This window comes from Enterobacter sp. BIDMC 26 (assembly GCF_000534435.1).
Lineage (GTDB): Bacteria > Pseudomonadota > Gammaproteobacteria > Enterobacterales > Enterobacteriaceae > Enterobacter > Enterobacter ludwigii.
Genome location: NZ_KI973182.1, coordinates 458,893 through 503,638 on the forward strand (window position 1 = coordinate 458,893; position 44,746 = coordinate 503,638).

At 54.7% G+C, this 44,746-nt stretch carries 39 protein-coding genes and 1 tRNA gene (1 of these 40 cut by a window edge); 29 read left to right on the forward strand and 11 right to left on the reverse strand.

The features are described from left to right. The 9 genes from potE to kdpF form a co-directional block, all read right to left on the reverse strand. Positions 1-755, reverse strand: partial view of a putrescine-ornithine antiporter gene (potE, locus tag L462_RS21065; RefSeq protein WP_014169152.1) — the 5' portion only. 559 nt of this gene lie to the left of the window's left edge; only the first 755 of its 1,314 coding nucleotides appear in the window; its start codon is at positions 753-755; its stop codon lies off the left edge, out of view. Next, the gene (gene speF, locus L462_RS21060) at positions 752-2,950 is read right to left on the reverse strand and encodes an ornithine decarboxylase SpeF (RefSeq protein ID WP_020884975.1); all 2,199 of its coding nucleotides are present in this window, start codon (positions 2,948-2,950) and stop codon (positions 752-754) included. The genes potE and speF overlap by 4 nt, the downstream gene beginning before the upstream one ends. A 256-nt stretch (positions 2,951-3,206) precedes the next feature. Next, positions 3,207-3,311 (reverse strand): leader peptide SpeFL, encoded by a 105-nt coding sequence (gene speFL / locus L462_RS25000; protein ID WP_106503839.1) that lies wholly within the window; start codon positions 3,309-3,311, stop codon positions 3,207-3,209. Between the two features lie 278 nt (positions 3,312-3,589). Then, on the reverse strand, positions 3,590-4,267 hold the full coding sequence (gene kdpE, locus L462_RS21055; RefSeq protein WP_014169154.1) for a two-component system response regulator KdpE: 678 nt from the start codon (positions 4,265-4,267) through the stop codon (positions 3,590-3,592). Next, complete coding sequence (gene kdpD / locus L462_RS21050; RefSeq protein ID WP_014169155.1) at positions 4,264-6,951, reverse strand: two-component system sensor histidine kinase KdpD; 2,688 nt, start codon at positions 6,949-6,951, stop codon at positions 4,264-4,266. The genes kdpE and kdpD overlap by 4 nt, the downstream gene beginning before the upstream one ends. Beyond that, positions 6,952-7,527, reverse strand: coding sequence for a potassium-transporting ATPase subunit KdpC (gene kdpC / locus L462_RS21045; RefSeq protein ID WP_020884974.1), 576 nt, complete (start codon positions 7,525-7,527; stop codon positions 6,952-6,954). It lies immediately after the preceding gene. A 12-nt stretch (positions 7,528-7,539) separates the two neighbouring features. Then, positions 7,540-9,588, reverse strand: a complete 2,049-nt coding sequence (kdpB, locus tag L462_RS21040) for a potassium-transporting ATPase subunit KdpB (RefSeq protein WP_014169157.1) — start codon at positions 9,586-9,588, stop codon at positions 7,540-7,542. Positions 9,589-9,606: 18 nt separating this feature from the next. Continuing rightward, positions 9,607-11,286, reverse strand: a complete 1,680-nt coding sequence (gene kdpA / locus L462_RS21035) for a potassium-transporting ATPase subunit KdpA (protein ID WP_020884973.1) — start codon at positions 11,284-11,286, stop codon at positions 9,607-9,609. Further along, positions 11,286-11,375 carry a K(+)-transporting ATPase subunit F gene (kdpF, locus tag L462_RS24105; RefSeq protein WP_015386886.1) on the reverse strand — a complete coding sequence of 30 codons (90 nt, stop codon included), beginning with the start codon at positions 11,373-11,375 and terminating at the stop codon, positions 11,286-11,288. The genes kdpA and kdpF overlap by 1 nt, the downstream gene beginning before the upstream one ends. A gap of 307 nt (positions 11,376-11,682) precedes the next feature. Here kdpF and L462_RS21030 point away from each other — a divergent pair, with 307 nt between their 5' ends. From L462_RS21030 to nei, 7 genes are all read left to right on the forward strand, one after another. After that, the gene (locus L462_RS21030) at positions 11,683-11,889 is read left to right on the forward strand and encodes a YbfA family protein (protein WP_014883027.1); all 207 of its coding nucleotides are present in this window, start codon (positions 11,683-11,685) and stop codon (positions 11,887-11,889) included. A 413-nt stretch (positions 11,890-12,302) separates the two neighbouring features. After that, positions 12,303-13,715, forward strand: coding sequence for a deoxyribodipyrimidine photo-lyase (gene phrB / locus L462_RS21025; RefSeq protein WP_032677694.1), 1,413 nt, complete (start codon positions 12,303-12,305; stop codon positions 13,713-13,715). Positions 13,716-13,725: 10 nt separating this feature from the next. Next, positions 13,726-14,469, forward strand: a complete 744-nt coding sequence (locus tag L462_RS21020) for a type 2 GTP cyclohydrolase I (protein WP_020884971.1) — start codon at positions 13,726-13,728, stop codon at positions 14,467-14,469. Between the two features lie 14 nt (positions 14,470-14,483). Then, on the forward strand, positions 14,484-15,140 hold the full coding sequence (pxpB, locus tag L462_RS21015; protein WP_014169163.1) for a 5-oxoprolinase subunit PxpB: 657 nt from the start codon (positions 14,484-14,486) through the stop codon (positions 15,138-15,140). Beyond that, positions 15,134-16,066: a 5-oxoprolinase subunit PxpC gene (pxpC, locus tag L462_RS21010; protein ID WP_032677695.1), complete on the forward strand. Its 933-nt coding sequence runs from the start codon at positions 15,134-15,136 to the stop codon at positions 16,064-16,066. Before pxpB ends, pxpC begins: the two co-directional genes overlap by 7 nt. Continuing rightward, on the forward strand, positions 16,053-16,790 hold the full coding sequence (gene pxpA, locus L462_RS21005; RefSeq protein ID WP_032677696.1) for a 5-oxoprolinase subunit PxpA: 738 nt from the start codon (positions 16,053-16,055) through the stop codon (positions 16,788-16,790). Before pxpC ends, pxpA begins: the two co-directional genes overlap by 14 nt. A 21-nt stretch (positions 16,791-16,811) precedes the next feature. Continuing rightward, positions 16,812-17,603, forward strand: coding sequence for an endonuclease VIII (gene nei, locus L462_RS21000; protein ID WP_032677697.1), 792 nt, complete (start codon positions 16,812-16,814; stop codon positions 17,601-17,603). A 100-nt stretch (positions 17,604-17,703) separates the two neighbouring features. Here the strand turns inward: nei and L462_RS20995 are convergent, their stop codons facing one another. After that, positions 17,704-18,987 (reverse strand): citrate synthase, encoded by a 1,284-nt coding sequence (locus L462_RS20995; protein WP_014169167.1) that lies wholly within the window; start codon positions 18,985-18,987, stop codon positions 17,704-17,706. A gap of 641 nt (positions 18,988-19,628) precedes the next feature. On the opposite strand from L462_RS20995, the gene sdhC reads away from it, so the two are divergent. The 8 genes from sdhC to sucD all read left to right on the forward strand — a co-directional run bounded on the left by sdhC (position 19,629) and on the right by sucD (position 29,274). Continuing rightward, complete coding sequence (gene sdhC / locus L462_RS20990) at positions 19,629-20,033, forward strand: succinate dehydrogenase cytochrome b556 subunit (protein ID WP_025204654.1); 405 nt, start codon at positions 19,629-19,631, stop codon at positions 20,031-20,033. Beyond that, a complete protein-coding gene (gene sdhD / locus L462_RS20985) occupies positions 20,027-20,374 on the forward strand; it encodes a succinate dehydrogenase membrane anchor subunit (RefSeq protein WP_010428702.1) in 348 nt (115 codons plus the stop codon). The genes sdhC and sdhD overlap by 7 nt, the downstream gene beginning before the upstream one ends. Next, positions 20,374-22,140 (forward strand): succinate dehydrogenase flavoprotein subunit, encoded by a 1,767-nt coding sequence (gene sdhA, locus L462_RS20980; protein WP_014883036.1) that lies wholly within the window; start codon positions 20,374-20,376, stop codon positions 22,138-22,140. Before sdhD ends, sdhA begins: the two co-directional genes overlap by 1 nt. 15 nt (positions 22,141-22,155) lie before the next feature. After that, positions 22,156-22,872 (forward strand): succinate dehydrogenase iron-sulfur subunit SdhB, encoded by a 717-nt coding sequence (sdhB, locus tag L462_RS20975; protein ID WP_014169170.1) that lies wholly within the window; start codon positions 22,156-22,158, stop codon positions 22,870-22,872. Between the two features lie 226 nt (positions 22,873-23,098). Further along, positions 23,099-25,906 carry a 2-oxoglutarate dehydrogenase E1 component gene (gene sucA / locus L462_RS20970; RefSeq protein ID WP_014169171.1) on the forward strand — a complete coding sequence of 936 codons (2,808 nt, stop codon included), beginning with the start codon at positions 23,099-23,101 and terminating at the stop codon, positions 25,904-25,906. 14 nt (positions 25,907-25,920) lie between these two features. After that, complete coding sequence (gene odhB / locus L462_RS20965; RefSeq protein ID WP_032677698.1) at positions 25,921-27,153, forward strand: 2-oxoglutarate dehydrogenase complex dihydrolipoyllysine-residue succinyltransferase; 1,233 nt, start codon at positions 25,921-25,923, stop codon at positions 27,151-27,153. Between the two features lie 85 nt (positions 27,154-27,238). Continuing rightward, positions 27,239-28,405, forward strand: a complete 1,167-nt coding sequence (gene sucC, locus L462_RS20960) for an ADP-forming succinate--CoA ligase subunit beta (protein WP_006809579.1) — start codon at positions 27,239-27,241, stop codon at positions 28,403-28,405. Further along, the gene (gene sucD / locus L462_RS20955; protein WP_014169173.1) at positions 28,405-29,274 is read left to right on the forward strand and encodes a succinate--CoA ligase subunit alpha; all 870 of its coding nucleotides are present in this window, start codon (positions 28,405-28,407) and stop codon (positions 29,272-29,274) included. Before sucC ends, sucD begins: the two co-directional genes overlap by 1 nt. Before the next feature lie 83 nt (positions 29,275-29,357). On the opposite strand, the gene L462_RS20950 is transcribed toward sucD, so the two are convergent. After that, the gene (locus L462_RS20950; RefSeq protein ID WP_032677699.1) at positions 29,358-30,074 is read right to left on the reverse strand and encodes a GntR family transcriptional regulator; all 717 of its coding nucleotides are present in this window, start codon (positions 30,072-30,074) and stop codon (positions 29,358-29,360) included. 169 nt (positions 30,075-30,243) lie between these two features. On the opposite strand from L462_RS20950, the gene mngA reads away from it, so the two are divergent. The 14 genes from mngA to L462_RS20880 all read left to right on the forward strand — a co-directional run bounded on the left by mngA (position 30,244) and on the right by L462_RS20880 (position 44,651). Continuing rightward, positions 30,244-32,160 carry a PTS 2-O-a-mannosyl-D-glycerate transporter subunit IIABC gene (gene mngA, locus L462_RS20945; RefSeq protein WP_032677700.1) on the forward strand — a complete coding sequence of 639 codons (1,917 nt, stop codon included), beginning with the start codon at positions 30,244-30,246 and terminating at the stop codon, positions 32,158-32,160. A 21-nt stretch (positions 32,161-32,181) separates the two neighbouring features. Then, positions 32,182-34,818: a mannosylglycerate hydrolase gene (gene mngB / locus L462_RS20940; protein ID WP_032677701.1), complete on the forward strand. Its 2,637-nt coding sequence runs from the start codon at positions 32,182-32,184 to the stop codon at positions 34,816-34,818. Between the two features lie 678 nt (positions 34,819-35,496). Then, on the forward strand, positions 35,497-37,065 hold the full coding sequence (gene cydA, locus L462_RS20935) for a cytochrome ubiquinol oxidase subunit I (RefSeq protein ID WP_020884962.1): 1,569 nt from the start codon (positions 35,497-35,499) through the stop codon (positions 37,063-37,065). Positions 37,066-37,080: 15 nt separating this feature from the next. Further along, positions 37,081-38,220, forward strand: coding sequence for a cytochrome d ubiquinol oxidase subunit II (gene cydB / locus L462_RS20930; protein WP_014169180.1), 1,140 nt, complete (start codon positions 37,081-37,083; stop codon positions 38,218-38,220). Positions 38,221-38,234: 14 nt separating this feature from the next. Continuing rightward, entirely contained in the window at positions 38,235-38,348 is a 114-nt protein-coding gene (cydX, locus tag L462_RS20925) for a cytochrome bd-I oxidase subunit CydX (protein ID WP_014169181.1), read from the forward strand. Then, positions 38,348-38,638, forward strand: coding sequence for a cyd operon protein YbgE (gene ybgE, locus L462_RS20920; RefSeq protein ID WP_010428735.1), 291 nt, complete (start codon positions 38,348-38,350; stop codon positions 38,636-38,638). Before cydX ends, ybgE begins: the two co-directional genes overlap by 1 nt. Positions 38,639-38,786: 148 nt before the next feature. Further along, the gene (gene ybgC / locus L462_RS20915) at positions 38,787-39,191 is read left to right on the forward strand and encodes a tol-pal system-associated acyl-CoA thioesterase (protein WP_014169183.1); all 405 of its coding nucleotides are present in this window, start codon (positions 38,787-38,789) and stop codon (positions 39,189-39,191) included. After that, entirely contained in the window at positions 39,188-39,880 is a 693-nt protein-coding gene (gene tolQ / locus L462_RS20910) for a Tol-Pal system protein TolQ (RefSeq protein ID WP_014169184.1), read from the forward strand. The genes ybgC and tolQ overlap by 4 nt, the downstream gene beginning before the upstream one ends. A 3-nt stretch (positions 39,881-39,883) precedes the next feature. Further along, positions 39,884-40,312 carry a colicin uptake protein TolR gene (tolR, locus tag L462_RS20905; protein WP_014169185.1) on the forward strand — a complete coding sequence of 143 codons (429 nt, stop codon included), beginning with the start codon at positions 39,884-39,886 and terminating at the stop codon, positions 40,310-40,312. Positions 40,313-40,340: 28 nt separating this feature from the next. Beyond that, complete coding sequence (tolA, locus tag L462_RS20900) at positions 40,341-41,627, forward strand: cell envelope integrity protein TolA (protein WP_025204649.1); 1,287 nt, start codon at positions 40,341-40,343, stop codon at positions 41,625-41,627. 133 nt (positions 41,628-41,760) lie between these two features. Beyond that, positions 41,761-43,053, forward strand: coding sequence for a Tol-Pal system beta propeller repeat protein TolB (gene tolB, locus L462_RS20895; RefSeq protein ID WP_025204648.1), 1,293 nt, complete (start codon positions 41,761-41,763; stop codon positions 43,051-43,053). A gap of 35 nt (positions 43,054-43,088) precedes the next feature. Further along, positions 43,089-43,610 (forward strand): peptidoglycan-associated lipoprotein Pal, encoded by a 522-nt coding sequence (pal, locus tag L462_RS20890; protein ID WP_003858578.1) that lies wholly within the window; start codon positions 43,089-43,091, stop codon positions 43,608-43,610. Between the two features lie 9 nt (positions 43,611-43,619). Then, positions 43,620-44,414 carry a cell division protein CpoB gene (gene cpoB / locus L462_RS20885; protein ID WP_032677703.1) on the forward strand — a complete coding sequence of 265 codons (795 nt, stop codon included), beginning with the start codon at positions 43,620-43,622 and terminating at the stop codon, positions 44,412-44,414. Positions 44,415-44,575: 161 nt separating this feature from the next. Further along, a tRNA-Lys gene (locus L462_RS20880) sits at positions 44,576-44,651 on the forward strand. The last annotated feature ends 95 nt before the right edge of the window (positions 44,652-44,746 follow it).

Sequence of the window (44,746 nt, forward strand, 5' to 3'; positions counted from 1 at the left end):
AGATCCATGTTCGGTACAATCCCTGCAATCACGTTGGTTGAGACAATGTAAATGGCCGCAGCGCCCAGCGTACCGCCAAGCACGGCAATCGGTACGTTCTTCTCCGGGTTTTCCACCACTTCGGCGTTAGCACACGCAGATTCCAGCCCCAGGAAGGCCCACAGCGTCATGGCGATGGAAGAGCCCACTGCGGTGAAGAACGGAACATGGTGTGGGTTCCAGGAGTTGACGTACAGCGTGGGGCTAAACCAGAACCAGCCGATGATGCACAGCCCAACCACCGGGATAATAACCCCCCAGACGGTAATACTGCTGATCTGTCCGGTAATGCGCGCGCCGCCAAAGTTAGCCACGGTGCAGATCCACAGCACGCCGATGGTGGCCAGCCCGATTTGCACCGGGGTCAGCGCCACACCGAATAGCTCCGTACCGTAACCCACGGCGGAAATGGCAATCGCCACGTTAGCGATCAGCAAAGAGACGCCGTAGGTGTAGTTGGCCATGAAGTTACCGGATTTGCCAAAGGCATATTCGGCGTAGCCGCCCATCCCGCCGGGCTTGCGGCTGAACATACCGCACTTGGCGAATGCCCAGGCCAGTGCCATTGACCCCACGGCGGTCACCATCCAGGAGATAATCGAAATGGTTCCTACTTCCGCAAGCTTGGTGGGCAGCATGATGATCCCGGACCCCATCATGTTTACCATGGTGAGAATGGTCAGCTGCACCACGCCCATTTTATTGGACTTGCTCATAATTTTTCTCCTTTCAGCAGCGATGGCTGAGCGGCAGCGTGTTTGATGACGTTACAACGAACCTGCTTACGACCGTCACACTCCTCAACGTAAACGCCCTGCAGTTCCGGCGCGAAGCCCGGTAAAAGGTTGATACCCTCTTCCAGCGCAGCAAAGTAGCGCAGCACGGAACCGCCCCAGACTTCACCCGGCACAACGCACAACACCCCCGGTGGATAAGGAAGGGCGCCTTCGGCGGCAATGCGACCTTCCGCATCGCGCAGTGAGACCAGCTCGACCTCACCCCGCAGGTAGGCATAGTTCGCCTCTTGCGGGTTCATCATGACGCGCGGGAAGTGAGACTTGCGGAACATCTCTTTTTGCAGCTGTTTCACGTTGTGGCGGGCGTACAGCTCATGCATTTCCTGGCAAATCTGGCGCAGGGTGTAATCTGCATAGCGCTCCGGATACTGTTTACAGACAGAAGGCAGTACCTCTTTGAGGGGGGCATCCGTCTCGAGCAGTTTTTCGAAGCGCACCAGTTGCGCGACCAGTTGCTGCAGTTTGCCCATATCCTCGGCAGGCGTGAGCAGGAACAGGATGGAGTTGAGATCGCATTTTTCCGGCACGATGCCGTTTTCACGCAGGAAGTTGGCGAGAATAGTGGCGGGGACGCCGAAATCCTCGTACTCACCGGTCCGGGCGTTAATTCCCGGCGTGGTCAGCAGCAGTTTGCATGGGTCGATAAAATACTGATGTTCGGCATAGCCTTCGAAGGCGTGCCAGTGTTCACCGGGCACGAAGTGGAAGAAGCGCAGGTCCGTGGCAATCTCAGCGGTGTCCCAGCTTTCCCACGGACGGCCATCAACCAGTTCCGGCACGAATGGGCGAAGATACTGGCAGTTCTGCAGGATCAGCTTACGGGCTTCGATACCGGTCACCACGCAGTCCATCCACATGTTGCGGCCGCTCTGTCCCTCATGCATGCGGGCGTTGATATCCAGTGCAGCAAACAGCGGATAGAACGGGCTGGTGGACGCGTGCATCATGAAGGCGTTATTCAGCCGCTTATGCGGAACATAGCGCTGCTGGCCTTTGATGTGGCTGTCCTTCTTGTGGATTTGCGAGGTCTGTGAGAAACCGGCCTGCTGTTTATGGACTGACTGGGTGACCAGGATCCCTGGATCGTTTTCATTCAGCTCCAGCAGCAGCGGAGAGCAATCGGCCATCATCGGTATAAACTGCTCGTAACCCACCCAGGCAGAGTCAAACAGGATGTAGTCGCACAGATGGCCGATGTTATCCACGACCTGGCGAGCGTTATAGATGGTGCCATCGTAGGTACCCAGCTGGATCACCGCCAGGCGGAACGGACGCGCGTCGCGGGCACGGCCCGGCGCCACTTCGGACACCAGCTCACGCAGATAATTCTCCTCGAAGCAGTGGGCGTCGATGCCGCCAATAAAGCCGTACGGGTTACGTGCGGTTTCCAGATAGACCGGCGTTGCGCCCGCCTGAAGAAGTGCTCCGTGGTGGTTGGATTTATGGTTGTTGCGATCGAACAGGACCAGGTCACCCGGAGTGAGAAGGGCGTTGAGCACCACTTTGTTGGACGATGAGGTTCCGTTCAGCACGAAGTAGGTTTTATCGGCATTAAAGACTTTCGCCGCATGCTGCTGCGCAATGCAGGGTGCCCCTTCGTGGATCAGCAGATCGCCCATCGCCACGTCGGCGTTGCACAGGTCTGAGCGGAAAAGGGTTTCGCCAAAGAAATCGACAAACTGATTGCCGGCAGGGTGACGGCGGAAGAATTGCCCGCCCTGGTGACCCGGACAGTCGAAGGCGCTGTTACCCTGTTTGACATAGTCGACCAGAGCCCGGAAAAACGGCGGACGCAGTTGGGTTTCATACTTCTGCGCGGCCGCTTCCAGTTGGCGTCCGTGAAAGTCGTTGCTGGTGTCTGATGCTTCGAATACGCCGTGGATCCGCGATAAATACTCTGCCGGGATAATTTCTTCTTTATGCGTCGCGACAAAAACAGGAATGCCAAATCCGGTTGCTTCTATTTCTTCTATACGACCAGTGAAAATATCGCTGACGGCCAGAACAATGGCGGCAACATCAATATAATCCGTGGCGTTGATATCCACCAGTTCACGGTGAGTGGTAAAGCAATCAGGGCAGGCGCGGCTGGCTGCAATTTTTAAACTTTTCATCTTTCTCTCTTTATTTTAGGTAATAACAGTCCCTCGATTTCTTGCAGAAAAGAAATCGATAATATGCCGGAAAACAGCAAAAGGAGGCCGCTGATTAAAAAAATCAGTAATGCGTTTTTTGCTGAATAGAATTCAGTCCGCCCGGTCGCGGATGAGCCTGAATTAAGATGAATGAGCGCACGGGTTCACAGGCAAGGGCCTGTAAAATAGGGTTTTTCAGGATGACCTGTAAGCGGGTGCGCCAGAAGTCGAAGGACTACCGGGCATTAAAGATATGAAAGTCAAAACAGTTTCGGTGGGCAAACATCATGATATGAGTTGTCCGCCTTATATGGGGCATTAAACGATTATTGTTTTCCATGTTTCATTTCCTTTCAGTAATTGAAAGCATGGACATTTTATCCTGGAAAAAGCGATTAACTGTGAAACAGATCACCGTTAACCGATCAAATCAGAAATAAATATTCGCTTTTGATGAATATCGCAGATCAAAATGCTGATATGTTGATGTTGCGTTAACGGATTGTATTATGAATGTGCTGAATGGACATAAATACACCAAAAAATAACCCGGAGATTATTTTCGCGCGTATTTTAGAGGAGGGTAGGTGTTTATTTAAAAATAAACTGAATAGTTATTCAAAGCATGAATCGATAACCGATACCGGTTTCAGTTAATAAATGACGAGGACGCGCGGGGTCAACTTCCAGTTTTTGTCGAAGGTGTCCCATATATATGCGTAAATAGTGACTATGTTCCACGGCGTTTGGCCCCCACACCTGACTCAACAGCTGGCGCTGGGTGAGTACCTTACCGTGATTATTGAGCAAAACGGCGAGTAGCCGAAACTCGATGGGGGTGAGATGGATTTCCTCTTCACCGCGAACAATGCGCCGTGCTGCCAGATCAACCCGAATATCACCAAACGTGTATGTTGGGTCGGCAGGGGTGGTGGCGCTGTGACGACGCAGCGCGACACGAAGGCGAGCCTGCAGTTCGCCAATACCAAAAGGCTTAATCAGATAGTCATCCGCTCCGGCATCCAGCGCCGCGATTTTATCCGACTCTTCGGTACGGGCTGACAGCACCAGAATGGGCATCTGACTCCACTGTCGAACCTCACGAATAAAATCGATGCCGTCGCCATCCGGCAGGCCGAGATCGAGGATCACCAGATCAGGTTTGCGCGTGGCCGCTTCAATCAAACCCCGCTGGAGCGTGCCGGCGTCATGAACGCGCAGGCCATCGCCTTCCAGCGCAGCACGCAGAAACCGGCTAATGGCGATCTCATCTTCAACAATCAGAACGTTGATCACAAATCCTCTGGTAATTCATTAAGTTCTGGCGGGGCTTCCAGAGGAAGTTTAACACAAAAACGTGCGCCGCCTTCCGGGCGATTCTCCGCCGAAATGGTACCGCCATGAACGTCAATAATCGCCTGGCAAATCGCCAGACCCAGACCCACGCCGGGAATGGCCGACTCTTTATTACCGCGGGCAAATTTCTCGAAAATAGCGAACTCCTGTCCGGCAGGGATACCCGGCCCGGTATCCCAGACGTCAAGCCGTAGCGTGTGATCTTCCACTGTGGCATCCACCCCAATCCGGGCGTTTGCTCCTGCGTATTTGCCGGCATTTTCCAGCAGATTGATCAGCACGCGTTCAAACAGCGGGCCATCAACGTGAATTAACGTCAGCGGTTCGGGCATGTTCAGCGCAATATGGCGCCCACCGAGGCCCGGCTCCAGCATTTTCAAGGCGCTACCCACTACCTCTTCGAGCGTGAGCCACTCTTTTTTGAGGTTAAATCCGCCCGACTGAATACGCGCCATATCAAGCAGATTATTTACCAGGCGTGTGGTGTTCAGCACATGCTGGCGGATCTCGCTGGCCTGCAACGCATGTTTCGAGCCTTCCGCTGCCAAATCCAGCGTCAAAATTTCTGACTGGCCAAACAGCACGGTGAGTGGGGTGCGAAGGTCGTGGGAGAGGGCGGCCAGCAATGAGTTACGAATGCTCTCGCGCTCGCTTGCCAGACGGGCCTGTTCTTCGCTGGCGGTAAGCGCCAGCCGTTCCAGCGCGCTTGCCACCAGCAGGGTAAATGTTTCCAGCAATCGCTGCTGTTCGGGGATCATCAGCTGGCGCAGATTCGAAGGTTCAACGATCACCAGCCCCTGATTTTTATCGGCACTGCGCAGCGGCAGAATTTGATACGGTACGCCGGGCAGGGTGTCCGTCCCTGCACCCGCAGGGAGTCCTTTATCAAAGCTCCAGCGTGCAATGGCTTCATCCCAGGGCGTCATGCCTGAGGCCGAGGTCAGCGGGCGCAGTTTCCCGTGTTCGTCCGGGAGTAAAATCAGGTTGCTGGCGTGAAAGGTCGAGCGGATAAACTGCTCGCTGGTCTGCACAATATCCAGCGGCGTACGGCCAACCGCCAGCGATTTAGACATCTCATAGAGATGCCGTGTGCGCTGTTCGCGGTAGCGGGCGATACGGGCCTGATAACGCACACCCGCCGTCAGATTACCGATCACCAGTCCGACGGTGAGCATCACGGCAAAGGTGAGAATGTACTGCACATCCGAAACGGCGAGCGTTCCGCGGGGCGCGATAAAGAACAGATCGAAGCTGATGACGTTGATGAACGTTGCCAGTACCGAGGGCCAGCGCCCGTAAAAGAGCGCCACCACGACCACGCCGAGCAGGTAGATCATCACCAGATTGGCCGCGTCGAAGGCAATCAGCCAGTGGCTGGCAATCACGGTGATCAGCGCGCAGAGCACGACGGCGACAAGACAGCCGCGGATCTGAATTCGCCATTTATCATTAAAAGTGCGGCTGTCCGGTGCGCGGTTGGGTAAAGGGGTGGGTTTGTCATCCAGTGCGACAATCACCAGATCGAGGTCGGGAGCACGCCGGGCCAGTTTGTCAGCAAAGGATTCGCGGCTAAACCAGCGACGATGCTGACGACGGCCAATGACAATTTTCCCGAGATTGTGCTCACGCGCGTAGCGCAGAATGGCTTTATCTTCCTGGGGATCGGAGAGGGTGGCGGTTTCTGCGCCCAGCTCCTGTGCCAGACGCAGCGAACTTAAGATCGCGCGGCGCTGGTTTTCAGGCAGCGCGTGAAGCTGCGGCGTCTCGACATAGACCGCATGCCAGACGCTGCCAAACTTAGCCGCCAGGCGCGCGGCGGTGCGGACGAGCTTTTCATTGCCGCTGCCGTGACCCACACACAGCAGAATGGCATCCCGCGTATGCCAGACGCGCTCCTGCCCTTGCAGGTCACGCCAGGCGCGCATCTGATCGTCCACGCGATCCGCCGTGCGACGCAGGGCCAGCTCGCGCAGGGCTATCAGGTTGCCTTTGCGAAAGAAATGTTCGATGGCGCGTTCGGCCTGACCTGCAATATAGACTTTTCCTTCATGCAGTCGCTGGCGCAGATCGTCTGGAGGCAGATCGACCAGCACCACTTCGTCCGCAGAGTCGAAAAAGGGATCGGGTACGGTTTCGCGAACCTGAATCCCGGTCACGCCGCTGACCACGTCGTTCAGGCTTTCGAGATGCTGAACATTTACCGTGGTGAAAACATCAATGCCTGCTTCAAGCAGCTCTTCAACGTCCTGCCAGCGTTTGGGGTGGCGCGAGCCGGAAGCATTACTGTGTGCCAGTTCGTCCATCAGGATAAGCGCGGGCCTGCGGGCGAGGGCGGCGTCGAGATCGAACTCCGTGACCAGACGCCCACGATGGCTGATACGGCGAGGCGGCTGTGTCGCCAGCCCCTTCAACAGTGCTGCCGTCTCTTTCCGGCCGTGGGTTTCCACCACGCCGATAAGAATATCGAGCCCCTGCGCCCGAAGCCGCTGGGCTTCTGTCAGCATGGCGAAGGTTTTCCCGACGCCAGCACAGGCGCCGAAGAAGATTTTCAGTTTGCCGCGATGGGCTTCAGCCGTCTGTTCGAGCAGCCTGTCCGGATCCGGGCGCATGGGCTCGTCGGTCATTTAGTTTTTCCTTAGCGCGTCCAGCGCCAGATTCAGCTCAACAATATTCACCACGGGCATGCCGATGAAGCTGACCAGCGGTTTTTGCGTATGCTCTGCGACCAGCTTGCTCACCTGTTCCACCGTCAGCTGACGGGCCGCTGCGACGCGGGGGATCTGCCATGCCACCGCTTTCGGCGTCAGGCTGTAGTCCAGCCCGCTCGCAGAGGCCGTCACCAGTTCCACAGGCACCTCCCGGCTGGCCTGTGGATTTGCGGCGCGCAGGGCAGCTACACGTTCGGCAATGGCTTTATCCAGCTCCGGGTTGCTGCCGGCCAGGTTACTGCCACCGGATGCCATCGGATTATACGGGCTTTCGGCAGTGGCGGAAGGGCGTCCCTGGAAGTAACGGGCGTCGGTAAAATTCTGTCCAATCAGACGCGAACCGCGGTTTTCACCGTTTTGCATGATCAGCGAGCCGTTGGCCTGATCCTTAAACCACCACTGGCCCAGCGCGGTGGTCACCAGCGGGTAAAGCCCGCCGGTAATAAGCGACAACAGAATAAACAGAAGTATAGCGGGACGTAACATCGTCATTTGATTCACCTTTTAAACCAGCCCAAACAGCGTCAACAGCAGGTCGATAACCTTGATACCGATGAAGGGGACAATCAGCCCACCCAGCCCGTAAATCCACAGGTTGCGGCGCAGCATGGCGGCCGCGGTCAGCGGTTTATAGCTCACCCCTTTGAGCGCCAGCGGGATCAGGAAGACAATAATCAGGGCGTTAAAAATAACCGCACTGAGAATGGCTGATGCTGGCGAGTGCAGATGCATCACGTTCAGCGCATTAAGCTGCGGATAGGTGGCCGCAAACGCCGCGGGAATGATGGCAAAGTATTTTGCGACGTCGTTGGCGATACTGAACGTTGTCAGTGAACCGCGCGTCATCAGCATCTGCTTACCGATGTGCACAACTTCAATCAGCTTGGTCGGGTTCGAGTCGAGGTCGACCATGTTGCCCGCCTCTTTCGCCGCCTGGGTACCGGAGTTCATGGCCACCGCCACGTCGGCCTGCGCAAGGGCTGGGGCATCGTTGGTGCCATCACCCGTCATCGCCACCAGGCGGCCTTCCGCCTGATACTGACGAATTAACGCCAGCTTGGCTTCAGGCGTTGCCTCCGAGAGAAAATCATCCACGCCTGCTTCGGCAGCAATCGCGGCGGCGGTCAGACGGTTGTCCCCGGTGATCATCACCGTTTTGATCCCCATTTTCCGCAGCTGGGCAAAGCGCTCTTTGATCCCGCCTTTTACGATATCCTTCAGCGAAATCACCCCCAGCACATGTGCCCCTTCAGCCACCACCAGCGGCGTCGCGCCCTGACGTGCCACGCTCTCGACCAGGTTGTCCACTTCTGGTGGGAAATGACCATTGTTGGCTTCAATATGGCGACGAATTGCGTCGACGGAGCCTTTACGGATCATGCGGTCCTGAATGTTGATGCCGCTCATTCGGGTTTGTGCCGTGAAGGGAACGAAAGTCGCATGGAGACTCTGAACGTCGCGCTGGCGCAGGTTAAAGCGCTGCTTGGCGAGGATCACGATACTGCGGCCTTCCGGCGTTTCATCGGCGAGCGAAGAGAGTTGCGCCGCATCCGCCAGCGTTTTTTCATCCACGCCGGGGGCAGGTAAGAACTCTGACGCCTGGCGGTTACCGAGGGTAATTGTCCCGGTTTTATCCAGCAGCAGAACGTCTACATCCCCTGCGGCCTCTACCGCACGTCCGCTGGTCGCGATGACGTTCGCGCCCAGCATACGGCTCATACCGGCCACGCCGATGGCCGACAGCAGCCCCCCGATGGTGGTCGGGATCAGGCAGACCAGCAGCGCCACCAGGACGGTGGTGGTGACCGCGGTACCGCCGTAAGCGGAGAATGGCCACAACGTGGCGGTTGCCAGCAGAAAGACAATTGTCAGCGCCACCAGCAGGATGGTCAGGGCAATTTCGTTTGGTGTTTTACGACGCTGCGCGCCTTCCACCATGGCAATCATACGGTCAAGGAAGGTTTCACCCGGGTTGACGCTACACTGGATCACCAGCCAGTCGGAGAGAATGCGTGTCCCGCCCGTTACGGAGGCGAAATCACCCCCGGATTCACGTATGACGGGAGCGGATTCCCCGGTGATGGCACTTTCATCTACCGACGCGCCGCCTTCGATGACTTCACCATCGCAGGGGATAATGTCCCCGGCTTCGACCAGCACCACGTCACCTTTACGCAGTTCATCTGCCGGGACATGGTCCATCTGGGCACCGTATTTCGGTTCGCGTAATTTGCGCGCAAAAGCGGTCTTTTTCACCCCTTTGAGGCTATTGGCCTGCGCTTTGCTGCGGCCTTCCGCCAGCGCTTCCGCAAAGTTGGCAAACAGTACGGTGAACCACAGCCACAGGCTGATAGCGCCGGTGAACATCGCATTCCCCTGCAGATGACCCGTTCCCATGGCAATTGCCAGCGCGGTGGTGAGTAAACTCCCTATCCAGACGATAAACATCACCGGGTTGTGCCACTGCACGCGCGGGCTCAACTTTTTCACCGCATCCATGAGGGCCTGTCGAACTAACGACGGTTCGAACAGGGCCATTTGTTTACGACTCATGACAAATTCTCCGCAAAATCAGCGTAAAGAGAGGTATTCCGCGACCGGGCCTAACGCGAGGGCGGGGATAAAGGTCAGGGCACCGACCAGCAGCACGGTACCGGCCAGCAGTCCGATAAACAGCGCGCCGTGGGTCGGCAACGTCCCGCTGGTGGTCGGTTGAATTTTTTTGCTCACCAGCGACCCGGCAATCGCCAGCACCGGCACAATGACCCCGAAACGGCCCACGAACATGCAGAACGCCAGCAGACAGTTCCAGAACGGTGAGTTAGCGCTTAAGCCTGCGAAGGCACTACCGTTATTGTTAGAAGCAGAAGAGACGGCATAAAGCACTTCGCTAAAGCCGTGGATGCCAGGGTTGAAGATGCCGCTGCGTCCGGCCTCCGTCATCAGTGCCAGTGCGGTACCAGCCAGCACGAGGGCGGGGGTGACCAGAATCGCCAGCGCGGTTAACTTCATCTCACGGACATCGATTTTTTTGCCCAGATATTCCGGGGTGCGACCAATCATCAGACCCGCAATGAACACCGCCAGCAGAACAAACAGCAGCATGCCGTAAAGACCCGAGCCTACGCCGCCGAACACCACTTCACCAATCTGCATCAGCCACATCGGGATCATGCCGCCCAGTGCTGTGAAGGAGTCGTGCATAGCATTGACCGCCCCGCAGGATGCCGCCGTCGTGACCACGGCATAAAGGCTGCTGGCGAGAATGCCAAAGCGGCTCTCTTTCCCTTCCATATTCATGGTGCCGTCAGCGCCCAGCGTCAGGAAATGCGGGTTACCTTGCCATTCGGCCCACATCACCAGCGCAACACAGACGACAAAGATGAGCGACATGGTCCAGAGCAGGGTGCGGCCCTGACGACGATCGTTCACTACATCGCCAAAAGCAAAGCACAGCGCTGCGGGAATCAGGAAGATCGCCAGCATTTGCACAGCGTTGGTCAGTGCCGTTGGGTTTTCAAACGGATGCGATGAGTTGGCATTGAAGAAACCGCCACCATTCGTACCGAGCATCTTAATGGCTTCCTGTGAGGCCACAGGCCCCATCGGCAGAAGCTGTTTTGCCCCTTCAAGCGAGGTATAAGGGGCGTAAGGCAGCAGGTTTTGCAGCGTACCTTGCTGAATAAAGAACAGCGCGATGAGCAGAGCAATCGGAAGTAAGACCCACAGAGTAATGCGCGTGAGATCAACCCAGGCATTGCCCAGCGTACCCATATTCTGACGTGCAAACGCACGCGTCAGCGCGAAGACAACCGCGATACCGCTGGCTGCTGAGAGGAAATTTTGTACGGTTAATCCCACCATCTGGCTGAAGTAGCTCAGCGTGGTTTCGCCGGCGTAGGATTGCCAGTTGGTATTGGTGACAAAGCTGACGGCCGTATTCAGCGCAAGATGCCAGGACAGGCCCGGTAACTGTTGCGGATTCAGCGGCAGGCTACCCTGCAACATCAGCATGACAAAGAGCGCGACCAGTCCAACGATATTCAGCAGCAGAATAGCGACCAGATACTGACGCCAGTTCATCTCCTGATCGCGTATTCCCAGTACGCGCCAGATCCCTTTTTCGATACTTCCCGTACCCGGTAAGGACACGTTGTTGATCAGCCGCGCGAGCCCCGTTCCCAGCGGTCTGGCAAGCACCAATAAGACCAGTAAAAAGCTGGCTATAAGTAAAAACGCCTGAGCAGCCATCAGAAGGCCTCCGCATTAATCAGGGCGTATACCAGATAACCCAATAACAGGAACACCAGCACGATGCCGGTAATCAGACCTGCACTCACAATCCACCTCCGAGTGACATTTGTATTTGTGTTAACGGTAGGATTTATGGCGCAAAGATTTCGCAAAAATCGGCAGGGTGGGTGTAAAAAAAGTATAAAAATGGAAAAGGCACAATTTAACTATTGGTAAGTAAATCGTTAACTTTTTTGTAACTTACTTACGGCGGAAATGTAAATATTCACTAAATGGATGAAAATAACTGGTCTGATGAGTAGTAAAATTACAAACAAAGCGGTATTATTTTAGCCAGATCACAGATTTCAAATTTTCCGGAGCATGTTTCCGGCCAACTATAGGGGAGAAAATATGGATCTTTATAAAGCGTATCCGGCTCATATCGTTTTCATGCGTCGCACTTTCGCCGTAGTGGCTGGCGTGCTGGCCCTGCCGGTGATGCTCTTCTGGAAAGACCGCGCACGTTTTTATAGCTATTTGCACCGCGTCTGGGCCAAAACCAGCGAGAAGCCGGTGTGGATGGATCAGGCCGAGAAAGCGACCTGCGATTTTTACTGATACGAAGACGACACACAGCAATAAAAAAAACCGCCTACAGCAATGTGGCGGTTTTTTTTATTCCTCAGGGTCCGCGGTCCGTTGGGCCGTTTTTGGGCTCTCGTCAGAGCGTGTGTCCACCGACTTATCACCGGTGGTGAACGGTGGAGCGGTTAGCAGCAGGGACCGCATGATGAAACGCTCTTTTTGCATTGCGTTCATTATCGCCAGCGTACTCGTGGTAAGACGTGATGAACCGACACTGTTTATTGCTTTTACCATGCTGGCGCAGGACACGTAGCGTTAAGGCCGCCCCGGGCGGCCTTTTTTATTTCATCGCGTCTACACTTCATGGCAAAGTAGATAAAAGCCAGCCGCATTTTCTCTTTAGTGGCATGGCCTTACGGACATAATGGATAATTGCCAGGAGTTTTATGCCCACCCATCTGGTTTGGTTTCGCGCGGATCTGCGCGTACATGACAATCTCGCCCTTGCGGCTGCCTGCCGCTCCCCGGAAGCCCGCGTGCTGGCGGTGTTTATCGCCACCCCCGGGCAGTGGCAGCAGCATGCTATGGCACCACGCCAGGCGGCTTACCTCAGCTCACATCTGAATGGCTTGCAGTGTTCGCTTGCCGAAAAAGGGATCCCGCTCATTTATAAAGAGGTCAGTGACTTCTCCGCACAATGCCAGGCCGTGCAGGCGATCTGTGAGCAGTACGCTGTCACCCACCTTTTTTACAACTATCAGTACGAATTCAATGAACGTCAGCGGGATCGTCAGCTGGAGAAAATCCTGCAGGGTGTAGAGTGTCAGGGTTTTGATGACAGCGTCATGCTGCCGCCGGGCAGTGTCATGACCGGCAACCACGAGATGTATAAAGTCTTTACGCCGTTTAAAAATGCCTTCATTAAAAGACTGAAGGAGGCGCTGCCGGAATGTGTGGCTGCACCCACCGTGAGGGGAGAGGCCATAACGGAGATACCCGAGCGGGAGTTTGACTATCCGCAACAGGCGTTTGATGAGACTCTGTTCCCGGCTACCGAAAAAAACGCTATCGCGAAGCTGCGCCAGTTTTGTAAAGCGGGCGCAGGCGATTACGACGCGCGCAGGGATTTTCCCGCGACAGAGGGCACCAGCCGTTTATCGGCCTGTCTGGCGCTGGGCGTGCTCTCTCCGCGCCAGTGTCTGCATCGTCTTCTGGCGGAACAACCGCAGGCACTGGACGGGGGCCCCGGCTCCGTCTGGCTTAACGAACTTATCTGGCGCGAGTTTTATCGCCATTTGATGACGTATCACCCTGATTTATGTAAGCATCGTCCGTTTATACCCTGGACTGATAACGTAAACTGGCAACACAACGAGAGCCACTTACAGGCCTGGCAGAAAGGCGAAACGGGCTTCCCGATTGTTGATGCCGCGATGCGCCAGCTCAATGAAACCGGATGGATGCACAACCGGCTGCGAATGATTACCGCCAGCTTCCTGGTGAAAGATCTGCTTATCGACTGGCGTGTCGGGGAGCGGTATTTTATTTCTCAGCTGATCGATGGCGATCTGGCGGCGAATAACGGCGGCTGGCAGTGGGCGGCGTCCACCGGAACCGACGCCGCGCCCTATTTCCGTATTTTTAATCCTGCCACGCAGGGACAAAAATTTGATGCAGACGGCGAGTTTATCCGCCGCTGGTTGCCCGCGCTGAGCAATGTCCCTGCAAAAGCGATCCACGACCCGTGGGCATGGGCGGATAAACAGGGGGTGAAGCTCGATTATCCCCGTCCGATTGTTGACCATAAACAGGCGCGTGTCGCCACGCTGGCGGCGTACGAGGCCGCCCGCAAAGCTTAAGAGAGTGATGATGAAAAACAGCGAACTGGAAAGCCTGATTAACGAAAAACTGAACAGCGCCTCCTTCAGCGATTACGGCCCGAACGGCCTCCAGGTTGAAGGACGCGAAACGGTGCAGAAAATTATCACTGGCGTGACGGCAAGCCAGGCGCTGCTGGACGAAGCTGTCCGTCAGGAAGCGGATGCCGTTATTGTCCATCACGGTTATTTCTGGAAAAACGAAGCACCGATCATTCGCGGTATGAAGCGAAACCGCCTGAAAACGCTGCTGGCAAATGATATCAACCTGTACGGTTACCATCTGCCGCTGGATGCGCACCCGGAGCTGGGCAATAACGTACAGCTCGCGCAGCTGTTGGGGATTACCGTCATGGGTGAAATTGAGCCGCTGGTGCCCTGGGGAGAGCTGGCCATGCCGGTGCCCGGCCTGGAGCTGGCCTCATGGATTGAAGCGCGTCTGGGACGCCGTCCGCTCTGGTGCGGTGACACCGGTCCGGATACGGTGAAGCGGGTTGCCTGGTGTACTGGTGGTGGTCAGGGCTTTATTGACAGCGCGGCACGCTTTGGTGTCGACGCCTTCATCACTGGAGAAGTGTCCGAGCAGACCGTCCATTCGGCGCGTGAACAAGGTCTGCATTTTTACGCGGCAGGTCACCATGCCACCGAGCGTGGCGGAATTCGCGCCCTCAGTGAATGGCTGACCGAAAATACCGATCTGGATGTCACGTTTATTGATATCCCTAACCCGGCCTGATGAGAGGTATCTGAGTGCAGCGAGCGCGTTGTTATCTTCTGGGCGAAACGGCAGTGGTTCTGGAGCTGGAACCGCCAGTGACCCTTGCCACGCAAAAGCGTATCTGGCGGCTAACGCAGCGCCTGGCCGATGTGCCGGAAGTGGTTGAAGCGATTCCGGGTATGAATAACATCACCGTGGTGCTGCGTAATCCGCATACGCTGGCGCTGGATGCTATTGAACGTTTGCAGCGCTGGTGGGAAGAGAGCGAGGCGCTGGAGCCGGATTCCCGGACAATTGAGATCCCGGTGGTGTATGGCGGCGAGCATGGACCCGATCTTGGCGTGGTGGCGGAACACTGCGGATTAACGGAAAAGCAGGTGGTTGAATTGCACGCCTGCGTTGATTACGTGGTCTGGTTCTTAGGTTTCCAGCCGGGCTTCCCCTATCTGGGGGGGCTCTCACCGCAATTGCATACGCCGCGTCGCGCCGAACCCCGCCTGAGCGTGCCGGCGGGCACGGTGGCTATCGGTGGTGAGCAGACCGGCATTTATCCTCTGACGTCACCGGGGGGCTGGCAGCTTATCGGGCATACGTCCAGGCCGTTATTTGAACCAGGGCAGGAGGTTCCCATACTCCTTCGTCCCGGCGATACCCTGCGCTTTATCCCGCAGAAGGAGGGGGTATGTTAACGCTGATTCGCGCCGGGCTTTACACGTCCGTACAGGATGCCGGCCGCTTTGGCATGCGCCAGTCGGGCGTGAGCTACTGTGGTGCGCTGGACAGGCCTGCGCTGGAGATTGCTAACGTGCTGGTGGGCAACCCTGGCAGCACGGCGGCACTCGAAATTACGCTTGGCCAGTGTGTGATTGAATTCGGCGAGGAGACCTGGTTTGCCTTAACCGGGGCCGCTTGTGACGCCGAGCTGGATGGCAAAGCGGTCTGGACAGGCTGGCGGCTGCGGGCGAAAGCCGGGCAGCGTCTGACCCTTAAACGTCCTGTGCACGGCGTGCGAAGCTATCTTGCGGTCGCAGGAGGGATTGATGTGCCAGAGGTGCTGGGTTCATCCAGCACCGATCAGAAAGCCGGCATTGGCGGTCATGAAGGGCGCCTGCTGCGTGACGGCGATCGTCTGGCGGTTAAACCCTCAACGCGCCACTTCTCGACGGCCCAGGGGGTAAAACAGCTATTATGGACCAACCAGATCCGTGCCTTACCGGGGCCGGAATATCAGGAGTTCGATGAAGTCGCTCAGGAGACGTTCTGGCGTTCGCCGTGGAAGATCAGCCCGCAAAGTAACCGTATGGGATACCGCCTGCAGGGGCAGCCATTGACCCGTACGACAGATCGGGAATTGCTCTCACACGGTTTATTGCCTGGCGTTATTCAGGTACCGGGTAACGGTCAGCCGATCGTGCTGATGAACGATGCGCAAACAACCGGGGGATACCCGCGTATTGCCTGCATCATTGAAGCGGATCGCTACCATCTGGCGCAAATTCCTCTCGGACAGCCGATCCATTTTGTGCAATGTTCGCTGGAGGAGGCGCTGAAGGCACGCCAGGATCAGCAGCGTTATCTGGAACAACTGGCATGGAGGCTCGATGGCAAAGATTGATTTAAACGCCGATCTGGGTGAGGGCGGAGGTGCCGATGCTGAACTGATGACGCTGGTCTCTTCGGTCAATATTGCCTGCGGGTTTCACGCGGGTGACGCGCAAACCATGCTGGTCAGCGTGCGTAATGCGATTAAGCACGGCGTGGCGATAGGGGCACATCCCAGTTTTCCTGACAGGGATAATTTTGGCCGCACGGCAATGGATCTCCCTCCTGAGACGGTGTATGCCCAGACGCTCTATCAAACGGGCGCGCTGGAGGCGATTGTGCGTTCCCAGCAGGGCGTGCTGCGCCATGTGAAACCCCACGGCATGCTCTACAATCAGGCGGCCAAAGATCCGGCTCTCGCGGATGCCATTGCCCGCGCGGTGCGGGACTGCAACCCGCAGCTCATCCTGGTGGCGCTGGCGGGGAGCGAGCTTATTCGCGCCGGACAGCGGCTGGGGTTAACCACCCGTCAGGAAGTTTTTGCTGACAGAGGGTACCAGCCGGACGGCAGCCTGGTTCCCCGTTCACTGCCCGGTGCGCTTATTACCGATGAATCACAGGCGCTGGCGCAAACGCTGGCGATGGTATGTGAGGGGTCGGTAAAGGCAATTGATGGTTCAACGGCCAGAGTCCAGGCGGATACGGTGTGTTTACACGGTGATGGTGAGCATGCGCTGCAGTTTGCACGCCGCTTACGGGCGGCCTTTGCGGAGCAGGGTATTCTCGTGAGTGCATGACATAACGATAAGGACAGAAAAATGCCTGAAGGCCCGGAGATCCGCCGTGCTGCGGATAGCCTCGAGGCGGCGATAAAGGGCGAACCGCTGACGGATGTCTGGTTTGCTTTTCCTCAACTGAAACCGTTTGAAGCCCAGCTGGTGGGGCAGACGGTGACGCACATTGAAACGCGCGGCAAAGCGCTGCTCACGCATTTCTCCCATAACCTGACGTTATATAGCCATAATCAGCTGTACGGCGTTTGGCGCGTGGTGAAGGCAAACGAGCAACCGCAAACTACCCGCGTGCTGCGCGTCAGGCTACAGACGGCAGACAACGCGATTCTGCTCTACAGCGCATCCGATATCGAAATGTTAACGCCAGAGCAGCTGCTCACTCATCCGTTCCTGCAGCGCGTCGGGCCGGATGTGCTGGATATGAGCCTGACCCCGGGCGAGGTGAAAGCCCGTCTGGTATCACCTCGGTTTCGTAACCGACAGTTTTCCGGACTGTTGCTCGATCAGGCGTTTCTGGCTGGATTAGGAAATTACCTGCGGGTGGAAATCCTCTGGGAAGTGGGCCTGGCGGCGCAGCATAAGGCATCGCAACTCAGTGATGAACAGCTGGAGGCGTTATCCCACGCACTGCTGGATATCCCGCGCCTGTCGTACAACACGCGTGGCGTTGTGGATGACAACAGGCACCATGGGGCATTGTTCCGCTTTAAGGTGTTTCATCGTGAAGGGAAGGCGTGTGAGCGGTGCGGCGGGTTAATTGCGAAAACCACGCTGTCGTCGAGACCGTTTTACTGGTGTCCGCACTGCCAGAAGTAAAATGAAAACGGTAACCCAGGGGGTTACCGTTTTTAATGTCTTCACTCTCTCGGAGTAAGAGAGAGATGGGGTGAGGACATCAGGCCACACCCCGTTAACATCAGCGTTTGATGTCAGACTTAAAATCACGCTGCTCGTAGCCAGTATACAGCTGACGAGGACGGGCGATTTTCATGCCTTCGCTGTGCATTTCGTTCCAGTGCGCAATCCAGCCAACGGTACGTGCCATGGCGAAGATCACGGTGAACATGGAAGACGGAATGCCCATCGCTTTCAGAATAATGCCAGAGTAGAAATCGACGTTCGGGTAGAGTTTCTTCTCGATGAAGTACGGGTCGTTCAGCGCGATGTGCTCAAGCTCCATCGCCACTTCCAGCAGATCGTCTTTTGTACCCAGCTCTTTCAGCACTTCGTGGCATGTTTCACGCATAACGGTAGCGCGTGGGTCGTAGTTTTTGTACACACGGTGACCGAAGCCCATCAGACGGAAGGAGTCATTCTTGTCTTTCGCGCGACGCACGAATTCAGGAATGTGCTCAACGGAGCTGATCTCTTCCAGCATCTTCAGTGCCGCTTCGTTCGCGCCGCCGTGCGCCGGTCCCCACAGGGAGGCGATACCCGCAGCGATACAGGCGAACGGGTTCGCGCCTGAGGAGCCTGCGGTACGGACGGTGGAGGTGGAGGCGTTCTGTTCGTGGTCGGCGTGCAGGATCAGAATACGGTCCATCGCACGTTCCAGTACCGGGTTCACTTCGTACTCTTCACACGGCGTGGAGAACATCATGCGCAGGAAATTACCGGCGTAGGAGAGGTCGTTACGTGGATAAACAAACGGCTGGCCGATGGAGTATTTGTAACACATCGCTGCCATTGTCGGCATTTTGGACAGCAGGCGGAACGCCGCGATATCGCGGTGACGTGGATTATTCACGTCCAGCGAGTCGTGGTAGAACGCTGCCAGCGCACCGGTAATACCGCACATCACCGCCATTGGGTGAGAATCACGACGGAAAGCATGGAACAGACGGGTAATCTGCTCATGAATCATGGTGTGACGGGTCACGGTGGTTTTGAATTCATCGTATTGTGCCTGCGTCGGTTTTTCGCCGTTCAGCAGGATGTAGCACACTTCCAGATAGTTGGATTCGGTGGCTAACTGATCGATGGGGAAGCCGCGATGGAGCAGGATACCTTCGTCACCATCAATGAAGGTGATTTTGGATTCGCAAGATGCGGTAGAGGTAAATCCAGGGTCGAAGGTGAATACACCTTTAGAACCCAGCGTACGGATATCAATAACATCCTGACCGAGCGTGCCTTTTAGCACATCCAGTTCAACAGCAGTGTCACCATTTAGGGTGAGCGTTGCCTTTGTATCAGCCATTTACGGTCTCCTTAGCGCCTTATTGCTTAAGACTGCCAATTACCGGATTTGCATTCTGCTGATTTCTCACCGTTACCAGTTTGTTATTTGGCTTACCGCTCAGCTCACGAGGAGAAACCAGGGTACAGAGCTATGGCGCCTTGCAGGTAAAAACATGAAAAATCAGTGAAACAACAGCAAATCAGTGTCTTCGCAGTCCGAATTATTCAAACCTGTATATCACTAATAACTGTCCTGATAACTTCGGTCAATACCATCACACTGTTACATAACTATTTGTCAGGTGAAAGTGAGACCTCATAACTTTTGCGCATTATATGCCTTTTCTGATGACGTTTGTAACAATATTGTTTAACATTTGTCAAATCAGATGATTAAAAATTAAAAAGATGTTGTTATCGTGACCCTGATCACTGTTCCAGAGAAAACCCGACAAACTGTATGTAGGTTAATTGTAATGATTTTGTGAACGGCCTATACTGCCGCCAGGTCTCCGGAACACCCTGCAATCCCGAGCCACCCAGCGTTGTAACGTGTCGTTTTAGCATTTGGAAGCAATGTTTTGCATGACGCGCAGTTATAGAAAAGGAACGCTGTCTGACCCGCATCGCAGTCCGGAGGAAGGAAACAATAAGAACAGCATGTGGGCGTTATTCATGATAAGAAATGTGAAAAAACAAAGACCTGTCAATCTGGATCTCAAAACGATCCGGTTCCCTGTAACAGCAATAGCGTCCATTCTGCACCGCGTTTCTGGTGTGATTACGTTTGTGGCGGTCGGCATTCTGCTGTGGTTACTGGGTACCAGCCTCTCTTCTCCTGAAGGATTCCTCCAGGCCTCTGCCATCATGAACAGCTTCTTCGTGAAATTTATCATGTGGGGCATTCTGACTGCGCTGGCGTACCACGTTGTTGTGGGCATTCGTCATATGCTGATGGACTTTGGCTACCTGGAAGAGACTTTCGAAGCCGGTAAACGCTCCGCTAATATTTCATTTGTATTGACTGTCGTGCTTTCACTTCTCGCAGGAGTTCTCGTATGGTAAGCAACGCCTCCGCATTAGGACGCAACGGCGTACATGACTTCATTCTGGTCCGTGCTACCGCCATCGTTCTCACCCTTTATATCATCTATATGATTGGTTTCTTCGCGACCAGCGGCACGCTGACGTGGGAAATCTGGAGTGGGTTCTTCGGATCTGCCTTCACCAAAGTGTTCACCCTGCTGGCTCTGTTCTCCATCCTTATTCATGCCTGGATTGGTATGTGGCAGGTGTTGACCGATTACGTTAAACCACTGGCGATTCGCCTTCCTCTGCAGCTGGTCATTGTCGTTGCACTGGTGGTTTACGTTATTTATGGATTCGTTGTGGTGTGGGGTGTGTAATGAAACTGCCAGTCAGAGAATTTGATGCTGTTGTGATTGGTGCTGGTGGCGCAGGTATGCGTGCAGCACTGCAAATTTCCCAGAGCGGCCAGACCTGTGCGCTGCTCTCTAAAGTCTTCCCGACCCGTTCCCACACTGTCTCCGCGCAGGGCGGTATTACCGTTGCGCTGGGCAATTCCCATGAAGATAACTGGGAATGGCACATGTATGACACGGTCAAAGGTTCCGACTACATCGGCGACCAGGATGCTATCGAATATATGTGTAAGACTGGCCCGGAAGCGATTCTGGAGCTGGACCACATGGGTCTGCCGTTCTCCCGTCTGGAAAATGGCACCATTTATCAGCGTCCGTTTGGCGGCCAGTCGAAAAACTTCGGCGGCGAGCAGGCGGCACGTACCGCAGCTGCGGCTGACCGTACCGGTCACGCACTGCTGCACACGCTGTATCAACAGAACCTGAAAAACCACACGACTATTTTCTCCGAGTGGTATGCGCTGGATCTGGTGAAAAACGCCGATGGCGCCGTTGTGGGTTGTACTGCCCTGTGTATTGAAACCGGTGAAGTGGTCTACTTCAAAGCGCGTGCTACCGTGCTGGCGACCGGCGGTGCAGGCCGTATTTATCAATCTACCACCAACGCCCACATCAACACCGGTGACGGCGTAGGTATGGCTATCCGCGCCGGCGTACCGGTGCAGGATATGGAAATGTGGCAGTTCCACCCAACCGGCATCGCCGGTGCCGGCGTGCTGGTAACAGAAGGCTGCCGTGGTGAAGGGGGTTACCTGCTGAACAAACACGGCGAGCGCTTCATGGAGCGTTATGCCCCGAATGCGAAAGACCTGGCGGGTCGTGACGTGGTGGCGCGTTCCATCATGATCGAAATCCGTGAAGGCCGCGGCTGTGACGGCCCATGGGGTCCACACGCGAAGCTGAAACTCGACCATCTGGGTAAAGAGGTTCTGGAATCACGTCTGCCAGGCATTCTGGAGCTGTCTCGTACCTTCGCGCACGTCGATCCAGTGAAAGAGCCTATCCCGGTAATCCCAACCTGTCACTACATGATGGGCGGTATTCCGACCAAAGTGACCGGCCAGGCGCTGACCGTGAACGAGCAGGGTGAAGACGTTGTTATCCCGGGCCTGTTTGCCGTCGGTGAAATTGCCTGCGTATCCGTACACGGTGCAAACCGTCTGGGCGGGAACTCCCTGCTTGACCTGGTGGTATTTGGTCGTGCTGTAGGTCTGCATCTGCAAGAGTCTATTGCCGAGCAGGGTGCGCTGCGTGATGCCACCGACGATGAAATTGATGCGTCGCTTGAGCGTCTGAACCGCTGGAACGGCAACCGTAATGGTGAAGATCCGGTGGAAATCCGCAAAGCGCTGCAGGAATGTATGCAGCACAACTTCTCGGTATTCCGTGAAGGGGATGCGATGGCCAAAGGTCTTGAGCAGCTGAAAGCGATCCGCGAGCGTCTGAAAAATGCCCGTCTGGACGACACATCCAGCGAGTTCAATACCCAGCGCGTTGAGTGTCTGGAGCTGGATAACCTGATGGAAACGGCGTTCGCTACCGCGATGTCGGCAAACTTCCGTACCGAGAGCCGTGGCGCGCATAGCCGCTTCGACTTCCCGGATCGTGACGATGAAAACTGGCTGTGCCATTCCCTGTATCTGCCAGAGTCGGAATCCATGACGCGTCGTAGCGTCAATATGGAACCGAAACTGCGTCCGGCGTTCCCGCCGAAGATTCGTACTTACTAATGCGGAGACAGGATAATGAAACTCGAATTCTCAGTTTATCGTTATAACCCGGATGTAGATGATGCTCCGCGTATGCAGGATTACACCCTGGAAGCGGAAGAAGGCCGTGACATGATGCTGCTGGATGCCTTAATCCAGCTGAAAGAAAAAGATCCGACACTGTCGTTCCGTCGCTCATGCCGTGAAGGCGTTTGTGGCTCTGACGGTGTGAACATGAACGGTAAAAATGGTCTGGCCTGCATCACGCCAATTTCAGCGTTGCAGCGCGCGGGCCAGAAAATTGTTATCCGTCCTTTGCCAGGTCTGCCAGTCGTTCGTGATTTGGTGGTAGACATGGGGCAATTCTATGCACAATATGAGAAGATTAAGCCTTACTTATTGAATAATGGGCAAAATCCACCGGCTCGTGAGCACTTACAGTCTCCTGAGCAGCGTGAAAAACTCGACGGTTTGTACGAGTGTATTCTCTGTGCATGTTGCTCGACCTCTTGCCCGTCGTTCTGGTGGAACCCGGACAAGTTTATCGGCCCGGCCGGTCTGCTGGCTGCCTATCGCTTCCTGATCGATAGCCGCGACACCGAAACCGACAGTCGTCTGGAAGGACTGAGTGATGCTTTCAGCGTATTCCGCTGCCATAGCATCATGAACTGCGTCAGTGTATGTCCTAAGGGACTGAACCCGACGCGCGCCATCGGCCATATTAAGTCGATGCTGCTGCAGCGCAGTGCATAAGTAACAGGAGGGGAGCGTTGTTCCCCTCACCCTGACCCTCTCCTGACAGGAGAGGGGATAAAATGTAGGAAACCTCTAAAAACTGCCCCGAGGTGCAGACAGTTTTTAAAGGTTCCTTCGCGAGCCCAAGACAACATAAGAGCTCGCAGGTGAACCCCGGCACGTACGTGTTGTACGTGGTAGTTTCTACGGCGAAAGTAAGCATAAAAATGCTTAAGGGATCACGATGCAGAACGGCGCAATGAAAGCCTGGCTGGACTCTTCTTACCTCTCTGGTTCAAACCAGAGCTGGATAGAACAGCTCTATGAAGACTTCTTAACCGATCCTGACTCAGTGGACGCAAACTGGCGTTCCATGTTCCAGCAGTTACCTGGCACTGGAGTCAAACCGGATCAATTCCATTCCAAAACACGTGATTATTTCCGTCGTCTGGCGAAGGATGCCTCACGTTACTCTTCTGCGATTTCCGACCCTGACACCAATGCGAAGCAGGTTAAAGTCCTGCAGCTTATCAACGCTTATCGCTTCCGTGGTCACCAGCATGCGAATCTCGATCCGCTGGGACTGTGGAAACAAGATCGTGTGGCGGATCTCGATCCGGCGTATCACGATCTGACCGAGGCCGATTTCCAGGAAAGCTTTAACGTAGGTTCCTTTGCCATCGGCAAAGACACGATGAAGTTGGGCGAGCTGATTGACGCGCTCAAGCAAACCTACTGCGGCTCCATCGGCGCGGAATATATGCACATCACCTCTACAGAAGAGAAACGCTGGATCCAGCAGCGCATCGAATCTGTGGCGGGCCACGCGAATTTCTCTGCTGAAGAGAAAAAACGCTTCCTCAGCGAACTGACCGCAGCAGAAGGCCTTGAGCGCTATCTGGGCGCGAAATTCCCGGGTGCGAAACGCTTCTCGCTGGAAGGCGGCGACGCGCTGGTACCTATGCTGAAAGAGCTGATTCGTCACGCGGGCAAAAGCGGTACCCGTGAAGTGGTGCTGGGTATGGCGCACCGCGGTCGTCTGAACGTACTGGTCAACGTGCTGGGTAAAAAACCGCAGGACCTGTTCGACGAATTCGCGGGCAAACATAAAGAACACCTCGGCACCGGTGACGTGAAGTACCACATGGGCTTCTCGTCTGATATCGAAACCGAAGGCGGTCTGGTTCACCTGGCGCTGGCGTTTAACCCGTCACACCTGGAAATCGTGAGCCCGGTGGTTATCGGTTCTGTACGTGCGCGTCTGGATCGTCTGGACGAGCCGAGCAGCAACAAAGTTCTGCCAATCACCATTCACGGTGACGCGGCGGTCACAGGGCAGGGCGTGGTTCAGGAAACGCTGAACATGTCCAAGGCGCGTGGTTACGAAGTGGGCGGTACCGTTCGCATTGTTATCAACAACCAGGTGGGCTTCACGACCTCTAACCCACTGGATGCGCGTTCTACCCCGTACTGCACCGACATCGGTAAGATGGTTCAGGCGCCGATCTTCCACGTTAACGCGGATGACCCGGAAGCCGTGGCGTTCGTTACCCGTCTGGCGCTGGACTACCGTAACACCTTCAAACGCGATGTGTTCATCGACCTGTTCTGCTACCGCCGTCATGGCCACAACGAAGCTGACGAGCCAAGTGCAACGCAGCCGCTGATGTATCAGAAAATCAAAAAACACCCGACGCCACGCAAAATCTATGCTGACAAGCTGGAAGGCGACAACGTGACGACGCTGGAAGATGCGACCGAAATGGTCAACCTCTACCGCGACGCGCTGGATGCGGGTGAATGCGTAGTGAAAGAGCTGCGCCCGATGAACATGCACTCCTTTACCTGGTCGCCGTACCTCAACCACGAGTGGGATGAGAGCTACCCGAATAAGGTAGAGATGAAGCGCCTGCAGGAGCTGGCTAAACGCATCAGCACCGTACCAGACGCTATCGAGATGCAGTCTCGCGTAGCGAAAATTTATGCTGACCGTCAATCAATGGCGGCGGGCGAGAAGCTGTTCGACTGGGGCGGGGCGGAAACACTGGCTTACGCAACGCTGGTTGATGAAGGCATTCCTGTTCGTCTGTCCGGTGAAGATGCGGGCCGTGGCACCTTCTTCCACCGTCACGCGGTAGTTCACAACCAGACTAACGGTTCAACCTATACTCCGCTGCAGCATGTCCATAACGGTCAGGGTCAGTTCAAGGTATGGGACTCCGTCCTGTCTGAAGAAGCGGTACTGGCATTCGAATACGGCTACGCCACCGCGGAACCGCGCACCCTGACTATCTGGGAAGCGCAGTTCGGTGACTTCGCCAACGGTGCCCAGGTCGTTATCGACCAGTTCATCTCGTCCGGCGAGCAGAAATGGGGCCGTATGTGTGGCCTGGTGATGCTGCTGCCACACGGATACGAAGGTCAGGGTCCGGAGCACTCCTCTGCTCGTCTGGAACGTTATCTGCAGCTCTGCGCTGAGCAGAACATGCAGGTCTGCGTGCCGTCTACTCCGGCTCAGGTCTACCACATGCTGCGTCGTCAGGCGCTGCGCGGTATGCGCCGTCCGCTGGTGGTCATGTCGCCAAAATCCCTGCTGCGCCACCCGCTGGCGGTGTCCAGCCTGGACGAACTGGCGAACGGCACCTTCCTGCCTGCCATCGGTGAGGTTGACGAACTGGATCCGCAGGCCGTTAAGCGTGTTGTGATGTGTTCTGGTAAGGTTTATTACGACCTGCTGGAACAGCGCCGTAAGAACGACCAGAAAGATGTCGCCATCGTGCGTATCGAACAGCTTTATCCATTCCCGCACCAGGCGGTGCAGGAAGCGTTGAAACCGTATGCTCACGTGCATGATTTTGTCTGGTGCCAGGAAGAGCCGCTCAACCAGGGCGCCTGGTACTGCAGTCAGCATCATTTCCGTGAAGTCATTCCATTTGGGTCTGCCCTGCGTTATGCAGGTCGCCCGGCCTCCGCCTCTCCGGCGGTAGGGTATATGTCCGTTCACCAGAAGCAGCAACAAGATCTGGTCAATGACGCGCTGAACGTCGATTAATTAAAGGATACATAATGAGTAGCGTAGATATTCTTGTTCCCGACCTGCCTGAGTCCGTAGCAGATGCGACCGTCGCCACCTGGCACAAAAAACCGGGCGATAGCGTTAAGCGCGATGAAGTGCTGGTAGAAATCGAAACTGACAAAGTGGTACTGGAAGTACCGGCTTCAGCGGATGGCATTCTGGATGCAGTCCTGGAAGACGAAGGGACAACCGTAACCTCCCGTCAGATCCTGGGTCGCCTGCGTGAAGGCAACAGCGCGGGCAAAGAGTCCAGCGCGAAGTCTGACGAAAAAGCGTCTACCCCAGCCCAGCGTCAGCAGGCCTCTCTGGAAGAGCAAACTAACGACGCGCTCAGCCCGGCGATCCGTCGCCTGCTGGCCGAGCACAACCTGGATGCGGCTGCCATTAAAGGCACCGGTGTCGGTGGTCGTCTGACCCGTGAAGATATCGAGAAGCACCTGGCGAAAGCCCCTGCTCAGGCAGAAGCTAAAGCGCCAGCAGCGGCAGCGGCAGCGGCGCCGGCAGCACAGCCTGCGCTGGGTGCCCGTAGCGAAAAACGCGTGCCGATGACTCGCCTGCGTAAGCGTGTGGCTGAGCGTCTGCTGGAAGCGAAAAACTCCACCGCGATGCTGACCACCTTCAACGAAGTGAATATGAAGCCAATCATGGACCTGCGTAAGCAGTACGGTGACGCGTTTGAAAAACGTCACGGTATCCGTCTGGGCTTTATGTCCTTCTACGTGAAAGCGGTTGTTGAAGCGCTGAAACGCTACCCGGAAGTTAACGCCTCTATCGATGGCGATGACGTGGTTTACCACAACTACTTCGACGTCAGCATGGCAGTCTCTACGCCACGTGGTCTGGTTACCCCGGTTCTGCGTGATGTCGATACTCTGGGTATGGCTGACATCGAGAAAAAGATTAAAGAGCTGGCTGTAAAAGGTCGCGACGGCAAGCTGACCGTAGACGATCTGACCGGCGGTAACTTCACCATTACCAACGGCGGCGTTTTCGGTTCACTGATGTCTACCCCGATCATCAACCCGCCGCAGAGCGCGATCCTGGGTATGCATGCCATTAAAGATCGTCCAATGGCGGTAGACGGCAAAGTGGAGATCCTGCCAATGATGTATCTGGCACTCTCTTACGATCACCGTCTGATCGACGGCCGCGAGTCCGTGGGCTTCCTGGTTGCCATTAAAGAGCTGCTGGAAGATCCAACGCGTCTGCTGCTGGACGTCTAGTTTTAGCAGTCTTGCCCGGCGGCGCGTTGTCTGCCGGGCCTACAAAAGCACTACCTAACGATTACCTGAAGGATGGATAGAACACATGAACTTACATGAATATCAGGCCAAACAGCTGTTTGCCCGGTATGGCTTACCGGCTCCGGTGGGTTATGCCTGTACTACCCCGCGTGAAGCAGAAGAAGCCGCATCTAAAATCGGTTCCGGCCCTTGGGTAGTTAAGTGTCAGGTTCACGCTGGTGGCCGTGGTAAAGCGGGCGGTGTGAAGGTTGTTAAGAGTAAAGAAGAGATTCGTGCGTTTGCTGAACATTGGCTCGGCAAGCGTCTGGTAACGTACCAGACAGATGCGAACGGTCAGCCTGTCAACCAGATCCTGGTTGAAGCTGCAACTGACATCGCGAAAGAACTGTACCTGGGCGCGGTTGTTGACCGTAGCTCCCGTCGTGTGGTGTTCATGGCGTCTACCGAAGGCGGCGTGGAAATCGAGAAAGTGGCAGAAGAGACGCCACACCTGATCCACAAAGTGGCGATCGATCCGCTGGCAGGCCCAATGCCTTACCAGGGCCGTGAGCTGGCGTTCAAATTGGGTCTGGAAGGCAAGCTGGTTCAGCAGTTCACCAAGATCTTCATGGGTCTGGCCACCATCTTCCTGGAGCGCGACCTGGCGCTGATCGAGATCAACCCGCTGGTCATCACCACTCAGGGCGACCTGATCTGCCTCGACGGCAAACTGGGCGCTGACGGCAACGCACTGTTCCGCCAGCCGGATCTGCGTGAAATGCGCGACCAGTCTCAGGAAGACCCGCGTGAAGCGCAGGCTGCACAGTGGGAACTGAACTACGTGGCGCTGGATGGCAACATCGGCTGCATGGTTAACGGCGCAGGCCTGGCGATGGGCACCATGGACATCGTTAAGCTGCACGGCGGTGAGCCTGCAAACTTCCTCGACGTGGGCGGTGGCGCAACCAAAGAGCGTGTAACCGAAGCGTTCAAAATCATCCTCTCTGATGACAACGTCAAAGCCGTGCTGGTTAACATCTTCGGCGGTATCGTGCGTTGCGACCTGATCGCAGACGGTATCATCGGTGCGGTAGAAGAAGTGGGTGTTAACGTCCCGGTTGTGGTGCGTCTGGAAGGTAACAACGCTGAACTCGGCGCGAAAAAACTGGCTGACAGCGGCCTGAATATTATTGCAGCGAAAAGTCTGACGGATGCAGCTCAGCAGGTTGTTGCCGCAGTGGAGGGGAAATAATGTCAGTTTTAATTAATAAAGATACCAAGGTTATCTGCCAGGGCTTCACCGGTAGCCAGGGGACTTTCCACTCCGAACAGGCGATTGCCTACGGCACGCAGATGGTTGGTGGCGTAACGCCAGGTAAAGGCGGCACCACGCACCTGGGCCTGCCGGTATTCAACACCGTGCGCGAAGCAGTTGAAGCGACGGGCGCGACCGCGACCGTTATTTACGTTCCGGCTCCATTCTGCAAAGACTCGATTCTGGAAGCGATTGACGCGGGCATCAAGCTCATCATCACCATCACCGAAGGTATCCCGACGCTGGATATGCTGACCGTGAAAGTGAAGCTGGATGAAGCGGGCGTGCGCATGATCGGCCCGAACTGCCCGGGCGTTATCACCCCAGGCGAATGCAAAATCGGCATCATGCCGGGTCACATTCACAAACCGGGTAAAGTGGGTATCGTCTCCCGTTCCGGTACGCTGACCTACGAAGCGGTTAAGCAGACTACCGACTACGGTTTCGGCCAGTCCACCTGTGTGGGCATCGGTGGTGACCCTATCCCAGGTTCTAACTTCATTGATATCCTGAAAATGTTCCAGGAAGATCCGCAGACCGAAGCGATCGTGATGATCGGTGAAATCGGCGGTAGCGCAGAAGAAGAAGCGGCTGCGTATATCAAAGAACATGTGACCAAGCCGGTGGTCGGTTATATTGCAGGTGTGACAGCGCCGAAAGGTAAGCGTATGGGTCACGCAGGCGCGATTATCGCAGGCGGTAAAGGTACGGCTGATGAGAAATTCGCCGCGCTGGAAGCCGCAGGCGTGAAAACCGTTCGCAGCCTGGCGGATATCGGCGAAGCACTGAAATCCATCATTAAGTAAATCCTCTCTGCTCCCTGTAAAAGGGAGCGTTGAAGTAATAAGTGTCCGTTTCGACATGGTTGGCCGCTGTAAAGCGGCCTTTTTTAATGCCTGCGTTTCGCGACCAGCGTGAATTTGTAATCGTCGCTGTTAAACACGTTACGGCTGTATTCAAACACCCGCCCATCCTTCAGAAAGCCGCGTGACACCTTTTCCAGTATCGGTTTTGCCGGATCCAGCGCCAGCGCGTCGATCGCCTCCTGAGAGGGCATGATCGGAACCAGTTCCTGTTCACTGCGATCGATAACCATTTTCTTGATCTGTTCGATGTAGTGATATTTGGAATTTTCCATCACCTCCCAGGTGAGGTCGGCGAACATCGCCAGCGGCATCCACGTCTCTTCCAGATTCACCGGTTTTTGCTTAATAAAGCGGACCCGTTTGACATGCCACACTTTGTCATCCGGGCGAATGTTAAGCGTCTCAGCCAGTTTCACATCCGCTTTGATCACTTCGAATGTTTTTACGTCGCTGTGGGTATCGACGTTTCGGTCCGCCAGTTTTTCATAAAAGCCGGTAAGCCGATAAATGTCGTAATTGACGCGCTCCTCTCTCACATAGGAACCGCTGCCCTGAATGCTCTCGATAATCTGCTCTTCAGTGAGGAGCTTCAGTGCCTGCCTCACCGTGACGCGACTGACGCTAAATGTCTCCTGCAGGCTGGATTCCGTCGGTAACGCGTCACCGGGTTTTAACTCGCCGGCGGTAATTTTCTCGCGAAGCGCATCCGCTATCTGCCGGTACATCGGTTTATTGCCCATGTCGTCTGCCTTCTAATACCTTTTCACGGAATTATGCCTCCAGCACAGAATTTGTAAATAATACAAATTAAATACAAATTGTTGGTGTTAGTGAAAATGATCACATAAAGGTATTAGTTTGTCTGTCACAATTGCTCCGGAATAATTCCCCTTGAGTGTGAGGATCCTGATGAACCTGACGACCCTGACCCATCCCGACGCTGTCTGCGTGCAGGCGCAGTACACCAGTCGTGATGAAGCAATACGCCAGCTCACGATGCGGCTGGTGACGCTCGGCAAAATTACCGACGGCAATGCGTTTTTAACCGAAGTCTTTCATCGGGAATCGCTAGGCCCTACCGCGCTCGGCGAAGGGCTGGCAGTCCCGCATGGTAAATCAGCGGTGGTGAAAGAGGCGGCTTTTGCCGTAGCCACCCTGCGTGAACCGCTGAACTGGGAAGGCGTGGATGGCCCGGAAAATGTCGAGCTGATTTTCCTGCTTGCCATTCCGCCGACTGAAGCTGGCTCAACCCATATCCAGGTGCTGACGGAACTTACTTCTCGTCTGGCGGATGAAACTCTTCGGGCGCGCGTCATGGCGGCTACCACGGCAGCAGCGCTACTCGCCGCGCTGGACGATGCGCCACAGGAAGATGACGTTGTCGCGTTCGTGGATGCGCCAACCATCGTTTGTGTAACTGCATGCCCCGCCGGCATTGCGCATACCTATATGGCCGCTGAGTATCTGGAAAAAGCGGGGCGTAAGCTTGGCGTAAACGTGGTGGTGGAAAAGCAGGGGGCGAACGGTATCGAAGGGCGGTTGACCGCGCAGCAGTTACGCACTGCGCAGGCCTGTATCATTGCCGCAGAAGTGGCCCTCAAAGAGAGCGAGCGTTTTCAGGGTATCCCGACGCTGTCCGTGCCGGTCGCGGAACCGCTTCGCCATGCCGAAGCGCTTATTAAGCGTGCGTTGGCCTTACCCCCCGAGGGAACGCATCGCCATGTGCAAACCGGCAATGATGTGAGCAAAAGCCTTAAAACGGAGCTTAAGCAGGCCCTGCTCAGCGGTATTTCCTTTGCCGTGCCGCTGATTGTGGCGGGAGGCACGGTGCTGGCCGTCGCGGTATTGCTGGCACAGATGTTGGGATTACAGCATCTGTTTGAGCAAGAGAACTCATGGCTGTGGATGTATCGCAAACTCGGCGGGGGGATGTTAGGCACGTTAATGGTGCCGGTACTGGCCGCGTATACCGCCTACTCGCTGGCAGATAAACCTGCTCTGGCGTCGGGTTTTGCGGCCGGTCTTGCCGCCAATATGATCGGTTCAGGTTTTTTAGGGGCGATTGCAGGTGGCCTGATTGCCGGCTATCTGATGCGCTGGGTGAAAAACCATATCCGTCTGAGTCAGCGCTATAACGGTTTTTTAACCTATTACCTCTACCCGGTGATTGGCGTGCTGGGCGCGGGCAGCCTGATGCTGTTCGTGATCGGCGAGCCGGTCGCGTGGATCAACACCTCCCTCACGGCATGGCTTAACGGGCTCTCCGGTGCCAATGCGCTGCTACTGGGCACTCTGCTCGGTTTTATGTGCTCGTTCGATTTAGGGGGACCGGTCAACAAAGCGGCCTATGCGTTCTGTCTGGGGGCCATGGCCAACGGCGTTTACGGGCCGTATGCCATTTTTGCTTCCGTCAAAATGGTCTCGGCTTTTACCGTCACGGCTTCAACCATGCTGGCACCGCATCTCTTTAAACCGTTTGAAATCGAAACCGGCAAGTCGACGTGGCTGCTGGGCCTTGCGGGGATCACCGAAGGGGCAATTCCGATGGCCATTGAAGATCCGCTGCGGGTGATTGGCTCGTTTGTTGTTGGCTCGATGGCAACAGGGGCGATTATCGGTGCAATGGGCATCGGGTTGTCTACGCCGGGAGCGGGCATCTTCTCTCTCTTTTTACTGCATGACGCGGGGATGGGTGGCGCGATCGCGGCGGCAGGCTGGTTTGGCGCTGCGCTGGGGGGAACGACGCTCTCTACGCTCATCTTACTGTTCTGGCGACGTCAGGGCGTAAAAAAAGGCAAATACCTGACGGAAGACGTCACGCCATAAATTCATTTACAGGAAACGAAGATGAAAGCTGTATCTCGCGTTCATATCACGCCACATATGCACTGGGACCGTGAGTGGTATTTCACCACCGAAGCGTCACGGATCCTTTTGGTCAATAACATGGAGGAGATCCTGACCCGTCTGGAGCAGGACGAAGAGTATAAATACTACGTTCTTGATGGACAGACCGCGGTACTGGAGGATTACTTCGCCGTCGTGCCGGACAACCGGCCCCGGATAAAAGCGCTGGTTGAGCGCGGAAAGCTGATTATCGGGCCGTGGTATACCCAGACCGACACCACGATAGTCAGCGGCGAATCGATCGTTCGCAATCTGATGTATGGGATGCGCGACTGCATGGAATTTGGTGAGCCGATGAAAATAGGGTATCTGCCGGATTCGTTTGGCATGTCCGGGCAACTTCCGCATATCTATAACGGCTTTGGTATCACCCGCACGCTGTTCTGGCGCGGATGTTCTGAGCGTCACGGCACCGATAAAACAGAATTTTTATGGCAGAGCGCAGACGGCAGCGAAGTTACGGCGCAGGTACTACCGCTGGGCTACGCGATTGGTAAGTACTTACCGGAGGATGAAGCGGGGCTGCGTAAACGGCTCGATACCTGGCTTACATTGCTGGAGAACGCTTCCGTGACGAAAGAGATTCTGCTGCCTAACGGTCACGACCAGATGCCCCTCCAGCAGAACATTTTCGCGGTGATGGATACCCTTCGAAAGATTTACCCGCAGCGGAAATTTGTGATGAGCCGGTTTGAGGAGGTCTTTGAACATACTGAAGCGCACCGTGACGAACTGGCGACGCTGAAAGGGGAGTTTATCGACGGCAAATACATGCGTGTACACCGGACAATCGGCTCCACACGGATGGACATCAAAATTGCCCATGCCCGCATTGAAAACAAAATCGTGAATATCCTCGAACCGCTGGCGGCCCTCGCCTGGATGCTGGGCTTCGAGTATCACCACGGTTTGCTGGAGAAAATGTGGAAAGAGATCCTCAAGAATCATGCTCACGACAGCATTGGCTGCTGCTGCAGCGACAAAGTGCATCGTGAGATTATGGCCCGGTTTGCGCTCGCTGAAGACATGGCCGATAACCTCACGCGTTTCTCGATGCGCAAGATTGTCGACAATATGCCGCAAAGCGAGGCCGACAAGCTGGTGATGTTCAATCTGATGCCCTGGCCCCGTGAAGAGGTGATTAACACCACCCTTCGTCTGCGCGCGAGCCAGTTCCGGTTGCGGGATGATAAAGGCAATGAGATCCCCTGTTTTATTCGCCGCGCCCGGGAAATTGACCCGGGGCTGATTGACCGGCAAATCGTGCACTATGGTAATTACGATCCGTTTATGGAGTTTGATATCCAAATCTGTCAGATCCTGCCCGCGATGGGATACCGCACGCTTTACATCGAGCCCCAGGCTCCTGAAAAGAGGCTTCCCGCGAGGGCAAAAACGGATGCTCTGCTGGAAAACGCCTTCTGGCAAATTGATATAAATGACGATGGCACGCTGCGCCTGCGTGATAAAGAATCCGGACTTATTTATGACCGCGTACTGGAAATTGAAGAGGGGTCGGATGATGGCGATGAGTACGACTACTCGCCTTCCCGGGAAGAGTGGCGGCTCACTTCAGCGCACGGGCAGCATCATGTTGAGGTGATACAGGAAGCCTGGCAGAGCAGGGCGGTGATCCAGCATCGCATCGCCGTTCCGGCAAACCTGGCCGAGCGGTCGGCCCGCCTGCGCAATGGCGCTCTTGCGGTGGAATTTGAGGTTACACTCAGCCATAACAGCAGGCGTGTAGATGTTGTGGCGCGTCTGGATAATCAGGCTGACGATCACCGGGTCCGCGTGCTTATCCCGACGCCGTTTATGACGGAGCAGGTACTGTCAGATACGCAGTTTGGCTCCATAACGCGCCCGGTTCGCGATGACGCGATGGCTAACTGGCAAGAAGAGGGCTGGAAAGAGGCACCGGTTCCCGTCTGGAATTTACTTAACTACGCCGTGCTGCAGCAGAAACGAAACGGGCTTGCCCTGTTCACAGAAGGGTTACGCGAATTTGAAGTGGTCGGGGAGGCAGAAAAAGCGTTTGCTCTGACCCTTCTACGCGGTGTGGGCGTGCTGGGAAAGAAAGATTTGCTGTTGCGCCCGGGCCGACCGTCCGGCATAAAAATGGCCGTTCCGGACTCGCAGCTTCGGGGCAGGCTCGATTGCCGTTTTAGCCTTCTGAGTTTTAGCGGCTCTCCCGAGAACGCCGGCGTTGCTCAGCAGGCGAAAGCGTGGCTTACCCCCGTCCAGTGTTATAACAAAATCCCCTGGGATGCCATGAAGCTTAACCGTGCGCCGTTCAGCACGCCGGACAGATACAGCCTGCTGACCCTTTCGCCGACAGGCTGTGTTATGAGCGCGATAAAAAAGGCGGAGGATCGGGACGCGCTTATCCTTCGTCTGTTCAATCCGTCGGAATCTGTGTCCTGTGATGCCTCTTTATCGTGGAATCAGACCCTTAAAGGCTGTTGCGAGACGGATTTAAATGAACAGGTGCTGGCAGGCAGGGGAGAAGAAAAGGGCATTACGGGCCTGTTCAGGCCTGGGCAATCGCGGACTTTTAGCCTGAAAACGGAAAGGTAGCGTCTGAAGTGAACAAAAGGCTGCACGCAGGGCAGCCTTTTTTATTGAATAGTCACATTGAGGTGTTAATTTTAAGCGTGTCGCAGGTAAAATAAATGTAATTATCTGCGGCTGTCGTCGCATAATGGAAAAAAAACGCGCTGACGACTACCTTTATACGTTAACGCGAATGTAAAGATGCGTTGTTCTTCAGCGTTAAAATAAATCACGTCTGTTTATATTCTTTCTTGCTTTTGATAACTCCAAATATCTCGTCGTACACATAGCATTAACAAGGTTTTTACCATTCACACCACATTTAAACATGGTTAACAGAAACGGTGCTTTTTGATTTAAATCAAAGTTTAATCCTTGGAAAAAGGTGTCGAAAGGCGGTAAATTGTCCCCGATCAAAATGGCTGAAAAGTGGTAATTTTGCTATAAATTGATCGCCGTCGAAAAACGTAAATGTGATTCAATAAAAACCTGTTTATTGTAAGGGTTTTGCAGCGTATTATATTTGCGGGATCAATTTGAGTTTTTTATTAACGTATTTGTAACCTATCGTCATTGCTTTTATCCTTTCTCAGGCTAAGCGCGACGACATGGATGCGAATAATTTGTATTGGGGCATGTGTGTGAATCCTTTTCTAACGGGGTTCACTCTCGGAGTCTTCATGCGATGAGCAAGGAGTCATGATGTTAGATATAGTCGAACTGTCGCGCTTACAGTTTGCCTTGACCGCGATGTACCACTTCCTGTTTGTGCCACTAACGCTCGGTATGGCGTTCCTGCTGGCCATCATGGAAACGGTCTACGTCCTCTCCGGCAAACAGATTTATAAAGATATGACCAAGTTCTGGGGCAAGTTGTTTGGTATCAACTTTGCACTGGGCGTGGCTACCGGTTTGACCATGGAGTTCCAGTTCGGGACTAACTGGTCTTACTATTCTCACTACGTTGGGGATATCTTCGGTGCGCCGCTGGCCATTGAAGGTCTGATGGCCTTCTTCCTCGAATCCACCTTTGTAGGTCTGTTCTTCTTCGGTTGGGACCGTCTGGGCAAAGTCCAGCATATGGCGGTGACCTGGCTGGTGGCACTCGGTTCGAACCTGTCCGCACTGTGGATCCTGGTCGCGAACGGCTGGATGCAGAACCCTATCGCGTCTGATTTCAACTTCGAAACTATGCGTATGGAGATGGTCAGCTTTGCCGAACTGGTGCTGAACCCGGTCGCACAGGTTAAATTCGTTCACACCGTGGCGTCTGGCTATGTGTGCGGTGCGATGTTTGTACTGGGCATCAGCTCTTACTACATGCTGCGTGGTCGTGACTTCGCGTTTGCTAAGCGCTCCTTTGCTATCGCTGCAAGCTTCGGTATGGCTGCAATCCTCTCTGTTATCGTGCTGGGTGATGAATCCGGTTACGAAATGGGTGACGTGCAGAAAACCAAACTGGCCGCTATCGAAGCCGAATGGGAAACCCAACCCGCGCCTGCTGCCTTTACTCTGTTCGGTGTTCCCGACCAGGATGCACAGGAAAACCGCTTCGCCATTCAAATTCCTTACGCGCTCGGCATCATTGCTACCCGCTCCGTCGACAAGCAGGTGACGGGTCTGAAAGAGCTGATGGTGCAGCATGAAGGCCGTATCCGTAACGGTATGAAAGCCTACGCGCTGCTGGAGCAGCTGCGTGCGGGTTCTACCGACCAGGCCGTGCGTGACCAGTTCAACGATGTGAAGAAAGATCTGGGTTACGGTCTGCTGCTGAAACGCTATACCCCGAACGTCTCCGACGCGACGGAAGCGCAGATCCAGATGGCGACCAAAGACTCCATTCCACGCGTGGCGCCACTGTACTTCGCATTCCGTATCATGGTGGGCTGCGGCATCATCATGCTGCTGATCATTGCGGCGTCCTTCTGGTCCGTGATTCGTAACCGCATCGGTGAGAAAAAATGGCTGTTGCGTACCGCGCTGTATGGTATCCCACTGCCGTGGATTGCTATCGAATCCGGCTGGTTTGTTGCGGAATATGGCCGTCAGCCATGGGCGATCGGTGAGGTGCTGCCAACGGCGGTAGCGAACTCCTCTCTGACTGCAGGCGATCTGATCTTCTCCATGCTGCTGATTTGTGGTCTGTACACCCTGTTCCTGGTGGCTGAACTGTTCCTGATGTTCAAGTTCGCGCGCCTTGGCCCAAGCAGCCTGAAAACCGGTCGCTATCACTACGAGCAGTCCGGTGCGACTACTCAGCCGGCACGCTAAGACAGGAGTCATCAAATGATCGATTATGAAGTATTGCGTTTTATCTGGTGGCTGCTGGTCGGTATTCTGCTGATCGGTTTCGCAGTCACTGACGGTTTCGACATGGGGGTGGGGATGCTCACCCGTTTCCTCGGTCGTAATGACACCGAGCGTCGAATCATGATTAACTCCATCGCCCCGCACTGGGACGGTAACCAGGTGTGGCTGATCACCGCAGGCGGCGCGCTGTTCGCTGCCTGGCCGATGGTCTACGCGGCTGCGTTCTCCGGTTTCTATGTGGCGATGATTCTGGTGCTGGCTTCTTTATTCTTCCGTCCGGTTGGTTTCGACTACCGTTCCAAGATTGAAGACACCCGCTGGCGCAACATGTGGGACTGGGGCATCTTCATTGGTAGCTTCGTTCCACCGCTAGTGATTGGCGTGGCGTTCGGTAACCTGCTGCAGGGTGTACCGTTCCACATCGATGAATACATGCGTCTTTACTACACCGGTAACTTCTTCCAGTTGCTGAATCCGTTTGGTCTGCTGGCAGGCGTGGTGAGTGTGGCAATGATCATTACTCAGGGTGCGACCTATCTGCAGATGCGTACCGTAGGTGAATTGCATCTTCGCTCTCGTGCAACGGCGCAGGTTGCTGCGCTTATTACCCTGGTGTGCTTCGCACTGGCCGGCGTATGGGTGATGTACGGTATCGACGGTTATGTCATTACGTCTGCAATTAACCACACGGCACCGTCTAACCCGCTGACGAAAGAAGTGGCGCGTCAGGCTGGCGCGTGGCTGGTGAACTTCAACAATATGCCTGTTCTGTGGGCTATTCCGGCTCTGGGTGTGTTGCTGCCGCTGCTGACGATACTGACGTCACGTCTGGAAAAAGGTGCCCTGGCATTTGTATTTTCCTCACTGACGTTGGCGTGCATTATTCTGACTGCAGGTATCGCGATGTTCCCATTCGTCATGCCGTCCAGCACGATGATGAATGCAAGCCTGACCATGTGGGATGCAACGTCCAGCCAGCTGACGCTTAACCTGATGACGTATGTTGCTTGCGTGTTCGTACCGATTATCCTGCTGTACACCGCCTGGTGTTACTGGAAAATGTTCGGTCGTATCACGAAAGAAGATATTGAAAGCAACACTCATTCTCTGTACTAAGTAAGGAGCTGAATATGTGGTATTTCGCATGGATTTTAGGGACGCTTCTTGCCTGTGCATTTGGTGTCATTACTGCCCTGGCGCTTGAGCACGTCGAAGCGTCTAAAGCAGGTGAAGACAAACACTAATGAACATTATCGCGACGCTTTACGCGGTAATGGATAAGCGCCCGTTAAGGGCGCTTTCTTTAGTGATGGCATTACTGCTGGCAGGTTGTATCTTCTGGGACCCTTCGCGCTTTGCAGCGAAGACCAGCGAGCTTGAGATCTGGCACGGCTTCCTCATTATGTGGGCGGTGTGCGCAGGTGTGATCCACGGCGTAGGCTTTCGTCCGAAAGCGGTGCACTGGCAGGGGATTTTCTGCCCACTTATCGCCGATCTGGTGCTTCTCGCTGGCTTGATTTTCTTCTTCTTCTGAATAAGAAATGTCCGTTAATGATATGGGCTTACCCTGGCCCATAAAAATTTACTCTCCGTTTACTTTCTCCCATTCCAAACCATCTTTCCCGCGCGTATAGTAGCGAAGTTTAAAAGCTCTAACTTTTGTTGCATTACCGGGATGTAAAGTGAATACAACGCTGTTTCGATGGCCGGTTCGTGTCTATTACGAAGATACCGATGCCGGGGGTGTGGTTTACCACGCCAGCTACGTTGCTTTTTATGAACGGGCACGCACAGAGATGCTGCGCCATCATCACTTTAGTCAACAGGAGCTGTTGGCTGAGCGAGTTGCCTTCGTGGTTCGCAAGATGACGCTTGAGTATTTTGCGCCTGCCAGACTCGACGATATGCTCGAAGTCCAAACTGAAATTACATCAATGCGCGGAACCTCAATGGTTTTCACGCAGCGGATAGTCAATGCAGAAAATACGGTACTGAACTCAGCTGAAGTCCTGATCGTCTGTGTTGATCCAACCATAATGAAGCCTCGTGCGCTTCCTAAGTCTATTGTCGCGGAGTTTAAGCAGTGACTGACATGAATATCCTTGATTTGTTCCTGAAGGCAAGCCTTCTGGTTAAACTTATCATGTTGATTTTGATTGGTTTTTCAATCGCATCCTGGGCCATCATCATCCAGAGAACGCGTATCCTCAATGCGGCTGGCCGTGAAGCAGAAGCGTTTGAAGATAAGTTCTGGTCGGGTATTGAGCTTTCTCGTCTGTATCAGGAAAGCCAGGGACGCCGTGATAACCTCGTAGGCTCCGAACAGATTTTCTATAGCGGATTCAAAGAGTTTGCTCGTTTGCATCGCGCAAACAGCCACGCGCCCGAAGCGGTCGTGGAAGGTGCCTCGCGTGCGATGCGTATCTCCATGAATCGCGAGCTGGAAAACCTTGAAACGCATATTCCTTTCCTGGGGACCGTTGGTTCCATCAGCCCGTATATCGGTCTGTTTGGTACGGTCTGGGGGATTATGCACGCCTTTATCGCCCTGGGGGCGGTGAAGCAGGCGACGTTGCAGATGGTTGCCCCGGGTATTGCAGAAGCACTGATTGCGACCGCTATCGGTCTGTTTGCGGCGATCCCGGCGGTTATGGCTTACAACCGTCTGAACCAGCGCGTGAATAAACTGGAACTGAACTACGACAACTTTATGGAAGAGTTCACCGCGATTCTGCACCGTCAGGCGTTTACCAGTACCGAGAGTAACAAGGGGTAAACCATGGCCAGATCGCGTGGACGAAATCGTCGCGAGCTCAAGTCCGAAATCAATATCGTTCCACTGCTGGACGTTCTGTTGGTACTGCTGCTGATCTTCATGGCGACAGCACCCATCATTACCCAGAGCGTGGAGGTTGATCTGCCGGATGCGACAGAATCACAGGCGGTAAGCACCAATGACGATCCTCCGGTCATCATTGAGGTTTCCGGTGTAGGGCAATACAGCGTAGTGGTAGAAAAAGATCGTATGGATCAACTGCCACCTGAGCAGGTTATTGCTGAAGCGCAGCGACGCCTGGAGTCAAATCCGAAAACGGTCTTCTTAATCGGTGGCGCGAAAGACGTACCATACGATGAAATTATTAAAGCGCTGAACTTGCTACATAGCGCGGGCGTTAAGTCAGTTGGCTTAATGACTCAGCCTATTTGATCATCTGCGTAGTTTTTGGGAACCGATAGTGTCAAAGGCAACCGAACAGAACGACAAGCTTAAGCGAGCGATAATCGTCTCCGCAGTGCTGCACGTTATTCTTTTTGCAGTGCTGATCTGGAGTTCGTTCGACGAGCACATTGATGCATCATCGGGCGGCGGTGGAGGCTCTTCCATTGACGCCGTCATGGTGGATCCCGGTGCGGTAGTGCAGAACTATAACCGCGAGCAACAGCAGAAGGCGAGTGCAAAACGGGCTGAAGAGCAGCGTGAAAAACAGGCGCAACAGCAAGCGGAAGAACTGCGTGAAAAGCAGGCCGCTGAGCAGGAGCGACTGAAGCAGCTTGAGAAAGAACGTTTGCAGGCGCAGGAAGCGGCGAAAGAGCAGGCGGAACAGCAGAAGCAAGCTGAAGAGGCCGCGAAGAAAGCTCAGGAACAGCAGAAGCAGGCGGAAGAGGCGGCAGCCAAAGCCGCGGCGGACGCGAAAGCACAAGCTGATGCCCAGGCAAAATTAGCGGCGGAAGCAGCGAAGAAAGCCGCAGCCGATGCTCAGAAGAAAGCTGAAGCCGAAGCGGCGAAGAAAGCCGCTGCTGATGCTCAGAAGAAAGCTGAAGCGGAAGCGGCAAAAAAAGCTGCTGCTGATGCTCAGAAAAAAGCTGAAGCGGAAGCCGCGAAGAAAGCCGCTCAGGAAGCAGAGAAGAAAGCTGCTGCCGATGCTGCGAAGAAAGCGGCTGCTGCCGAGAAGGCTGCAGCAGAAAAAGCGGCCGCTGCTGAAAAAGCCGCAGCAGAGAAGAAAGCCGCCGCCGAGAAAGCGGCTGCTGACAAAAAAGCTGCAGCAGAAAAAGCTGCTGCCGATAAGAAAGCAGCTGCAGAGAAAGCCGCCGCCAAAAAAGCGGCCGCCGCTGAGAAAGCCGCGGATGCCGCTGGCGTTGACGATCTCCTGGGCGACCTGAGTTCTGGTAAGAATGCGCCGAAAGCGGGCGGTGGTGCGAAAGGAAACAATGCAGCACCAACAGGAAGTGGTAACACTAAGAGTAACGGTGCTTCTGGTGCAGAAATCAACGGTTATGCCGCGCAGATTAAATCCGCTATCGAAAGCCGATTCTATGATGCGTCTTCCTACACCGGTAAAACGTGCACGCTGCGTATAAAACTGGCGCCGGATGGCATGCTCCTTGATATTAAGTCCGAAGGTGGCGATCCCGCTTTATGTACTGCAGCACTTGCCGCAGCGCGGCAGGCTAAGATGCCTAAGCCGCCGTCACAGGCAGTCTACGAAGTCTTTAAAAATGCACCGCTGGACTTCAAACCTTAAGTTACATTTTCCCCGTGCAAACGGGGAAAAATAGACCAGGGTTAGTCACAGGGTTTAGTAGTTTTGTCTATTTGGGTTTGTTAACATTCTGCTAAATTATCGTGGGTAAGGTTACCCGGATAAGGGAGATATGATGAAGCAGGCATTACGTGTAGCATTTGGTTTTTTAATGCTGTGGGCAGCAGTACTGCACGCAGAAGTACGTATCGAGATCACCCAGGGGGTGGATTCGGCACGACCAATCGGTGTTGTTCCGTTCCAGTGGGCCGGTCCTGGCGCTGCGCCTGAAGATGCCGGTGGCATCGTTGCGGCTGACCTGCGTAACAGCGGTAAATTCAACCCATTAGATCGTTCTCGTCTGCCTCAGCAGCCGGGCAGCGCGCAGGAAGTACAGCCTGCTGCATGGTCTGCACTCGGTATTGATGCTGTCGTTGTTGGTCAGGTTACACCTAACCCGGACGGCTCTTACAACGTTGCCTGGCAGCTGGTTGATACCGGCGGTGCACCGGGTACCGTTCTGGCACAGAACTCTTACAAGGTCACTAAACAGTACCTGCGCTACGCGGCACACGCTGCCAGCGATGCGGTATTTGAAAAACTGACCGGCATTAAAGGTGCGTTCCGTACCCGTATTGCTTATGTGGTACAGACCAATGGCGGTCAGTTCCCGTATGAGCTGCGCGTATCTGACTACGATGGTTACAATCAGTTCCTGGTGAAACGTTCTTCTCAGCCGCTGATGTCTCCAGCCTGGTCTCCGGACGGTTCTAAACTGGCTTATGTTACCTTCGAAAGCGGTCGTTCAGCGCTGGTTATCCAGACGCTGGCTAACGGTGCTGTTCGCCAGGTTGCGTCGTTCCCTCGTCACAACGGTGCGCCTTCGTTCTCTCCGGACGGTACCAAACTGGCGTTTGCGCTCTCTAAAACCGGTAGCCTGAACCTGTACGTGATGGACATTGGCTCTGGTCAAATTCGCCAGGTGACCGATGGTCGTAGCAACAACACCGAACCGTCCTGGTTCCCGGACAGCCAGAACCTGGCATTTACGTCTGACCAGGCAGGTCGTCCACAAATCTATAAAGTGAACGTCAACGGCGGTGCTCCACAGCGTATTACCTGGGAAGGTTCGCAGAACCAAAACGCAGATGTGAGCAGCGACGGTAAATTTATGGTAATGGTCAGCTCCAACGGTGGGCAGCAGCACATTGCCAAACAAGATCTGGTAGCGGGTGGCGTTCAAGTTCTGTCGTCAACGTTCCTGGATGAAACGCCAAGTCTGGCACCTAACGGCACTATGGTAATCTACAGCTCTTCTCAGGGGATGGGATCTGTGCTGAATCTGGTTTCTACAGATGGGCGTTTCAAAGCGCGTATTCCGGCAACTGATGGACAGGTAAAATCACCTGCCTGGTCGCCGTATCTGTAAATAATAATTAATTGATTACTAAAGGAATCATAGAAATGCAACTGAACAAAGTGCTGAAGGGGCTGATGATCGCTCTGCCTGTAATGGCAATCGCAGCGTGTTCTTCTAACAAGAATGCAAGCAATGACCAGAGCGGCGAAGGCATGATGGGTGCCGGTACCGGTATGGACGCGAATGGCAATGGCAACATGTCTTCTGAAGAGCAAGCGCGTCTTCAGATGCAGCAGCTGCAGCAGAACAACATCGTTTACTTCGATCTGGATAAATACGACATCCGTTCTGACTTCGCTGCGATGCTGGATGCTCACGCTAACTTCCTGCGTAGCAACCCGTCTTACAAAGTCACCGTAGAAGGTCACGCGGACGAACGTGGTACTCCAGAGTACAACATCTCCCTGGGTGAACGTCGTGCTAACGCCGTTAAAATGTACCTGCAGGGTAAAGGCGTTTCTGCTGACCAGATCTCCATCGTTTCTTACGGTAAAGAAAAACCTGCAGTACTGGGTCACGACGAAGCGGCTTACTCCAAAAACCGTCGTGCCGTACTGGTTTACTAAGAGAATTGCATGAGCAGTAACTTCAGACATCATCTGTTGAGTCTGTCGTTACTGGTTGGAATAGCGGCCCCCTGGGCCGCTTTTGCTCAGGCACCAATCAGTAGTGTCGGCTCAGGCTCGGTAGAAGACCGGGTCACTCAACTCGAGCGTATTTCTAACGCTCACAGTCAGCTTTTAACCCAACTCCAGCAACAACTTTCCGACAACCAAAACGATATTGACTCTCTCCGTGGTCAGATTCAGGAAAGCCAGTATCAGCTTAACCAGGTTGTGGAACGTCAGAAGCAAATCTTGCTGCAGATGGATAGCCTCAGCAGCGGTGGCGCAGCTGCGCAGCCAGCAGCAGGCGATCAGAGCGGTGCGGCGACGTCGCCCCCTGCTCCTGCGGCAGATGCTTCGGCCTCGACGGGAGCGCCTGTTCAGAGCGGTGACGCGAATACGGACTACAACGCGGCCATTGCCCTGGTACAGGATCAATCTCGTCAGGATGACGCTATCGCTGCGTTTCAGAACTTTGTGAAGAAATACCCTGATTCTACTTATCTGCCCAATGCAAATTATTGGCTGGGTCAGCTGAATTACAACAAGGGTAAAAAGGACGATGCGGCGTTTTATTTTGCCTCAGTGGTGAAAAATTACCCGAAATCGCCAAAAGCGCCTGATGCGATGTTTAAAGTCGGCGTCATCATGCAGGACAAAGGTGACACTGCGAAAGCGAAAGCGGTTTATCAGCAGGTGGTTGCTAAATTCCCTGGCACCGAAGGTGCGAAGCAGGCGCAAAAACGTCTGAATTCGATGGGATGATTATCGCATGACCAGAAATCGCGTTATTTCTGGTCGTGCAGCATGATTCGTAAGCAGTTAAGTGATCTTCATCGAAATTTTTGTTGCGCTGAATTCTTAAATCAGTAATATATGCCGCCGTTGCCACGGGATATCAAACAACGTGAAAACAGCGTAAAAGTGGGTCGTTAGCTCAGTTGGTAGAGCAGTTGACTTTTAATCAATTGGTCGCAGGTTCGAATCCTGCACGACCCACCACTTAAAGCAGTTCCGGTAGTACAGAGTGGGTGATTAGCTCAGTTGGTAGAGCATCTCCTTTACACGGAGGGGGTCGGCGGTTCGAGCCCGTCATC

Coding starts and splice junctions, on each gene's coding strand:
- tolR (WP_014169185.1), top strand. CDS start 39,884: ATGGCCAGATCGCGTGGACGAAATCGTCGCGAGCTCAAGTCCGAAATC.
- ybgE (WP_010428735.1), top strand. CDS start 38,348: ATGAACATTATCGCGACGCTTTACGCGGTAATGGATAAGCGCCCGTTA.
- tolB (WP_025204648.1), top strand. CDS start 41,761: ATGAAGCAGGCATTACGTGTAGCATTTGGTTTTTTAATGCTGTGGGCA.
- speFL (WP_106503839.1), bottom strand. CDS start 3,311: ATGGAAAACAATAATCGTTTAATGCCCCATATAAGGCGGACAACTCAT.
- L462_RS21020 (WP_020884971.1), top strand. CDS start 13,726: ATGAAAAACAGCGAACTGGAAAGCCTGATTAACGAAAAACTGAACAGC.
- L462_RS20950 (WP_032677699.1), bottom strand. CDS start 30,074: ATGGGCAATAAACCGATGTACCGGCAGATAGCGGATGCGCTTCGCGAG.
- sucD (WP_014169173.1), top strand. CDS start 28,405: ATGTCAGTTTTAATTAATAAAGATACCAAGGTTATCTGCCAGGGCTTC.
- cpoB (WP_032677703.1), top strand. CDS start 43,620: ATGAGCAGTAACTTCAGACATCATCTGTTGAGTCTGTCGTTACTGGTT.
- L462_RS20995 (WP_014169167.1), bottom strand. CDS start 18,987: ATGGCTGATACAAAGGCAACGCTCACCCTAAATGGTGACACTGCTGTT.
- kdpC (WP_020884974.1), bottom strand. CDS start 7,527: ATGACGATGTTACGTCCCGCTATACTTCTGTTTATTCTGTTGTCGCTT.
- pxpA (WP_032677696.1), top strand. CDS start 16,053: ATGGCAAAGATTGATTTAAACGCCGATCTGGGTGAGGGCGGAGGTGCC.
- sdhA (WP_014883036.1), top strand. CDS start 20,374: ATGAAACTGCCAGTCAGAGAATTTGATGCTGTTGTGATTGGTGCTGGT.
- kdpB (WP_014169157.1), bottom strand. CDS start 9,588: ATGAGTCGTAAACAAATGGCCCTGTTCGAACCGTCGTTAGTTCGACAG.
- pxpC (WP_032677695.1), top strand. CDS start 15,134: ATGTTAACGCTGATTCGCGCCGGGCTTTACACGTCCGTACAGGATGCC.
- sdhB (WP_014169170.1), top strand. CDS start 22,156: ATGAAACTCGAATTCTCAGTTTATCGTTATAACCCGGATGTAGATGAT.
- sucA (WP_014169171.1), top strand. CDS start 23,099: ATGCAGAACGGCGCAATGAAAGCCTGGCTGGACTCTTCTTACCTCTCT.
- kdpD (WP_014169155.1), bottom strand. CDS start 6,951: ATGACCGACGAGCCCATGCGCCCGGATCCGGACAGGCTGCTCGAACAG.
- sdhC (WP_025204654.1), top strand. CDS start 19,629: ATGTGGGCGTTATTCATGATAAGAAATGTGAAAAAACAAAGACCTGTC.
- sdhD (WP_010428702.1), top strand. CDS start 20,027: ATGGTAAGCAACGCCTCCGCATTAGGACGCAACGGCGTACATGACTTC.
- pal (WP_003858578.1), top strand. CDS start 43,089: ATGCAACTGAACAAAGTGCTGAAGGGGCTGATGATCGCTCTGCCTGTA.
- odhB (WP_032677698.1), top strand. CDS start 25,921: ATGAGTAGCGTAGATATTCTTGTTCCCGACCTGCCTGAGTCCGTAGCA.
- kdpA (WP_020884973.1), bottom strand. CDS start 11,286: ATGGCTGCTCAGGCGTTTTTACTTATAGCCAGCTTTTTACTGGTCTTA.
- sucC (WP_006809579.1), top strand. CDS start 27,239: ATGAACTTACATGAATATCAGGCCAAACAGCTGTTTGCCCGGTATGGC.
- phrB (WP_032677694.1), top strand. CDS start 12,303: ATGCCCACCCATCTGGTTTGGTTTCGCGCGGATCTGCGCGTACATGAC.
- mngA (WP_032677700.1), top strand. CDS start 30,244: ATGAACCTGACGACCCTGACCCATCCCGACGCTGTCTGCGTGCAGGCG.
- speF (WP_020884975.1), bottom strand. CDS start 2,950: ATGAAAAGTTTAAAAATTGCAGCCAGCCGCGCCTGCCCTGATTGCTTT.
- mngB (WP_032677701.1), top strand. CDS start 32,182: ATGAAAGCTGTATCTCGCGTTCATATCACGCCACATATGCACTGGGAC.
- L462_RS21030 (WP_014883027.1), top strand. CDS start 11,683: ATGGATCTTTATAAAGCGTATCCGGCTCATATCGTTTTCATGCGTCGC.
- cydX (WP_014169181.1), top strand. CDS start 38,235: ATGTGGTATTTCGCATGGATTTTAGGGACGCTTCTTGCCTGTGCATTT.
- nei (WP_032677697.1), top strand. CDS start 16,812: ATGCCTGAAGGCCCGGAGATCCGCCGTGCTGCGGATAGCCTCGAGGCG.
- cydB (WP_014169180.1), top strand. CDS start 37,081: ATGATCGATTATGAAGTATTGCGTTTTATCTGGTGGCTGCTGGTCGGT.
- cydA (WP_020884962.1), top strand. CDS start 35,497: ATGTTAGATATAGTCGAACTGTCGCGCTTACAGTTTGCCTTGACCGCG.